The 57,671-nt window shown below is 51.4% G+C and carries 42 protein-coding genes (2 of these 42 running past the window's edge); 20 read left to right on the top strand and 22 right to left on the bottom strand.

Going from position 1 to position 57,671, the window contains the following annotated elements; all coding sequences use genetic code 11:
- The 4 genes from IE117_RS14895 to IE117_RS14880 form a co-directional block, all read right to left on the bottom strand.
- On the bottom strand, window positions 1-179 hold the beginning of the coding sequence (locus IE117_RS14895; RefSeq protein ID WP_189565222.1) for a hypothetical protein. The gene continues 187 nt to the left of window position 1, outside the view; the window shows 179 of its 366 coding nt (coding positions 1-179); its start codon is at window positions 177-179; its stop codon lies off the left edge, out of view.
- 178 nt (window positions 180-357) lie between these two features.
- Window positions 358-2,484: a catalase gene (locus IE117_RS14890; protein ID WP_189565221.1), complete on the bottom strand. Its 2,127-nt coding sequence runs from the start codon at window positions 2,482-2,484 to the stop codon at window positions 358-360.
- A gap of 61 nt (window positions 2,485-2,545) precedes the next feature.
- Window positions 2,546-3,772, bottom strand: coding sequence for a DUF2254 domain-containing protein (locus IE117_RS14885; RefSeq protein WP_189565220.1), 1,227 nt, complete (start codon window positions 3,770-3,772; stop codon window positions 2,546-2,548).
- Window positions 3,773-4,254: 482 nt separating this feature from the next.
- The gene (locus tag IE117_RS14880) at window positions 4,255-5,712 is read right to left on the bottom strand and encodes an alkaline phosphatase D family protein (protein ID WP_189565219.1); all 1,458 of its coding nucleotides are present in this window, start codon (window positions 5,710-5,712) and stop codon (window positions 4,255-4,257) included.
- Between the two features lie 178 nt (window positions 5,713-5,890).
- On the opposite strand from IE117_RS14880, the gene IE117_RS14875 reads away from it, so the two are divergent.
- The 4 genes from IE117_RS14875 to IE117_RS14860 all read left to right on the top strand — a co-directional run bounded on the left by IE117_RS14875 (window position 5,891) and on the right by IE117_RS14860 (window position 12,866).
- Complete coding sequence (locus IE117_RS14875) at window positions 5,891-9,115, top strand: SusC/RagA family TonB-linked outer membrane protein (protein ID WP_189565218.1); 3,225 nt, start codon at window positions 5,891-5,893, stop codon at window positions 9,113-9,115.
- 79 nt (window positions 9,116-9,194) lie between these two features.
- On the top strand, window positions 9,195-10,643 hold the full coding sequence (locus IE117_RS14870) for a SusD/RagB family nutrient-binding outer membrane lipoprotein (protein WP_189565217.1): 1,449 nt from the start codon (window positions 9,195-9,197) through the stop codon (window positions 10,641-10,643).
- Window positions 10,644-10,646: 3 nt separating this feature from the next.
- Window positions 10,647-12,026 carry an SLC5/6 family protein gene (locus tag IE117_RS14865; protein ID WP_189565216.1) on the top strand — a complete coding sequence of 460 codons (1,380 nt, stop codon included), beginning with the start codon at window positions 10,647-10,649 and terminating at the stop codon, window positions 12,024-12,026.
- On the top strand, window positions 12,027-12,866 hold the full coding sequence (locus IE117_RS14860) for a metallophosphoesterase family protein (RefSeq protein ID WP_189565215.1): 840 nt from the start codon (window positions 12,027-12,029) through the stop codon (window positions 12,864-12,866).
- 61 nt (window positions 12,867-12,927) lie between these two features.
- Here IE117_RS14860 and IE117_RS14855 read toward each other — a convergent pair whose 3' ends face one another.
- Window positions 12,928-16,245: a CheR family methyltransferase gene (locus IE117_RS14855; RefSeq protein ID WP_189565214.1), complete on the bottom strand. Its 3,318-nt coding sequence runs from the start codon at window positions 16,243-16,245 to the stop codon at window positions 12,928-12,930.
- A 38-nt stretch (window positions 16,246-16,283) separates the two neighbouring features.
- Window positions 16,284-17,273: a chemotaxis protein CheB gene (locus IE117_RS14850; protein ID WP_189565213.1), complete on the bottom strand. Its 990-nt coding sequence runs from the start codon at window positions 17,271-17,273 to the stop codon at window positions 16,284-16,286.
- A 240-nt stretch (window positions 17,274-17,513) separates the two neighbouring features.
- Here IE117_RS14850 and IE117_RS14845 point away from each other — a divergent pair, with 240 nt between their 5' ends.
- Window positions 17,514-17,921 carry a DoxX family membrane protein gene (locus IE117_RS14845; RefSeq protein WP_189565212.1) on the top strand — a complete coding sequence of 136 codons (408 nt, stop codon included), beginning with the start codon at window positions 17,514-17,516 and terminating at the stop codon, window positions 17,919-17,921.
- Window positions 17,922-17,977: 56 nt separating this feature from the next.
- On the opposite strand, the gene recN is transcribed toward IE117_RS14845, so the two are convergent.
- Together recN and IE117_RS14835 are read right to left on the bottom strand one after the other, a co-directional pair.
- Window positions 17,978-19,672 (bottom strand): DNA repair protein RecN, encoded by a 1,695-nt coding sequence (gene recN / locus IE117_RS14840; RefSeq protein WP_189565211.1) that lies wholly within the window; start codon window positions 19,670-19,672, stop codon window positions 17,978-17,980.
- A gap of 60 nt (window positions 19,673-19,732) precedes the next feature.
- On the bottom strand, window positions 19,733-19,981 hold the full coding sequence (locus IE117_RS14835) for a hypothetical protein (protein ID WP_189565210.1): 249 nt from the start codon (window positions 19,979-19,981) through the stop codon (window positions 19,733-19,735).
- A gap of 61 nt (window positions 19,982-20,042) precedes the next feature.
- On the opposite strand from IE117_RS14835, the gene IE117_RS14830 reads away from it, so the two are divergent.
- On the top strand, window positions 20,043-21,218 hold the full coding sequence (locus tag IE117_RS14830; protein WP_189565209.1) for a PQQ-dependent sugar dehydrogenase: 1,176 nt from the start codon (window positions 20,043-20,045) through the stop codon (window positions 21,216-21,218).
- 36 nt (window positions 21,219-21,254) lie between these two features.
- On the opposite strand, the gene IE117_RS14825 is transcribed toward IE117_RS14830, so the two are convergent.
- Window positions 21,255-22,724, bottom strand: coding sequence for a gluconokinase (locus tag IE117_RS14825; protein ID WP_189565208.1), 1,470 nt, complete (start codon window positions 22,722-22,724; stop codon window positions 21,255-21,257).
- A 187-nt stretch (window positions 22,725-22,911) separates the two neighbouring features.
- On the opposite strand from IE117_RS14825, the gene gnd reads away from it, so the two are divergent.
- The 3 genes from gnd to IE117_RS14810 all read left to right on the top strand — a co-directional run bounded on the left by gnd (window position 22,912) and on the right by IE117_RS14810 (window position 25,481).
- On the top strand, window positions 22,912-23,811 hold the full coding sequence (gene gnd, locus IE117_RS14820; protein ID WP_189565207.1) for a phosphogluconate dehydrogenase (NAD(+)-dependent, decarboxylating): 900 nt from the start codon (window positions 22,912-22,914) through the stop codon (window positions 23,809-23,811).
- Between the two features lie 112 nt (window positions 23,812-23,923).
- Window positions 23,924-24,154 carry a hypothetical protein gene (locus tag IE117_RS14815; protein WP_189565206.1) on the top strand — a complete coding sequence of 77 codons (231 nt, stop codon included), beginning with the start codon at window positions 23,924-23,926 and terminating at the stop codon, window positions 24,152-24,154.
- Window positions 24,155-24,383: 229 nt separating this feature from the next.
- Window positions 24,384-25,481, top strand: a complete 1,098-nt coding sequence (locus IE117_RS14810) for an imelysin family protein (RefSeq protein WP_189565205.1) — start codon at window positions 24,384-24,386, stop codon at window positions 25,479-25,481.
- 23 nt (window positions 25,482-25,504) lie between these two features.
- On the opposite strand, the gene IE117_RS14805 is transcribed toward IE117_RS14810, so the two are convergent.
- Window positions 25,505-26,203 carry a DsbA family oxidoreductase gene (locus IE117_RS14805; protein ID WP_189565204.1) on the bottom strand — a complete coding sequence of 233 codons (699 nt, stop codon included), beginning with the start codon at window positions 26,201-26,203 and terminating at the stop codon, window positions 25,505-25,507.
- Window positions 26,204-26,431: 228 nt separating this feature from the next.
- Between IE117_RS14805 and IE117_RS14800 the strand changes: the two genes are divergently transcribed.
- The 9 genes from IE117_RS14800 to IE117_RS14760 all read left to right on the top strand — a co-directional run bounded on the left by IE117_RS14800 (window position 26,432) and on the right by IE117_RS14760 (window position 36,935).
- The gene (locus tag IE117_RS14800) at window positions 26,432-27,028 is read left to right on the top strand and encodes a gluconate 2-dehydrogenase subunit 3 family protein (protein WP_189565398.1); all 597 of its coding nucleotides are present in this window, start codon (window positions 26,432-26,434) and stop codon (window positions 27,026-27,028) included.
- Between the two features lie 58 nt (window positions 27,029-27,086).
- Entirely contained in the window at window positions 27,087-28,805 is a 1,719-nt protein-coding gene (locus IE117_RS14795) for a GMC oxidoreductase (RefSeq protein WP_189565203.1), read from the top strand.
- 718 nt (window positions 28,806-29,523) lie between these two features.
- Window positions 29,524-31,668: a glycosyl hydrolase 115 family protein gene (locus IE117_RS14790; protein WP_189565202.1), complete on the top strand. Its 2,145-nt coding sequence runs from the start codon at window positions 29,524-29,526 to the stop codon at window positions 31,666-31,668.
- 96 nt (window positions 31,669-31,764) lie between these two features.
- Window positions 31,765-31,950, top strand: coding sequence for a hypothetical protein (locus IE117_RS14785; RefSeq protein ID WP_189565201.1), 186 nt, complete (start codon window positions 31,765-31,767; stop codon window positions 31,948-31,950).
- Between the two features lie 205 nt (window positions 31,951-32,155).
- Window positions 32,156-32,608: a DUF4488 domain-containing protein gene (locus tag IE117_RS14780; RefSeq protein WP_189565200.1), complete on the top strand. Its 453-nt coding sequence runs from the start codon at window positions 32,156-32,158 to the stop codon at window positions 32,606-32,608.
- Window positions 32,609-32,623: 15 nt separating this feature from the next.
- Window positions 32,624-33,052 (top strand): VOC family protein, encoded by a 429-nt coding sequence (locus IE117_RS14775; protein WP_189565199.1) that lies wholly within the window; start codon window positions 32,624-32,626, stop codon window positions 33,050-33,052.
- Window positions 33,053-33,082: 30 nt separating this feature from the next.
- Complete coding sequence (locus tag IE117_RS14770) at window positions 33,083-34,273, top strand: acyltransferase family protein (RefSeq protein ID WP_189565198.1); 1,191 nt, start codon at window positions 33,083-33,085, stop codon at window positions 34,271-34,273.
- Between the two features lie 40 nt (window positions 34,274-34,313).
- The gene (locus tag IE117_RS14765) at window positions 34,314-36,029 is read left to right on the top strand and encodes a GMC oxidoreductase (protein ID WP_189565197.1); all 1,716 of its coding nucleotides are present in this window, start codon (window positions 34,314-34,316) and stop codon (window positions 36,027-36,029) included.
- Between the two features lie 30 nt (window positions 36,030-36,059).
- On the top strand, window positions 36,060-36,935 hold the full coding sequence (locus IE117_RS14760) for an alpha/beta hydrolase (protein WP_189565196.1): 876 nt from the start codon (window positions 36,060-36,062) through the stop codon (window positions 36,933-36,935).
- 13 nt (window positions 36,936-36,948) lie between these two features.
- Here the strand turns inward: IE117_RS14760 and IE117_RS14755 are convergent, their stop codons facing one another.
- The 5 genes from IE117_RS14755 to rimP form a co-directional block, all read right to left on the bottom strand.
- Complete coding sequence (locus IE117_RS14755) at window positions 36,949-37,251, bottom strand: hypothetical protein (RefSeq protein ID WP_189565195.1); 303 nt, start codon at window positions 37,249-37,251, stop codon at window positions 36,949-36,951.
- Between the two features lie 51 nt (window positions 37,252-37,302).
- On the bottom strand, window positions 37,303-37,635 hold the full coding sequence (locus tag IE117_RS14750) for a hypothetical protein (protein ID WP_189565194.1): 333 nt from the start codon (window positions 37,633-37,635) through the stop codon (window positions 37,303-37,305).
- Window positions 37,636-37,867: 232 nt separating this feature from the next.
- On the bottom strand, window positions 37,868-40,864 hold the full coding sequence (gene infB, locus IE117_RS14745) for a translation initiation factor IF-2 (RefSeq protein WP_189565193.1): 2,997 nt from the start codon (window positions 40,862-40,864) through the stop codon (window positions 37,868-37,870).
- A gap of 94 nt (window positions 40,865-40,958) precedes the next feature.
- A complete protein-coding gene (nusA, locus tag IE117_RS14740; protein WP_189565192.1) occupies window positions 40,959-42,200 on the bottom strand; it encodes a transcription termination factor NusA in 1,242 nt (413 codons plus the stop codon).
- 83 nt (window positions 42,201-42,283) lie between these two features.
- A complete protein-coding gene (gene rimP / locus IE117_RS14735) occupies window positions 42,284-42,766 on the bottom strand; it encodes a ribosome maturation factor RimP (protein WP_189565191.1) in 483 nt (160 codons plus the stop codon).
- A gap of 155 nt (window positions 42,767-42,921) precedes the next feature.
- Here rimP and IE117_RS14730 point away from each other — a divergent pair, with 155 nt between their 5' ends.
- Complete coding sequence (locus tag IE117_RS14730) at window positions 42,922-44,019, top strand: endonuclease/exonuclease/phosphatase family protein (RefSeq protein WP_189565190.1); 1,098 nt, start codon at window positions 42,922-42,924, stop codon at window positions 44,017-44,019.
- Between the two features lie 88 nt (window positions 44,020-44,107).
- On the opposite strand, the gene sov is transcribed toward IE117_RS14730, so the two are convergent.
- The 6 genes from sov to IE117_RS14700 form a co-directional block, all read right to left on the bottom strand.
- Entirely contained in the window at window positions 44,108-51,289 is a 7,182-nt protein-coding gene (sov, locus tag IE117_RS14725) for a T9SS outer membrane translocon Sov/SprA (RefSeq protein WP_189565189.1), read from the bottom strand.
- A gap of 146 nt (window positions 51,290-51,435) precedes the next feature.
- Complete coding sequence (gene ruvA, locus IE117_RS14720) at window positions 51,436-52,026, bottom strand: Holliday junction branch migration protein RuvA (RefSeq protein ID WP_189565188.1); 591 nt, start codon at window positions 52,024-52,026, stop codon at window positions 51,436-51,438.
- A 200-nt stretch (window positions 52,027-52,226) separates the two neighbouring features.
- A complete protein-coding gene (locus IE117_RS14715) occupies window positions 52,227-53,954 on the bottom strand; it encodes a lytic transglycosylase domain-containing protein (RefSeq protein WP_189565187.1) in 1,728 nt (575 codons plus the stop codon).
- 95 nt (window positions 53,955-54,049) lie between these two features.
- The gene (gene gatA / locus IE117_RS14710) at window positions 54,050-55,498 is read right to left on the bottom strand and encodes an Asp-tRNA(Asn)/Glu-tRNA(Gln) amidotransferase subunit GatA (protein WP_189565186.1); all 1,449 of its coding nucleotides are present in this window, start codon (window positions 55,496-55,498) and stop codon (window positions 54,050-54,052) included.
- A 115-nt stretch (window positions 55,499-55,613) separates the two neighbouring features.
- A complete protein-coding gene (locus tag IE117_RS14705; RefSeq protein ID WP_189565185.1) occupies window positions 55,614-55,820 on the bottom strand; it encodes a Sec-independent protein translocase subunit TatA/TatB in 207 nt (68 codons plus the stop codon).
- 64 nt (window positions 55,821-55,884) lie between these two features.
- Window positions 55,885-56,316 (bottom strand): YkvA family protein, encoded by a 432-nt coding sequence (locus IE117_RS14700; protein ID WP_229580893.1) that lies wholly within the window; start codon window positions 56,314-56,316, stop codon window positions 55,885-55,887.
- Window positions 56,317-56,602: 286 nt separating this feature from the next.
- Between IE117_RS14700 and mdh the strand changes: the two genes are divergently transcribed.
- Window positions 56,603-57,526: a malate dehydrogenase gene (gene mdh / locus IE117_RS14695; protein WP_189565184.1), complete on the top strand. Its 924-nt coding sequence runs from the start codon at window positions 56,603-56,605 to the stop codon at window positions 57,524-57,526.
- A gap of 131 nt (window positions 57,527-57,657) precedes the next feature.
- Here the strand turns inward: mdh and IE117_RS14690 are convergent, their stop codons facing one another.
- Window positions 57,658-57,671, bottom strand: partial view of an amidohydrolase family protein gene (locus tag IE117_RS14690; protein ID WP_189565183.1) — the end only. Its footprint extends 1,273 nt past the window's final position; only the last 14 of its 1,287 coding nucleotides appear in the window; its start codon lies beyond the right edge, outside the window; it ends in the stop codon at window positions 57,658-57,660.

Here is a 57,671-nt window from a genome sequence, read left to right as displayed (position 1 = left end):
ATTTTGATAAGCCCCATTTCGGTATTGGTGAGTAGAGTGAGCGCCAAATGAATACCGCCCAGTGCGTAGGTGAACAAAGTAGTGGTGTAGGGCAATCCAAAAAGGAGGGGCGCGGCCAGCAGAAAAACAACTACCAGGTAGTCGATGATGCCGTGAACGCGAGAATTGATGATTTTCATAACAAGCAGGTTTTAAAAAGCGAGACCTTAGAGTTGTCTAAGGCTGGCAAGTACGAGATATTTCAGGCAAATCCAGTGCCTGAGATTTGAGAAGGGAAAGGCTTTTCTTCCCAATGCTAAAAAGGTCACCCGGCAAATACCGGGTGACCTTTCTAATTATAAACAATTCCTTAGCTACCTACACCAGTGATTTTTCCCGGCTCCAGAAACGATGTTGCTTCATCGCTTTGATGAATTTTTCGGGCAAATCACTACCTCCCGTCTCGGTGCTGGTAACTACCCCGTCACTCTCGAGCAGTTTTTCAGCTCCCGAACTGGCGGTAGTTTTCAACAGCTCCACTCCTTCGCCGCTGGCGGCAATGGGCTTGCAGTGCTGGAAAGCTTCGCGCACGAACCGAATCGCGTCAGATTCCTGTAACAGTGCATCGGCGCTTGCCTTCCCGCCCGGCACATACACGGCGTCGTAAAGTACCGACGCCTCGGTCTGCAGGCTACCATCTATTTTCATGGCTTCACCAGAATCGGGCTTTAGCATACCCAGGCGGGGAGCAATCAACTTGACCATGGCACCTTCGGCTGTCAGCGCATCCTTCATGGCTTTCAGGTCGGCTGCTTTCACACCGTCAGCGGCCAATACCGCTACCTGTCGGGTTTTGATGCCCTGCTTTCCGGGATGGCTTTCGATGCTAAGCGCTTGCGAGCTTCCCACGTCGTCGCGGGCAGGCTTCGACTGGTACTTGGCAGGGTCGGCGTCGGCAGGCACCCCAAGATTGAGTTGTACATCCTTAGAAGAAGGCAGATCGAGGCCCAGCCCCTGCGCTACCAGATTGGCCAGAGTCTGATCGACCTGTACCAGTTGCACGAGCATTCGTTTGCGGATGTCCTCCATTTTGACCTTGCCCAACTCAAAGCGCAGCGCCTTGACAATGTGCGTCTTTTCTGTATCGGACTGGCTATTCCAGAATAGCTTGGCCTGGTTGTAATGATCTACGAAGCTTTCGCTGCGCTCGCGAATTTTCTGTCCGTCAACCCGCTCGGCGTAGCTTGTGAAACCGCTCATGTCCTGGCCGGCCTGGAAAGGGCATCCACCCGCGATTTTGTTCGGACTGTAGCTGGTCTGGCCTTTATTGATTTCCTGCCGCATGTGGCCATCACGCTGGTTGTTGTGCACGGGGGCCACAGAGCGGTTGATGGGAATTTCGTGGAAGTTTGGACCACCAAGTCGCTTCAATTGGGTATCGGTATACGAGAACAACCGCCCTTGCAAGAGTGGGTCGTTGGTGAAGTCGATCCCGGGCACCAGGTGACCAAGGTGGAAGGCTACCTGCTCGGTTTCGGCAAAGTAGTTGTCCGGATTGCGATTGAGCGTCATCTTGCCCAGCGGTACCACAGGAACCAGCTCCTCAGGGATGAGCTTGGTTGAATCCAGCAGGTCGAAATCGAACTTATGCTCGTCCTCTTCCTCCACAACCTGGACGCCCAGTTCCCACTCGGCGAAGTCGCCGTTCTCAATGGCATCCCAAAGGTCACGACGGTGGAAATCGGGATCGCGGCCCGAAATAAGCTGGGCCTCATCCCAAACGACCGAATGAACGCCCAGCATGGGTTTCCAGTGAAACTTCACAAAACGCGCTTTTCCCTCTTTGTTAATCAGGCGGAAAGTGTGCACACCGAAGCCCTCCATCATGCGCAGGCTGCGCGGAATGGCGCGGTCGGACATGACCCACATAATCATGTGCATCGACTCGGGAGTGACCGAGATGAAGTCCCAAAATGTGTCGTGTGCCGACGCCGCCTGGGGAATTTCGTTGTTAGGCTCTGGCTTCACCGCATGAATCAGATCGGGGAATTTGATGGCATCCTGAATAAAGAAAACGGGCATATTGTTGCCCACCAGATCGAAGACGCCCTCTTCGGTATAGAATTTGACGGCAAAGCCCCGAACGTCGCGGGCCAGGTCCGTAGAACCGCGCGATCCGGCCACGGTGGAAAAACGGGTAAAAACGGGGGTTTTGACGCCAGGCTGCAGGAAGTGCGCCCTGCTAAGGTCAGTATTGGAATCATAAGCTTCAAAGATTCCGTGCGCCGCCACTCCCCGGGCGTGAACGACCCGCTCGGGAATTCGCTCGTGGTCGAAATGGGTAATTTTTTCGCGTAAGATGAAGTCTTCCAACAACGTAGGTCCGCGCGATCCGGCCTTTAATGAATTCTGGTCGTCGCTCACCCGCAATCCCTGGTTCGTGGTCAGGAATTGATCGGTACTGTCCTCGCGGTTTCTATCCAACTCTTTCAGTTTCTCATTCATAATTCTTTTCAGGTTTGAGTTTTGATGTTGACTCAATCCTTAAAAAAGATCATTCCTGAACTTACGCTAAAAGGTCCTCGTGCATCTTCTTTTTTACTTCCAGCAGGAGGCGGCCTACTTCGGCATGGTTGGAGATTTTCTGAAGTTGAGTCAACAGATGAAAGAGTTCATGCTGCACCAGGCGGTCTTCTTTGCCGTAGTCCCACACGGGTAGTATGGTGTTGGCAAACATCTTGTCAAAAGTCAGTTCCTCGATAAGGACACGCACCTGACCATCAGCGTTTCTTGCGACATTGTCAGGAAAGTGCACGATGCGGTAAGCGAACAGCTTGGACAATGCCTGCAAAGCGATAATAGCCGTACCGGGATCGTTGATACCCGGGCTCAACGCCTTCATCGCAATTTCGGACAATTGTCGGAGTCCGTAGAAAAAATTCTCGTTAATCGACTCGCTATCGTTCACCCGCAGGGCGCGGGCCACCTCGTCTTCGGCTTCCTTCGGGATCGGCTTGCTGACCTGCACAACGGGTAAACCCTTCAAGATGAAGGTGCCGGGAGTATGCAGTGTGCTAAAAACACAATCGTATTCATCGGCTATTTTCACCAGCGACGAACTATCGAAACCTTCGTAGATACCCGACGAATTTGCCGCCACGACTATTTCACCCGCCAGTTCAATTGGCTCAGCGGGGCGGCGGGAGAGCGAGCATGCCTCTTCCATCACTTTTCTGGTATCATTGTATACGCGATGAATAATCACGTCGTACTTTATGGACTGAGTAATGTAGTGGATAAAATAAATGAAGAGGAAAATATCGAAGATCGTCAGCAGGATCAGCAGGTAGGTACTCAGGGCGGGGATGTAAATCCCCGAGTCGATGTCGCGGATCGTGCTGAGCAGGAAGAGGGAATACACAATGGTGCCGATGTATATTCCAAGAACTACCTGCTGGAAACGGTTGCCGATCAGGCGGTTCAGCACCCGGTTGCTCAGGTTTGAAGCCGCCTGGCTCAAAACGATCATCACCATCGAGAAGCTGAAAACGGTCAGCGAAATCAGCCCGGAGGTGATGGCCGAGATAATGTTCCGAGCGGTGGAAGCGTCTTTCAGGGAGGTGTAGGGCGGCAGACTGGCCTTGATTTGTTTGCCCGTCTCCGAAAAATCAAAGGAAATCGTAACGTAAGAAACAGCCAGAAACAGCAACCCGATAAATGCCGGGTAAAATGCAATGCTGTTGACGATTTTGTGATAGCGTCCCGCCAGCCAGACGCGGCTATTGTCAAGCATAGGTTCTCTTCCTAGTTTAGTTTGGTTGGGCGATTACCTGCACCAGAATCGGGTTCCAGCCAACGCCTTCATCCCTAACGTACTTTACCGCTTTTTGCTCTCAGCCGCGCCATCCAAGGCGCCCTGATTAGTGGTGAACTCTGTTCCACCGTTCACTTCTTCCAACCGGCAGGGTACGTTCAGGTAGTTATCAGGGACGGCGGGCTAAGCAGCAGAAGAGTACATCACGGTATATCTTAAACGCCGGTTTGGCTCTATCTCTAAAATCGTGCCTTTGACAGGGATAACCATCATGTGCCACACCAGCGGACTACCCATCTGCCAATCGGAATAAACGGAGCAACCGAACACATATGTCCTGGTGTGCGCTGAGTCCACCCGGACATCTCAGAAACTGTCAGCGAAAGTGGTAGCTCCCACGCTTGGGTTGACTAGTTCACGTAAGATCGTTTTCAGCTTCTCCATTCTTCTGATTGTCTTCCTTAAACCGCCACAAGTTTCTCGTGATGCACCGCCTGGCCATCCACATTGTAATGAGTGAAGGTAATGATTGGTGACCCGTTCTCCCTCATGATCTTCACGCCTAAAAAGCCTCCAATCAGACTTAGATATCGATGTTCGGGACGGACATCGCCCTCATCCCAGCCCTGAACATGGGCGTCGCTGACGGGGCCGGAGCCAAACTCCATCAGACCAGTTTCGTCATCCACGGAAACGTACTGCCAGTGACGGTCTCCGTTGACAACGTACATATTTTTCTGAGCGGTCAGGTACTTCCGCAGCCAGTCGCCCTCAGTCCGGAAAGCATCGTTGGCATGATTGTCGGTTTTCTTTTCGCGGTCAGGCCCCACGATGGGGGTGGGTGAAAATAGAATTTTGAAAGTGGCGTCCGATGCTTCTACGGTTTCCTGAAACCACTTTTTCTGTTCTTCTCCCCAAATCGTTTTTCCGGGATTATCAGCCGACTTATTCGGCGAGCGAAACTCGCGTCCCTCGGCCAGCCAAATCTGCAGATCCTTTCCCCAGCGGAAAGTCCGGTAGGGCTTGTCGGCTAACGGCACGTTTTCATGCCAGACTTTCAGCCCATCGGCGAACGTGAGATTACCGTAGGCCGGGGAAGTGGGTCCGCTGTCATCGTCCAGCAGGTCGTGGTCGTCTTTGAGAAGGTAGGCGGGCGTCTTCTGATAAAAGTCCCGCAATGCGGGCCAGGAGTCCATCGCGTGCCATTTGTGCCGGGCTTTTTCCAGGGTCTTTGCCAGAGGCCCTGGTTTGTCGTAATAGACATAGTCGCCAGTTTGCAGGAAAAAATCCGGATTCATGCGCGCCATGCTGTCGTAGGTTTTGAAGCCGCGTTCAGCATCATCATGGCTCCAGAAGTACTGGCAGGTAGAAGTGACGAGTTGGATCGGCCTCTCGGTTTCTTCGTCAGGTGCGGTAGTAAAAGTACCTGATTGGGTAAAGACCGCTCCTTTTTCAGATGCCTTCGCTTCCCAGACCATCTGGTACTCAGTGGCTGGTTTCAAATTTTTAAAAGGAATCTTTACGGTAAAGTCCTCCGACGCCTCAGCCTTATGCCAGCCTGAGCGGAGTGTACTTGCTTTGTCTTTCAAAAGTACCCTCACCCAGCCGCCGCTTCCCGCCACCGCTCCGTCCATTTGGGCCACAGGCATAGTTTCGTCAAAATCCACGGGGTGTCGAAACACCTTTTCCAAACGAGCGTGTTTTACCGGATTAGGCACTGCCTGTTGGCATAAGCGAGTCCACAGGATAGCCGAGTTGGGAGTAACCTCAGCAGTTTTGAATCCTGTCGTAAAAAAAACCTCATCTTTCGAGTTACCATTATTCTCCTCAACAGTCAGCGCAGTTACTTTCCGAAGCGAGAAGGCAGCAAGTCCCAGTCCGGCTTTCCTGAAAAAAATTCTTCGGCTATTTAATTTCATAAAGAATCAAAGGGCTATTGTTGTACTATTTCACTAAAACATTGTTCATATAACTTACAATCAGAGTTATTTGCAGTTAATTCACTGGCTGAAGTTACAGGAGCAAACCCTCGGCCCTAGATTTGCGTATAATAAGCAAATTTCCAGTTCAGGAACTCTACTACCCACTACCAACCAAATGAAAAAAATACTACTCCTGGTGGTCTTCACCGTGACTCAACTCCACCTTTACGCTCAAAACCTGACCGGGCAGGTGAAAGACAAAAAGTCTCAGGAACCCATCAGCGGTGTTACGGTACTTGTAAAGAATACGCTGGCGGGCACACTGACGGGAGTCGACGGCAGATTCACTCTGCCAAACCTTACCAAAGACGATGTGCTGGTATTCTCATATATAGGCTTTCGCAGTCAGGAAATACTCTATGCCGGCCAAAAAGAACTGACTATTTCACTGGAAGAGGGACTCTCGCTCAATGAAGTGGTGGTCACGGCTTTGGGGCTGGAACGCAATTCGAAAAATCTGGGCTATGCCATTCAGAAGGTGGAAGGCCGGGAAATCAGCGAGGTGAAAGCGCCCAATTTTCTGGACAACCTGACCGGAAAAGTGGCAGGTGTCACCATCAGCGCCGGCTCGACGGGTGTCGGGGCTTCGTCCAAAATCACAATTCGTGGCGAGTCGTCATTTACCAACAACAACCCCCTGTTTGTCGTGGACGGTATTCCGATCAACAACCGCACCATCGTCAACCGTGTGGATGACGATGCCAACGGTTTCATGGAGGTAGACTTTGGCAACGGGGGCATGGAAATCAACCCCGACGACATTGCATCCGTTTCGGTGTTGAAAGGCCCAAGCGCGGCGGCACTCTACGGTACCCGTGCCGCCAACGGTGTGATTTTGATAACCACCAAAGATGGGAGCGGCAACGCCACGCGCGGCAAGGGGATCGGGGTTAGCTTCAACAGCACGTTTTTTGCCGAGCGTCCCTTCCAACTACCTCAATTTCAGAACCGCTACGGTCAGGGAAATAGTGGCCAGTTCAAGTACGTCGACGGTTTGAGCGCCGGTATCAACGACAACATTTCGTATAGCTATGGTCCGGAACTAGATCAGGGCACTCTGATTCAGCAGTATGATAGCCCTGTAACGCTACCCGACGGACGGGTAGTTCGTGGTGGCGATGTGGCCGTTCACGGAGGGGCACCCATTACGCCGACACCTTTTGTCTCGCATCCGAACAACATCAGGGATTTCTACGAAACGGGCCATACGACCATCAATAATCTGGCGATTGCGGGCGGGTACGACAAGGGCAACTACCGGCTCTCCTATACTGACCTGAATAGTCAGTCCACTATCCCGGGCGTAGATTTAAAGCGGAAAACGGTGGCAGCGCGACTGGCTTTTCAACCCGTGAAGCGTTTGAAAATCAATTCATCGCTCAACTACATCAACTCCAACAGCGATAACCGCCCGGCCACCAAGTACGGCTCCGAGAATATCAACTACGCCCTGAGCGCCTGGTTGGGCCGCCAAACGGCCATCGAGCCGATGAAACAGTATTGGCAGCCGGGGCTGGAAGGGGTGCAGCAGTACTCCTACAACTATACCTACTTCGACAACCCGTACTTTACACTTTACGAAAACCGCAACTCTTTCAATCGCGACCGGCTGATCGGCAACCTGGCCGTGACCGCTGACCTTACCAACGACCTGTCGCTGATGGTGCGCAGCGGCATGGACTATTCGAGCGAGAAACGGCAGTTCCGCCGGGCATACAGCAGCAACCGCTTCAAAAGCGGAGCCTACGCCGAGAACAACGTCTTTTTCCGGGAAGTGAACACGGATTTCCTGCTCAACTACCGCAAGGAACTGGGACAGTTTTCGGTGGATGTTTCGGCGGGCGGCAACCGAATGGACCAGACGGCGTCCTTCGAGCAGTATCAGGCCCTGTCGCTGGCTCAGCCGGGTGTGTTTAAGCTCAACAACGCCGCCTCGCCCGTGGAAGCTTACCAGCAAGTGGCTGACAAGCGTATCAACAGTTTGTACGGCTTGCTCAAACTGGGCTACAAAGACCTCCTGTTTGTGGATATTACGGGTCGTAACGACTGGTCGAGCGCTCTGGCGACGCCAACGTCCACGGCCAACGTTTCGTTCTTCTATCCGTCGGTATCGGCGAGTTGGGTACTTTCCAACCAATTTGATTTGCCCTACGTGGTTTCTTTTGCCAAAATCCGGGCTAGTGTGGCGAACGTCGGCAACGACACCAATCCTTACCAGACGTCGGGCGTGTTCAATGCCAGGACACCCGTGTACTCACAACCCACCTTCAGCGACCAGAATTTTATTGCCAATGCCAACCTGAAACCCGAGTCCACAACCTCCTACGAATTCGGAGCGGATATACGGTTTTTTGGCGACCGGCTGGGTTTTGATATGACTTACTACGATGCCCTGACGAGCAACCAAATCCTATCGCTGCCGATCACTTTGGCAACGGGTTACGGGGAGCGCGTAATCAATGGTGGCTCCATCCGGTCGCGCGGACTGGAAGCAATCGTCAGTTACGTACCCGTGTTGAATAAAGACGTAAAGTGGAACATGAGCCTGAATTATAGCCGCAACCGCACGACGGTCGAGTCTCTGCCCGATGAGGCCGGGACGCTCACGCTGGGCTATAACCGGATTTACGACAACGTCAATCAGACGGTCTGGTACCTGGTTAATAAAGGCGACCGTATGGGGGACCTCTGGGGGACGGGCTATCAGAAAAATGAGAACGGTGATTTTTTGATCGACCAGAACGGCCGTTACATTGTGGACAACACGCTTAAAAAACTAGGCAATTACAATCCTGACTTCATGCTGGGCTTTTACAACCAGCTTCGGGTAAAAAACTGGAACCTTAGCTTCCTCCTCGACTGGCGCCAGGGCGGCATACTGGTGTCCAGGACGCTTTCCCTGGCGGGTGTGGCGGGTCAGTTGGAAGAAACCGCCAATCGTCCCGATGCGGGTATCGTCGCCCAGGGTGTAGTAAACTCAGGTACTAAGGAAAATCCCACCTACGTCCCCAACACCAAAGCCGTAACCGCCGAGACCTATTACAGAATGTACTACGACCGCAACCACGAGGAAAACAACGTTTACGACGCTTCCTATCTGAAACTGCGCCAACTGAGCATTGGCTATACATTGCCTGCCACGGTTGGCTTTATGCAAAAACTGCGGATGCAGGAGCTGACCATCGCGCTGGTGGGACGTAACCTGTTCGCCTTCTCACAGATTCCCCACTTTGATCCTGAGCAAACCTCTTTACAGGGTCAGCAGCTCCAAAGCGGAGTGGAGGACATGACTTATCCGACGAGTAGGAATGTGGGAGTTAAACTATCAGTAAACTTTTAATTTTGAATGAGTGATTGAGTGCATGAATATTTTCTCTTACTTCTATTCCATCATCCACTCATTCTATCATTATTACACCATGAAAACGATACTTTCCAAAATAACGCTATTGCTACTCTTTGGCGCATTGCTGAGCTGCACCAAAGATTTCCAGGAAATTAATACCAACCCAAATGCGCCCGTGGATGTACAGCCTTCGCTGCTGTTGCGGAAGGTGTTGTTTGATTACAATGAGCAGATGTCCTATGAGGGCTTTGTAGCCGGAAATCTGCTGGGGCAGTATTTCACGGCCATCGACTTTAACCTCTTTGACCGCCATAGCCTGACCGAGCCACAGTACGGCGGCAATGCCTGGCCGTTTATTTACGCCAATTTGCGGGATAACGAGATTCTGTTGCAAAAGTCGCGGACCAATCCGGCTTTTGCCGTGTACGAAGGTCCGGCCCTGATTCTGAAAGCCTACATGGCCGCCGCGCTAACCGATTTATACGGAGATGTGCCTTATTCCGAGGCACTATCGGGTAAGTCGGGGGTGATTCTGCCAAATTACGATTCACAGGAAGCGATTTATACGGCCCCCGGCGGTGTTCTGGAGAATCTGGACATGGCTGTGGCCTCCATCAAGAATTACAAAGGCGCCACGAAACTTGAAGGCGACATTATTTATAGCGGCAATCTGACCAAGTGGATTCTCTTTGCCAACTCTTTAAAGATAAAGTACCTGATGCGGATTTCGGGGAAGGCCGATGTAAAGGCGCGTTTGCAGGCGGTGTACAGCGAGGGTAGTTTTATCAAAGCCGCGACTGACAACGCCACCTACCAATTCACGGCCTCGCAGCCCAACAACTTCCGTATGGCCACGGCCCGGATCGGGGACTATAATCTGTTTATTATGTCGAAGACCATTGAAGAGATTTTGGCAGAACGGCAGGACCCACGCGTGGCGGTGTATTTTCGTCCCACTGCCACTGACCCGAAGATCTACAAAGGCTTGCTAAACGGTCCGGATGCCTCCAAGCTGTCGATTTCGGTTTCCAACTACTCATTATCCGGTGCTATCTTTCGGGAAAACTCCGACAAGCTGAACGCCAACTACATGACGGCCTACGAAACCAGTTTCTGGTTGGCCGAAGCCGCCGAGAAGGGTTTTATTGATGCCTCCGCAAAGGACTGGTACGAGAAAGGCATCACCCAGGCATTCGCCTATTGGCTCACACCGCTTCCCGCCGACTACCTGACCCGCCCGCAGGTGGCGTATAAAGCCAGTGGCCAGAATCCCATCGAGCAGATCATCACTCAAAAATGGATCGCCAGCATCGACAATGGCTACGAAGGATGGATTGAGTGGCGGCGTACAAGCTACCCAAAACTGAAAACGATTTCTGCCAGCCTTAATAGTAACCTGATTCCCGTTCGGCTCCCCTACCCCGGCAGCGAAGCCGCGTTGAACGCTGCCGCCTTCCAGGCCGCGGCCGGAAAAACCAATGGCAACAGCGTGAATGTCCCCACCTGGTGGGGAACAAAGTAGGATATGACCGTCACCACCCTCCAATGGCTTCTGGTACTTGCGTCGAGCGTGGGGCTGTATTTTGTGGCCCCGCTTTCTCGTACGGCAGCTGAATTTTTTCAGGGGAGCCGTCGCGAAAAATCTCCCAATGCCGTGTTCCTAACGAGCAGTCTGGTGATTTCGTGGCTGTTTGCCAAGTCCATTACCAATGCCGCAAACCTGGGGCAGAGTTTTGGCCTGGTGGGTGGCGTGTCCTACGCGGGGTACTATCTTTCCTTCGTGGTGGCAGGGCTGGTCATTGTCCGGCTGCGCACCAGGGGCGGTTACCGCAGCATTCACCATTTTCTGGAAACCAAGTTTGGAAAGGGTGCGGTAGTTGTGTTTACCTTCCTGATTATCATTCGGCTGTACAACGAAATCTGGTCCAATACCATCGTAATAGGCAGCTACTTCGGTGCTACAGGAACCACGCCTTACTACGTCTCCATCGTAGTTTTTACTTTGTTGACTTTGGCGTACACCCTGAAAGGCGGCATGAGTAGCTCGATCATGACCGATGTCATTCAGATGGCGCTTTTTATAGTCCTGCTTGTGGTGATACTGGGATTCATTTTTCCTGCTCAGAGCGGTGGGCTTGCGCCTTTCGTCACCAGCGGCACCTGGGATCTGGCCCACGGCCTCGACCTGCTTTTGGTAGCGGTGATCCAGTGCTTCAGTTATCCTTTCCACGACCCCGTACTTACCGACCGGGGCTTCATTTCCGATACCAAAACTACCCTGAAATCGTATCTGTGGGCGGGTTTGATCGGGGCTATGTGCATCGTATTTTTTAGCTTCGTCGGGATTTTCACCCGCTTGCAGGGGCTGGAGGGCGAGGCACCTGTGGCAGCGGCCCGGTACTTTGGAGCACCGATGCTGCTGCTGATGAACCTCATCATGGTCACTTCTGCTTCCTCCACGCTGGATTCCGCGATGGCTTCCTTTTCCAAAATGGTCAGCATCGATCTCAGCCGCTCGCCGCTGCCCAAGGTTTCGACGGGCCGCCTGGCGATGGTGGGACTTACCCTATTAGGAACCATTCCCGTCTTTTTCGACCCCACGATCCTCTCCGCTACCACCATCAGCGGTACACTGGTGTTGGGGCTTGCCCCCATTTTTTTGTTCTGGAACGCCAAAGTACCGCGCCTGGCTTTTCATCTGTCGGTTGTGGGCGGCTTGCTGCTTGGCGGGTTGCTGACTTTCCTGCCGTTACCTGAGTGGCTGATTTTTACCGAAGGCAAATACGCTTCACTGCTAAGCACCAACATACTGACGACGGCTTACTGTTTCGCGGTATTCGGGATTAGTGCTATTTTCGGTACTTCTACCGCCCGGCGCTCCGGATCGATTCGTGTGAAAAAATAGATGTCCAACCAGCCCCAAACCCTTCGTCTTGGTACTCTCACTGGAAAACTCCTGGTTTTCGGAGGTGCCTATTCCAACCTTCAAGCCCTTTCGGAACTTCAAGGCATCGCTTCCCGACTGGGCATCCCGCCCGATAACATCCTGTGCACGGGTGACGTAGTGGGTTACTGCGCCCAACCGGAAGAATGTGTGCAACTTGTAAAAGGCTGGGGCATTCGCTGCATTTCGGGCAATGTGGAGCAAAACATCGTCAGCGGCGAAGACGATTGCGGCTGCAACTACACTGAAGGCGGCCGCTGTGACCTTTTTTCCCGCACCTGGTTTCCGTACGCGGTTCGCTCGCTCTCGCAGGATTCGGTACGCTGGATGGCGGCTTTGCCGCAGCACCTTTCCTTCAATTTTGCCGGGAAGCCGGTGACGGTAGTTCACGGTTCGCCCGCTCAGGTTTCGGAGTACGTGTTCAGATCCACACCCTGGGCTACGAAAAAAAAGCATTTTGAAACTACCCAATCGGAAGTGATTCTGGCGGGCCACGCCGGGCTGCCATTTGCCGACGAACAGGACAATCACATCTGGCTCAATGCAGGTGTCATAGGTATGCCCGCCAACGACGGTACACCACGCGTGTGGTACTTGTTGCTGGATGATGCCGATGGAAACTTCTCCTTTTCTTTTGAATTCTTTACTTACGACAATGCAGTGGCAAATCGGCTGATGCTGGCGAATGACCTTCCCCAGGCCTACGCGCAAACACTGCTGACGGGGATTTGGGATAACTGTGAGATTCTGCCGGAGGCGGAGAAAAAGTTGCAGGGGGTAAGTTTGAGCAGGCTGAACTGACCACCAGCCAGAGAAGTATAGTGGAATGCGGTAGGCCCTGTGCCTGATGATATCGTTTCAGCTATTTATCCATCGGTAAGTAGATGGTGAATTTGGCCCCTTTGCCTTCCTCGCCGGCCGCCCGAATTTGGCCCTTGTGCACCTCCACAATCTTACGACATAGGGCCAGGCCAAGACCAGTACCGGCGTACTTATCTTTGCTATGCAGGCGCTTGAACATTTCGAAGATATTATCGGCGTACTCTGGTTTGAAACCGATGCCGTTGTCCTGAACAGTAATGACGTTGTAGTTTCGACCCGGATCGAGGTCCGAATTTTCGGGCAGCAAATCGCCCTGAACCTGGTGAGATGATACCTGGATGACCGGCTGGTGTTCGTTGAATTTCAGAGCATTCTTGACCAGGTTGAGAAAGAGCTGGTACATCTGAATTTCTATCCCCCGAACTTCCCCCAGATCCTGATAGCTCAGACGGGCATTTTTCTCCTGCATGAGCAGATCGCAGTCCTCCGCGACGTGGTCGAGGATTTCGTCGAGGCGAAGTACTTCAAATTCCCGCTCATCCTCGTTGATACGGCTGTATTCCAGAATACCATTCACCAAAGCAGCCATTCGCGCGGCAGCCCTGGATACCTTATCGCTATACACAAGCGACTTATCATTCTCCGGCAAGCTTTTGTGCATCAAGGCGATGAACATCTGAATCTTGCGCAGCGGCTCTTGCAAATCGTGACTCGCCACATAGGCGTACTGCTGCAAATTAAGGTTCACTTCTGCCAGTTTGGTATTGGTGGCTTCCAGCTGCTCCGTGCGATGGCTGACTTCCCGTTCCAGCATGTTGGTAAACTCTTTTTGCTCCGTGATATCCTGTGTCAGATACAGCACCTTGGTAGGCGAGTGCTCGTCCAGTTTCAATGGAATGGTGTGCAAGGAGTAAATACGGTCCATGTAGGAAAATTCCGCTTTGCACGATTGGCCAGCCTGGGTGTCGGAGAAAATTTTGTGGAGTTTGCTGCGCTCGGTTTCCGACGGATTCAGCTCGTGCAGCTTTTTGCCTTTGACCGATTGCAGATCGATGTTGTAGCGCGCCATGCCCTGGCCCGCCAGGTACTCCACCTCAAGAAATTCGTTCAGAATCCCAACCGTTCCGTTGGGAATATTCTCCGATATGGTACGGTAGAGCGTTTCGTTGCGGATAATTTCGCGGTTGGCCATTTTAAGGTCCTCTTCCCGCTCTATGATCATTTCATTAGATAGTCTGAGCTCGTTGTTGGCGGTGCTCAACTCCTCATTGGCCGACTGCAATTCCTCGTTGCTGGTTTCCAGCTCTTCGTTGGAAGACTTCAACTCTTCATTGGCCGATTGCAGTTCTTCATTCAGCGATTGGAGCTCCTCATTGTTGGTTTCCAGCTCCTCGGTGAACATTTGCATGTACTCCCGGGCAAAGTTCAGCTCCTGCTCCAGTTCCAGGATACGGTGATCCGTGAAGTCATCGGTGGAAACTTCCTCCGTGAGTCTCAGATAACTACCGTCGGGCTCGATGCGCTCGAAAAACACCAGGTAATGGTTTTCTTCTCCCATGGGATATATGAATGGAAGAATCTTGATCCTGACAAAGTGCAACTGGTCAAAGAGCGAGAACTTAATGACATTGCCCACCTGAATTTTGCCGGAATTCCTGGCCTGCGCGAGAAGCCCCCTGATTTCAAGCGACATCTCTTTGTTCGACATTTTGAGCAGATTGTGGTTCATCGCGCCCTGCCCTATTTCCAGGTATAGCCGAAGACTACCCTGGACTTCCTTTATCTCGGCTTCATCGTTGATGATTACAAAGGGGTTCTCGTTGGCGTGGTATAGGGTTTCCTTGGCAATATCCAGGATGGACATGTTTCGGACCGCCGTCTTCTTGTCATCCTGAGTTTTGCTGTGTCCAAAATTGGTATTGTACCGCGAAAATTTCAGGTTATAAACCTTCGCCGCGTCTGCTTTTCGAAATACTTTGAATTCATTAACCTTTACAAACAAATCACTGGCCGGCGTAATACTTTCGGATTTGCCCATGAAAAGCAGTCCGTTTTCTTTGAGCGAGTAATGAAAAACGCGCAGGGTGTCCTTCTGCAGAGAATTATTGAAATAAATGAAAAGGTTTCGGCAGGTAATCAGGTCGAGCTTTACAAACGGCGGGTCATTGGTGATATCGTGCTTCGAGAAAAGCACGTTTTTTTTGAGAGTTTTCCTGATCTGGTATTTCTGGTCTTCCTCCGTTTTGTCGAAATATTTATTGATGTACAGTTCAGGTAGTTTCTCAACGCTTTTTGCTGAATAAGTACCTCTTCTGGCTTTGTTCAGAGCACGCTCATCGATATCGGAACCGAAGATCTGTATCTGGTAGTTGGCTATGTTTTCACCCAAAAGCTCGCTGATGAGCATCGCGATAGTGTAGGGTTCTTCCCCCGTGGCACAGCCAACGCTCCATATCCGGATACTGTCGCCCGGCCGTTTCTCTTCCAGCAGTAGTTTGAGCTCTTTGCGCAAGGCATCAAAGTGTTCCCTGTTTCTGAAAAATTCAGTGATGCCGATTAATACCGTTTCAAAAAGAACATCAAGCTCTTTCGGATTCTGCCGGATCATTTTGTAGTATTCCGTATGCGAAGGCAGCCGGAGTGCTTCAATGCGCTTGTCCATGCGTCGCATGACGGTCGAAGACTTGTACTTCGAGAAATCCGTTCCCGATCTTTTGGCCAATAATTCGAAAATGGCGTCCAGACTCCGCTCCCGGGGGGTACTTGACTGCAGTACCCGGTGGTTGTTTATATAATGCGTAACCTCATCGAACATCACCGCAGGATCGAGGACCATATCCACCATGCCGCTATCGATGGCCGATTGCGGCATATCCTGGTATTCGGCGGTCACGGGTGACTGGGCAATGGTAAAACCTCCTACTTCCTTGATAGCCCGCACTCCTTCGGTGCCATCGTGCCCGAAGCCGGATAAAATGGCCCCGATAGCGTATTGTTGCTTCTCCTTGGCCAGTGAGATCAGGAACTGATCGGCAGACGGCGCATTCTTATAATTGGGGGGTAGTTCCTTTAAAAATAACTTGCCGTCCTTCATCTCGATGGAGCGGTTGGGAGGCGTGACATATACCCGGTGCGGTTGGATGCTGCAACCATTCTCGATTTCCTCCACGGGCCATTTACAGCGACGGCTCAGAATCGAGGTCAACTCGCTTTTATAGTCGGGACTCAGGTGCTGCACTACTATCACGCAAAAGCTGTGCGTAGTGCCGTTAAAACTGGCCAGCAGTCGTGACAGGGCATTCAGTCCGCCTGCCGATGCACCCACGCCCATTACGTAGGTTTCTTCCTGTTTCTGCATTCTGTCAGTAGGATAAAGTCATAGTATACATTCAATTTTCAGTCGTGCAACCGCATCAGAGTACGCAGTCGTTCTGCGTGCGTTTTCACTTCGGCAAGTTTGTCTTTGTATGAGGGCACGAGGGTTTTGAATCCACGGTTGTCATAATCCAGTATTATTCGCTTCAGCAAGGCTTGTTTTTCTTCCAGAGTGCGCAACGCAATCCACAACGTTTCTTCCAGCGCTGTGTTTTGACTTTCCAACAACGCTTCCTGCGTGAACGAATGGCCGACATGGCATCGGAAACGCTGCTGGTGGGGATCATCCATTTTCCAGAGTGGTCCACCGCAGCTAGAGCAGCTCAACGGCACTTGTTCACCGAGCGCCTCATCAGTTGCTACCTGGCTTTCGATTTTCATGGCAATGCCCGCTTCACGCACCAGATTTCGTGGAACCGTTATTTCCGGCGGTAGTTTTGTCTGCGCGATTTTTATGATTGCCTCACCCATATCTTCCAGATTTACGGTGTGGTCAATCTCGACTTCCCGCTGGGCCGTTCGGGGCATTTCGGCGTACTCTGAGGTACGGGGGTTCTGGATTACCGTCAGCCCGCCACACCGTTTTATGGCCGATAAGCCGGCCGTGCCGTCGTTCAGCCGACCAGTTAACAGCACGCCCACACACCTGTTTTTTTGCGACACTGCGGCAGTGCGAAACAGTACGTCGATGGATGGCCTGAACAGATTCTCTCTCGGCCCTCTGGTGAGCATGATTTCCCCACCCTGCAAAGCCAGATGGTTGTTTGGTACGGCCACATACACTGTGCCGGCTTCGATCGGCATTCCGTGCCGGGCTTCCTTCACTCGCAGATTAATCTTGCCGTCCAAATAGCTGGCAAAAGCCGAAGTCGCATCAAAGGACGTGTGTATCACTACTAGAAAGCAGGCATTTATGTCCGGTGGAATATCCTTTAAAGTGGTAAGGACAGCGGCATGCCCGCCAGCAGAGGCGCCAATCAGAATAATACGGAATGGGGAATGGGGATCCATTTATCTTCCCGGTTACAGTTTGTGATGAGTCAATCGAAGTTTCAAAAAACCGGGCCAGCCTATTTGAAACTTTGGCATAAATATTTGATGAACAGGCCTGAATACAGGATAAATTCAAAGAGATATCCACCCCAACTACTTACCAGACGTTCGGTGACGTGGCGACCAGGTGGCAAAATTAGTGAACGTAAAGAAAGAGTGAATTACCGCAACAATTAACCAACCCAGATTCCAATTCCTATGAATAAAGATGCTCAGATTGCCTACCTGCTCATTCGCCTGACGATGGGGCTCAATTTTTTGATGCACGGGGTGGTGCGGATTTTCGGTAACCTGGATAAATTCCGGGATAAAGTCGTGGCCGATTTTCAGGAAACCTGGCTGCCACAGCCAATGGTGGAAATATTTGCAACGACGCTACCCTTTGTTGAAGGTGTCATTGGCTTGCTGCTGCTGCTGGGCTTGTTCACCCGACAGGCCATCATCGCCGGCGCGGTCGTGATGATGGTACTTATTTTTGGTACTTCATTACGACAGGACTGGGGTCTGGTAGGTTCTCAGATTGTCTATTCCCTGTTCTTTTACTTCCTGATGCGGTACGCAGGCGATAACACCTGGGCGCTGGACAATCAAAGAAAAAGGGGATAGCCTAAAAAGGCTTCCCCTAAGTCGATGAAGATTCTGAAAATCCAACTTTACAAAATTCAGAACAGCTTCGTCTGAGTCTTTTCGTTCATCTGCGCCGTAGTGTGGGTCAGGATCTCCCGGGCATTGTTCACCACGGTTTCGGAGGGCTTGCTGCCGCCGATCATCTGGGCAATCTCCCCCACCCTTTCTTCAAAGCCCAGCTTGCGAATGCGGCTGACCGTTTTGGCCGATGAGTGATCTTTATAAACAAAGTAGTGCGCCGAACCCTGCGCCGCAATCTGGTGCAGGTGCGTAATGGCGATGATCTGGTGATTCTGGGCCATTTGCCGCATCATATTGCCCATTTTGATCGCAATTTCACCCGATACACCCGTGTCGATTTCGTCAAAAACGATGGTCGGCAGTCGGCGCTTATCCGCCAGAATGTACTTAATCACCATCATCAGGCGCGAGAATTCACCGCCCGACGCCACATTGCGCAGTTCCTGCGGTTTGATGCCTTTGTTGGCGCTAAACAAGAAGGAAATAAAGTCGATTCCGTCGCTGGTGGGCGGCACCTCGGTCATTTCGAGGGTCAGAGAGGCGTTGGGCATGCCCAGCTCAATAAGGCCTTCACAGATGTTTTTCTCGATGCTTTTGCAGACAGCCTTGCGGGCGGCGGAAAGCTTGGTGGCGCTCTGCATCATGCGTTCCCGGGCGCGTTCGGTTTTTGCCAGTGCTTTTTCAAGGTCCTCGTCCATGTTGAGGACCTGGCTTACTTTTCCCTCAAGGTCAGTCTGCAGTACCAACAGCTCAGAGACATCACGGACTGAGTGCTTTTTCAGAAGCTGGTAGATCAGGTCCAGCCGTTCGCGGACAAGGGTACTTCTATCGTCGTCCACCTCGACCAGGCTGCCCGCGCTCCCTACTTCGTCGGCCAGGTCGCGCAGCTCAATCAACGCACTTTGGGCGCGGTCGCGCAGGGGCGCATAAATGTTCACAAGCCGGCTGACCTGAGTGAGGGTGCCAACCGCACCTTTAAGCAAGTCGAGGATCGACTGCTCGGGATTGTCGAGGTAGTCGTAAGCCAGTTGCAGCTTTTCCTTGATTTCGACGGCATTTTCCAGAATAGTGAGTTCGTTTTCCAAACTCTCCTGCTCGTCGGCCTGTAATCCGGCCTCGAACAGTTCCTGGTACAAAAAATTATTGTAGTCGAACTCCTTCCGCAGCCGGTCCGCCGATTTTTTCATCGCTTCGTACTCATCGCGGGTTTCTCGGTATACACGAAAATCCTTACGGTATTTTTTCAGGTACTTGTCGGTCTGGGCATAGACATCCACCACCTGCAACTGGAACTCATTGTTCCCCAGCATGATCGAATCATGCTGGGAGTGAATATCCATCAGCTCATTCGTAACGCGCCGCAGGGTGTCGAGATTTACGGGCGTGTCGTTGACAAATGCCCGCGACTTTCCGTTCGGGCTGATTTCGCGGCGTACAATGCAATGCTGGCCAAAGTCGAGTTCCTCTTCCTCAAAAACGTGTTCCAGGGCGTAGCCCGACACATCGTAAGTACCTTCGATGATGCACTTTTTGGCCGGATCGTAAAGTGACTTGCTGTCGGCGCGGTTGCCCAGCAACAGGCCGATGGCACCGAGCATGATGGACTTACCCGCGCCGGTTTCACCCGTAATGATATTAAGCTGATTATCAGGCGCTAATTCGAGGTGCTCGATTAGCGCGTAATTTTTTATGAGAAGATTGACGAGCATAAAATGGTGATTTCTGATATTGGGCAGGAATGAACCAACGCAATCTAAGGGTCAGAAGATTCACAAAGATTCGTCTATTTTTGGAAAGATTTCTGATTTCCGGTCGAAGATGATTTCAGCGACGTCGGCCAACTGAACCCGGTGGGGGTGGCTCCGCAGATCGCGCAGGACAAGTGAATCTGCCTCCAGCTTTTCCAAATGGCCAAAAAGCGTTCGGCCATCACGCTGGACAATGTTAATTTTTGCGGCCAAAAGCGGGGGAAGCCCTTCCTGGAAGGGCGGAAACAGACGGAGGAGGCGTTTACTCATGACAGCGGCAATTTCCCTATATTTGTTGATATTTCACTTCTGATCAAAATAAAATTTCCCAATGCATCTTCAAAAACTTTTCACTTTTTCAAGGAAAAAAATCTCAGCCGCAGCACTTGGTCTGGCTACGTTGGCGGCTTTCGGCTTGACCGGCCCCGGTTCAGCGGTAGCCCCAAAGGGCCCCGGCCAATCCATGGCTCTCAAAACGGACACCGTGGTAACGGGCCTGAAAACGCCCTGGGCGGTAGCCATCCTGCCCGACGGCGACATGCTCGTCACGGAGCGCGGAGGTACTTTGCGGTTGGTTCACGACGGCAAACTCGACCCTAAGCCCATTGGCGACGTTCCCGAAGTACTGGCCAAAGGACAAGGCGGCCTGCTGGATGTTGTGCTGCACCCCGACTACGCCAAAAACGGCTGGTTGTACCTTACTTATGCATCCCCCGCCGCACCTGGTGAGGCTGGCGACGCTGATGGCGCGAACACCGCCCTAATGCGGGCCAAGCTGAAAAACCACAAACTGGTGGACAAGAAGGTACTTTTCAAGGCCACACCCAATGTCAAATCCAACCCTCACTTCGGTGGACGTGTCGTATTTGACCGGGAGGGCTACCTGTATCTGAGCCTGGGTGAACGCGGGCAAAAGGAAAAAGCGCAGGACCCGATGAATCATCAAGGAACAGTGGTGCGGCTTTTCGACGATGGCCGAGTACCGAAAGACAATCCGTTTGTGGGTACCAAGAAAGGTTTGGAAGAAATTTATTCCTACGGCCACCGAAATCCGCAAGGTCTGGCGCTCGATCCCGTCTCGGGTAAAGTCTGGGAGCACGAGCACGGTCCTCAGGGCGGCGATGAAGTGAACATAGTAAAAAAAGGCGCTAACTACGGCTGGCCCGCCATTACTTTCGGAATCGACTACGACAACAGCATTATTTCGGAAGACACCGCCCGTGCGGGCATGGAGCAGCCCGTCATTTACTGGCGGCCGTCCATCGCGCCCTGCGGCATGGCCTTCGTCACCAGCCCCAAGTTTCCCGACTGGAAGAACAACCTGCTGGTGGGTTCGCTGAAATTCAACTACGTTATGCTCTGCACGGTCAAAGGCGACCAGATAACCAAACAGGAAAAGATCCTCGAAGGCATCGGTCGTGTTCGTACCATTCGCCAGGGTGCTGACGGCAACATCTACGTAGTAGCCGAAAATTCGGGAACGGTCTTTCGGGTCAGTCCCATGTAAGTTTCCTGTAAGCAGGGCAAAAAGTGGGAAGACAGGTTACGCCTTCCCACTTTTTGCCCGCTTGTCAAATATTCCCGCCCATTCTTCAAAGTCCTCCTGTAGTGCTTCGTAGGCTTTGTGATTGGCGGCGTTGGGTTTGAAAATATGGCCGATCGGAGTAAATTGTTTGGCATCCGCGTAGTTGTCGATATGTCCCAGCGCTTTCAACCCCATCAGGGCCGCGCCCACCGAACCCGTCTCGACCGTATCGTTTAGATTGACCGTGATGCCGAACACATCGGCCAGCATCTGCACCCAGGTTTTGCTCTTGGCAAATCCACCATTGGCATAAATGGCCTTTACCTCCTGATTTTCCAGCAGCACTTTCCCGATGCTGTAAAGGTTTAGTAAAGTACCCTCCATCACGGCCCGCACGAAGTGGGTCGGCGTGTGGTAAATGTCCAGCCCGACGAAACCACCGCGCACGGCGGAATTCCATAGCGGGGCCCGCTCACCCAGCAGATAGGGAAGGCACAGCAGCCCGTCGGAGCCCAGCGGAATTTCGGCCGCCTTCTTGAATAAATCCTCGTACTCGATTTCGTCGAAAAAGTGGTCTTTCAGCCATTCGAAGACCACCGCGCCGTTGTTGGAGGCTCCGCCGATGACATAGGTTTCCTTGTCCAGAATATAGCAGAAGGTACGCATCTGCTCGTCGGCAAACGGTTTTGGAGAGGAGATACGCACCGCACCGCTGGTGCCAATGGTGACGGCCATTGTCCCCGGCACGATGGCTCCGCTGCCCAGGTTGGCCAGGCAACCGTCGCTGGCACCCAGTACCATGGGGGTGCCTTCGGGTAGTCCCAGGGCATTTTCAGCGGGCAGATTTACAAGGTGGTAAGGCGACACGGGTTCGGAGAAACGATCAGCCGTGAGGCCGAGGTACTTTAAGGTGTAGTCATCCCAGGCAAATTTTTCGATATTGAACAGCCCGGTAGCCGAAGCGATGGAGTAGTCGATGAGGTACTTTCCGGTGAGTTTGAAAAACACGTACTCTTTGATTCCGACAAAGCGGGCGGCTTCCTTAAATAGTTTCGGCTCGTTGTCGCGCAACCAGAGTAGTTTGCACAGCGGCGACATCGCGTGAATGGGCGTGCCATTGGTTCTGTACATTTTACGCCCCTCACGGGTTTCGCGTAATGCATCGGCGAGTTCGGCGCTGCGGTTATCGGCCCAGATGATCGAGTGCGTCAGCGGCTTGCCTTCCTTATCCAGCGCAATTACGCTGTGCATGGCCGCACTGAACGATAATCCCAGCACCTCCCCATCAGCCCGGCATTTCTTGACTACCGACTGAATGCAGTACTCCACCGCCCGCATGATTGTCTCGGGATCCTGTTCGCTCCAGCCCGCTTGCGGGTGAATCATGGGGTATTCTTCGCTGTGGTCGGCCAGGATTTCTCCTTTCAGATTGAAGGCCACTGCCTTGATATTCGTTGTGCCGAGATCAGCACCAATGATATATGCCATTTTTCTGTGATGAATGATGAGGGATCGGTGGTTTGCCCTCCGCCCTGCACTTAGAGTCCTGAATAATAGCAGTAGATGATATTTTTAACCAAAACCTGCTTGTAAGGATATGAAAACTTCGCTACATTCCCCAAAAATTAACCACAGCGCGGGCTGCCCCGTGATCACTTACCAATAAACATAAATTATGCAAATCGGAATGATTGGCCTCGGCAAGATGGGTTTTAATCTTGCCCAAAACCTCAAAGATCATGGCCATGAGGTAATCGGCCATGACGTCAACGACGAGGTGGTGGAAGAATTCATCAAGATGGATGGCATTCACGGTGCTCACTCTTTGGAAGAGCTTACCCAGAAACTCACCGGGCGGCGGGTAATCTGGCTCATGGTACCGGCAGGCACAATCACCCAAAGTGTGATGGATCAGCTCGTGCCGCTACTCAACCAGAATGATATTATCATCGACGGTGGCAACTCCCGCTACACCGATACGTTGCTGCGCTACCAGAGCCTGAAAGAGAAAGGCATCGACTTTCTGGACTGCGGCACGAGCGGCGGCATGGAAGGCGCCCGGCACGGAGCATGCACCATGATCGGCGGCGAAGACGCCGTATTTGCGCATTGCGAGCAGATTTTCAAGGATATTTCGGTGGACAACGGGTACCTGCACACGGGAGCTCCGGGTAGCGGACACTTTGTCAAGATGGTCCACAATGGCATCGAGTACGGCATGATGCAGTCGATCGCCGAAGGTTTTGAAGTACTGAGCAAATCCAATTTTAACCTCGACTACGAGCAGGTGGCCCGCGTCTGGGACAATGGCTCTGTAATTCGTAGCTGGTTGATGGAGCTGACCCAGCGCGCCTTCTCAAAAGACGCCAATCTGGACGAAATCAGGGGCAAGATGTTCTCGTCCGGTGAAGGAAAGTGGACACTGGAAACGGCCCTGGACCTTGGTGTTCCTACGCCCGTGATTGCTCTGTCGCTGATGATGCGCTACCGGTCTATGGAAGATGACACCTTCTCGGGCAAGGTCGTGGCCGCCCTGCGGAACGAGTTCGGCGGCCACGCCGTAGTGAAAAGCTGAGGACAATTTTCGGGAATTCCGGGAAATTAGTACTTTCGCGCTTGCAACTAAGGTTTGGGGACAGCTAATCCTGACAAACCGTGAACCTAATAGCTAAAAACTAACGCCTGAAATGGAAGAAACGCACATTGCCCACCCAACGACTCCTATCGAGCACGTTTCGCATACTCATTCAGAATCCAACGAGCTTTCGTCGGGTTTTTACGTCGCTTCATTCCTTATCCTTCTGCTGATTTTGGGAATTTTTGGCGACATGCTCGTTTTCATTCTCGGTCTTCTGGGAGCAGTAGCGATTTACGCTGGCTACTTTACCGAGAAAGCTGCCAACGAGGAACATCACTAACGGGCCCCAATCTTAAAAAAATCCGGTTGGACAGATCGTTTTATCTGTCCAACCGGATTTTTTATTTCAAAATGCCTTCCAGCAAAAACTGACCTGCATAGCTCAAAATTCTTATTGAGCTAACCGCCTGCCTATTTCTCGAAAATTCGATAAATATCCGGAATAAGTATACATAGAATCGTAGCTTTGGAGTTACTAAATGAGAATGCAACATTAAAGCCCGAGTAAAATGCAACGACTCCGATTCACTTTTCTCCTCTCGCTGGCAGCGGCAATGCTTTCGCTCATTCCTGCGTGCACTTCTTCCAACCTGGAAGTTGAAAAGCCTGAGCAATTTGCCCTTAAAGACATGCTGAGACATTATGCCGATGATCTTATCATTCCCTCTTTCAAAGAATTACAGACCAACGTAAACACTCTGCAACAGGCCGCAGAAACACTGGCCGCACAACCGACGCTCGCTAATCTCTCCGCCCTGCAAACTACCTGGACCAAGACCCACCTGGCCTTTCAGTCGGTCAATGCCTACAATTTCGGTCCGGCCGGAAAATCGGGCAGCCGAAAGAATCTCGTGCAGGAAATTGGCACCTTTCCCACCGACATCAGGGAAATGGAGATTACCATCGCCAAAGGTTTACCAGTCCCGAACGACGAAAACTACGGTGCGCGCGGTATGCTGGCGATCGAGTACCTCATTTTCGACGTCAACGGTGACAATCAGCGTATACTCGACGGGCTCATTACCGCAAGCCGGGAAGTGTACCTTCGGAAGCAGATTGCCAATGTCAAGACGCAGGTGGACAGTGTCGTGACGGGGTGGGCGACTTACCGCGATACCTTTATCAACAGCGATGGCACTGCCGTAGGAAGTTCGATTTCCGAGCTTTACAATGGACTCGTCCAAAGCTTCGAAGATTTGAAAAACCGAAAAGTCGATTTACCATTGGACGGTTCGGCCGGGCAACAAGGTCCTCAACCCACTCTGGTCGAAGCTTATTACAGCGGCAAATCGCTGGAATTCATCCGGGCGCACTTCACAGCCCTCGAAGACATCTGGCGCGGACGCGTAGGCCAGCAAGACGGTCTTGGTTTCGACAACTACCTCCAAACCGTGCGCGGTGGCCCGGCATTGGTTAGTAGTACGGATACACAGTTTGCCGCTATCCGCCAGGCGCTGGCTGGCTTGGGAGAAACCTCCTCCCTCACCAAGGAGATCCAGAACAATCGACCCAAAGTCGAGAAACTCCAAACCGAACTCCAAAACAATACCCGTTACCTTAAGAGTGATATGTCATCCGTGCTCGGACTGACGCTCACCGTTCAGTAACGGGTAGTTCGACAATTTGTCTATCAGCAACCTTCCGGCCCACAAACTTCACCAGTAGCTGCTTCCAGCACTTCCTCGCGTACCTGCGTGAGGGCCTGAACAAGTACCTCAGCGGGCTGTGCCCCCGAAATGCCGTATTTGTTGTTGATAATAAAGAAAGGTACTCCGCTCACGCCCATCTGCTGAAAGTGGTCGATTTCCTGCCGCACCGCGTAGCCGATAGTGTCGTCAGCAACAATCCCCTCGATTTTGGCCTCGTCCCAACCGAAGGGGGCGAAAAGCTCTGCCAGTACTTTCAGGTTTTTCAAGTCCTTTCCGTGAGAAAAGTAGGCTTGAAACAACATCTCTTCCGCCTCGGATTGGAAACCTTCCTGTCCGGCTACGTGAAGTAGTTTGTGTAAGGGAAGCGTATTGATGCTTTCTGAAATCTCATCCAGGTTAAAGTCGATTCCAGCTTCCTTGCCCACCTGAGTCAAGTGTTCGGACATCTGCCGGATGCGGCCTTCGTCGCCGAACTTCTTGATAAAATATTTCTTGCGATCCATGCCTTCGGCCGGAATCGTAGGGTCGAGCTGGAACGGGTGCCAGGTGATTTCCACGTCTTCGGGGTTTCCCAATTGTTCAAGCGCGTCTTCCAGTCGTTTCTTTCCCACGTAACACCAGGGGCACACCACGTCCGAAACAATATCGATCGTTATTTTATTATTCACTAAGGTATTCATCAGTATAAAATTGAATTTCTGTAATTATTATAGAGGAAAACAGGCCCGATACTCAAATGATTCACTCCTTCCGGAAACGGCTTGGTGACAGGTTTTTGAAAACATTTTGGCCGAAGACTACCAGGCACATCGGTTTTGAATAAAAAATTCGTTTCTAATACTATATTTTGCATTTATCGAATGTAATTTTACATTCTCCATTGTTAACCCTACACAATTACCATTATGATGAATAGACGAGAGGCGCTTTCGCGTGTCGCCCTGTTGATGGGCAGTGCCGTGACCGCCCCGACCATGATTGCTTTCATGGACGGCTGCAAAACCAAAGACGCCGCTACGGGGGCTGATTTTGGCTTCGACCCCGATCAGTTGAACCTTGTATCTGAGGTGGCCGAAGTCATTATTCCCAAAACCGACACGCCCGGTGCGAAAGACGCCAAAGTGGGCGAGTTCGTTCAGAAAATGCTGAAAGACTGCTATTACGAGAAAGACCAGAAAAGCTTCATGGCAGGGTTATCGAAGTTGGAGGATAAGGATTTCATGAAAGCTTCGGCCGAAGAAAAGATTACGTTACTGACCGCCGCCGAACAGGAATCGATGGACGAGTTGAAGCGCATAGGCGACGAGCGTTCCAAAGCCCAGGAAGCGGGCCAGAACTTCGACGAACCGGGTGTGCCTTTCTTCCGCCTGATGAAAGAATTGACCTTGCTGGGGTACTTTACCTCGGAGCCGGGCGCTACTCAGGCCCTGGAATATGTGGCCGTACCGGGTCGCTACGACGGCTGCATCGACCTGCAGCCCGGTCAGAAGGCCTGGGCTATGTAGGGTGTCGGTGGTCAAAATCGAATACTTCCTTAACATATTAAACCGAAAACACTAAATAATGAACCTGAATATAAGAGCAAAACAGCAGGCTACGTACGACGCCATCGTCGTGGGCTCCGGAATCAGCGGTGGCTGGGCGGCCAAAGAATTGACCGAAAAGGGCTTGAAAGTACTGATGCTGGAGCGGGGGCGTGACGTAAAACACGTGACGGACTACCCGACCATGCAAGCTCCCCCCTGGGAACTGGAACACCGTGGCCGCGTGACGACCATGGCTCGTGAAGAATATTGGGCCAACTTCCGTACGGGCTATACCGCCAACGAGGAACACCGCCATTTCTTCGAAAACGATAAAGAGAACCCCTACAAGGAAACCCGCCGATTCGACTGGATACGCGGCTACCACGTAGGCGGGCGTTCACTTTTGTGGGGTCGTCAAAGCTACCGCTGGAACGAGGAGGATTTCGAGGCCAACGCCAAGGAGGGCCTGGGTACCGACTGGCCCATCCGCTACAAGGATGTTGCGCCCTGGTACGACTACGTGGAGAAATTTGCGGGGATCAGCGGTTCGCGCGAGGGACTGGACGTACTACCCGATGGCAAGTTTTTGCCTCCCATGCAGATGAACTGCGTGGAGACCAAAATCAAAGGTGACATCGAATCGAAGTTTGCCGGTCGGAAGATCATTATTGGCCGGGTGGCGCACCTCACGCAACCGCAGGCCTTCCATACCGAACTGGGCCGGGCGGCATGTCAGTTCCGTAATATGTGCATGAGGGGGTGTCCTTATGGTGCCTATTTCAGCACACAGTCAGCTACCTTGCCCGCCGCCACCAAGACGGGTAACCTGACGCTGCTGCCCGATTCTATCGTGTCCGAGGTAATTTTCGACGACAAGGCGGGTAAAGCCACGGGCGTTCGGGTTATTAATCAAAACGATCCGGGTGATATCAAGGAGTACTTTGCCAAAATCATTTTCCTGAATGCATCGGCCATTCCCTCGACCACGATTCTGATGAAATCAAAATCGGACCGTCACCCCAACGGGCTGGGCAATGAGAGCGACCAACTGGGCCGTAACATCATGGACCACCACCTGGCCGTCGGTGCCGCAGGCCAGATGGAAGGCTTCGATGACAAGTACTATTTCGGACGCCGTGCCAACGGAATCTACGTACCCCGCTACCGCAACTGGGGCAGCGACAAGCGCGACTACGTGCGCGGATTTGGCTACCAGGGCGGTGGCAGCCGGGCCAACTGGGGCCGGGGCGGCGGACAGCCGGGTTTCGGCGCAGCGTTTAAAGAGGAAATGTCAAAGCCCGGACCTTGGAATATCGGTATGGGCGGCTTCGGTGAGATGATCCCGAACCCCGACAACCGCTTTACACTCAGCACCGAGAAAGACAAGTGGGATATGCCGATCGTGGTATTCGATGCTGCCTATGGCGAAAACGAAAGGAAAATGCGTATCGACATGATGAACGACGCCGCTGAAATGCTCGAAGCTGCCGGAGTGAAGAACGTCAATCCGTACAATGATGAATCGAAAGCACCCGGCATCGGTATCCACGAAATGGGAACCGCCCGCATGGGTACCGATCAGAAGAACTCCGTGCTCAACAAGCACAATCAGGTGTGGGGCGCCGAGAACGTCTACGTGACCGATGGTGCGTGCATGACTTCGGCTTCCTGCGTGAACCCCTCGCTGACGTACATGGCTCTCACCGCCCGCGCCGCCGACCACGCTGTGAGCGAGTTGAAGAAGATGAACGCGTAGTTGGTAGTTAATGAATAATTGACAATTACTCGTTGTCAATCGGTTATTTAGAGAATGCCTTTGCCTTTTTTATAGGTGAAGGCATTTTCTTTAATTTGGTGATTGATTTGGTATCATTGACGAGCGAGCCAAATCGGAAACTTATAGCTATGACCCTGTCGGGGTCGAATAGGGCAAACTACACTGACTAAATCATCCATCAATAAAGATTGGGACTTACGAACTGTAGGTATGGGGATAGGTTTTTAGTGAAACTACTTTGAGCTTCAATAACTCCGGGCGAGCATGAGTTTACGGAATCATATTCCGTGGCAAGTACCAGGATTCAGTTTGGTCTTTCATTTCTGTATTCCGAAGTGTTGAGCAAAATGAGACGAGAGGTGAGCTGCTGAATAGGCTGATACGCAACGTAATATTTTAAAGAAAAAATTAAACTTTATTTATGAAAAGTAAGATGTGCCCAAAACATAAGATGCAGTCCTTCTTTCTGTTATTTCTTCTTTCATTCTCAGGCTTACTGACTTTGTCGGCACAAAATAAAATAGCGATTGATGGTAAGCCGATTATTAAAATCTCCAATCCGGATGAAGAATTCGAAAAGTTTTTAGCCGAATTTCTAACGGATGATCTCGCCAAAGTCTTTGATACAAAAAACGAAAATATTTCCATCGTTTTACGTCTTGTAAACGACAAAACCCCTAGAATTAAAAAGAAATTTTTGGAAGAAATCGATAAAGAAATTCAAAACAAGTGGGAAACTTTTTCTTATACCACTTACAATACTAACACGCTGGTTGTTACGGGGTCAGATAAAAGAGGGCTGGCCTACGGTGTTTTCGGTTTGTCTGAGAGAGCAGGCGTAAGTCCGTGGCACTTTTGGGCGGATGTACCCGTACAAAAACGGAAGGAAGCCTTTTGGGTAAATGACTCTGTGAGTCTTGCGCCATCGGTGAAATACCGGGGTATTTTTATCAACGACGAAGACTGGGGCCTACAACCCTGGGCGGCGAAAACATTTGAAACCGGCCTGAAAGACATTGGCCCGAAAACGTACGCAAAAGTATTTGAACTACTGCTTCGTTTGAAGGCCAACCTTATCTGGCCTGCCATGCACCCAAGTACCAAGGCCTTTTACCACTATCCCGAAAACAAGGAGGTGGCCCAGAAATACCAAATCGTGGTTGGCACCTCGCACGCAGAGCCCCTCATGCGGAACAACGTGGATGAATGGAACGACCAGACTATGGGTGAGTACAACTACATTACCAATTCGGCAAAGATTCGGACGTATTGGCAGAGCCGCCTCGAAGAAATCAAAGGCTTCGGGAATTTGTATTCGATCGGGATGCGAGGAAAGCACGACAGCGGCATGGAAGGGACAAAAAACGAAGCGGAAGCCGTGGAATTAACGAATAGGATTATTAATGACCAACGGCAGCTGTTAAGCCAGGTGACCGGAAAAGCCCCTGCTGAGGTGCCGCAGGTAATGACTCTCTACAAGGAGGTTTTGGATTTGTATAAAGCCGGACTAAACGTTCCCGAGGACGTAACGCTCATTTGGCCGGATGACAACTACGGCTACATTAAAAGCCTGAGCAACGAAACCGAACGAAAACGAACAGGAGGAGCGGGTGTGTACTACCATGCCTCGTATTGGGGGCGCCCCCACGATTATCTTTGGATTGGTACTACCGACCCCGCTTTAATGCGTTTTGAGATGCAAAAAGCCTATGAAACAGGAGCGAGAAACGTTTGGGTGGTAAACGTAGGCGATATTAAAGCCATTGAATACCCAACGCAACTTTTTTTGGATATGGCCTATGACATCAGGCCGTTTCTGACGAATGAATCGGTTTTTAAACACCTTGAAAACTGGACAAAGAGCAATTTGAATTCAAAGGAAGCGGCGGCGCTGCTTTGGAAAAATTACCGCCTTTCCTACATCAGAAAACCCGAGTTTATGGGGTGGAGCAAAGTAGAACCCACAACTCCCACCCATCCGACAACTTTCAGTTTGGAGGAAGTCGAGGAACGGCTTGCAGCCTATGACAAACTTGACCGTGAAACACTGGCTTTACAGCCCCGAAATAGCGACTATGCGTCAGCTTATTTTCAACTGGTGGGCTATCCCGTTCGGGCGGCAAGCCAAATGAATAAGAAATTTTTAAATCTTGACCTCTACTATACCACAAAATCCGGCGAACGCACCGACAACAACCCGTATTTTCAAAAAGCTGTTGCCGCTTACGACTCCATTGTCAGTCTTACAAATAAGTATAATCACATCATTTCAAACGGCAAATGGAACCATGTTATGACCATGAACCCGCGACAGTTGCCCGTTTTTAGTACACCAGAAGCTCTTAAGAATGTGGAGCAGAAATCGACTGTGAGTGTACCCAAGTCGTTGGTTGATATTCCGGCGGGCGATTACAGCCGTATTTCATCTACCCCGGATGCGTATTGGGAGAAAATATCAGAACCTGGTTTTTCGGGTAATTTGTTGGTTTCCAGACCGTTTACAATTGCTTCCCCGCTCAAATCCAATCAGCCGCAAGTTGAATACGATTTTAATTTACCCGAAACCGGCTCAGTAGAAATTAAGATAAAGGCTATTCCCTTACATCCGTTGACCCTTTCTTCGGGACAAAAAGTGGCGCTTCAGGTGGACGAAGGTACTTGGCAAATGGTTGACTTCGAAACTATCGGCAGGAGCGAAGAATGGAAAGAAAACGTGCTTTCTAACCAAACTACCAAATCACTGTCTGTGCTGAAACTCGTTAAAGGAAAACACACCTTAAAGTTGCGCATGATAGACGCAGGTGTCCTGATCGATAGTTTTAAGATCTTCGGGATCCGGTAAGACTATTATTGATGGATGAACACAGTCATAAACCTTGTAGATTGCCATGCGGACTCGCGCGCCTGGTCGAGGAGCTGAACAAAGGCGCGATCAGCCATGGCTTTTCCAGCCAAATCTGGACGCGGGCGCGTCAATGAAATGATCGGCGGGCTTTTTGGCCTACTGGGGTACTTTCAGCCATTGATACGCGGTAGACGTGAGGCACAAAACTACGCCATACACTCCGTAGTCCTGCGGCCTGCCCAGCGTATTGGTAGTTTTTATGGAAAGGCCAAGTACTAACTCGCTCTATTTTTTTGCTCCCTGATACTATGAACCATGGGAAGCGGAAAGCGGCAAATTCTGAACGGTGAGGGATCAAAAATTACATTAGTGGATTCTCCGAAAGGATGCCTTTCTGCGACGGAGCTTCCCGGTACTTTTATCTGGATAAAGAAGGGGATACCCTTTACCTTTGCGTAGTTTCCAAACTTTCTGCCAGTCACTTATGAAACTTTCCGGGTCTCTCCTGTTTTTAATTGTTTTCTTCTGCTTCTCGTGTCAGGAAAAGCCCCGGCAGCTTCCACTGACAGGTACCTGGGAGTTGGTATCGGCAACCGCCATGGAAAATGACTCGGTATACTCTACCTTTGATTCCAGCCGGCAAATGATCAAAATCTTGAACGAAACGCATTTTGCTTTTCTGAATCATACTCTAAGCAATCAGAAGGACTCCACCGCCTCACCATTTTCGGCCGGGGGTGGTACTTACACTCTGCGGGACAGTACCTACACGGAGCATCTGGACTATTTTGTGGATCCGGCCTGGGAGAAGCACACCTTTGAATTTACGATTAAGATCGAGAACGATACCCTGACGCAAAAAGGAATAGAAAAAGTAGCCGAGCTGGGCATCGATCGGGTTATCACTGAAAAATACAAACGCGTTAAAACCAAATAGAGAAATTAACCAACCATGCCCAAACTCACCCCCTTCCACGTCGCTGTTCCCGTCCATGATTTAGAAGCTGCGCGCAAGTTTTACCGCGAAGTACTTGGCTGCGGCGAAGGCCGCAGCGATACGCACTGGACGGACTTCGATCTGTACGGCCATCAGTTCGTAATTCACTACAAACCAAAGCCTGCCGAGGACGTTGCGCTCCATTCCAACCCGGTGGATGGTCATGATGTGCCGGTGCCCCACTACGGCGTAGTGCTTGAATGGGACGACTGGCACACGCTGGAAGCCCGCCTGAAAAGCCACAACATCAAATTCATTATTGAGCCTTATATCCGTTTCAAAGGGCAACCCGGCGAACAAGCCACAATGTTCTTTCTTGATCCATCCGGTAATGCTTTGGAATTCAAATCCTTCCAGGACATCAGTCAGTTATTCGCTGTCTGATATGGTTTAACTTTTTCAACCTTCTGTAATTTGGCTGTTGTCAACAATCCCCTCCCGCAAAGAGTATCATCGGTAGATGCCTACCGAGGACTGGTTATGCTATTGATGATGGCCGAGGTACTGGAATTCACCCACGTAGCCGAAGCGTTACCCGAAAGTTCTTTCTGGGGGTTTCTGGGTTTTCATCAAAGCCATGTGCCGTGGACAGGCTGCTCGCTGCACGATTTAATTCAGCCTTCGTTCACCTTTCTGGTGGGTGTGGCGCTCCCCTATTCCATGGCCAGCCGCGCCTCTCGCGGCCACAGCCAAACCTACCTTTGGCTACGCACGCTGCGCCGGGCGTTGGTACTTATATTACTGGGAATATTCCTGCGTTCGATGGGCCGTAACCAGACCAACTTCACATTTGAAGATACGCTTACTCAGATCGGGTTGGGGTATCCTTTCCTGTACGCTTTAGGCTTGCGCTCCGAACGCAGCACCTGGACTGCTTTGGGGGTGATATTGGTTGGTTACTGGGCTCTGTTCGCTTTTCACCCCCTGCCGGGAGCGGATTTCGACTGGTCGCTAACGGGCGTCGCGGCCGATTGGGAACATAACCTCGGCGGGTTTGCAGCGCACTGGAACAAGAACACCAACGCCGCCTGGGCTTTCGACCGCTGGTTTCTGAACCTGTTCCCGAGGGAAAAACCGTTTCTGTTCAACGGAGGCGGCTATGCCACTCTGAGCTTCATCCCCACCCTGGGCACCATGATTCTGGGGCTTGTCGCCGGCCGCTGGTTGAGAGCGGCTCCGTCTTCATCCTGGTTGATGCGCCGACTCGCCATCGCCGCGGCGGGATTATTCGCCGTTGCCATTCTGTTGCATCTCACCGGAATCAATCCTATCGTGAAACGTATATGGACTCCCGCCTGGACTTTATTCAGCGGGGCCTGGTGTTTTGTGCTATTCGCCTTATTTTATTTCGTGGTGGATGTTCAAAAAACCAAAAGGGCGTTTTTCCCGTTGATTGTGGTAGGAATGAACTCCATTGCGGCTTACATATTGGCCCACACGGTAGTCGGCTTCATCGATGAGTCCTTTCGCATCAATATCAGCCCGCAATATGATCTGCTATTTGGTGAACCATACAAAACCCTCATCAGCGGTTTCGTTATCCTGGCGGTCCAGTGGCTGATTCTTTATTGGATGTATAGAAAAAAGCTTTTCATCAGAATTTAACTTTTTTCAAAACTCTTCAACCCTTACCCAACTTTGACACTTGAACCTCAATCTGAAAAGTAAAGCGCAACATTCGTACGACGCCATCGTCATCGGCTCAGGGATCAGCGGGGGTTGGGCGGCTAAGGAACTTTGCGAGAAAGGATTGAAAACGCTGGTTCTGGAAAGAGGACGAATGGTACAACACGTAACTGACTATCCCACGGCCATGCTCAATCCCTGGGATTTCCCCCATCACCTCCGCGATCCGCTGGCACAGAAAGCAAAAAATCCTATCGTCAACCGCTGCTACGCCTTCGACGAAGCCACCGAAAAATTCTTCGTCAAGGATGATGAACATCCTTACGTTCAGGAAATACCTTTCGACTGGATTCGCGGCTATCAGGTTGGCGGCAAATCGCTCATCTGGGCGCGGCAAACGCAACGATGGAGCGACTTTGAGTTCGAAGGCCCGGCTCGCGACGGCTTTGCTGTGGACTGGCCCATCCGCTATAAAGATATTGCGCCCTGGTACAGCTACGTCGAAAAGTTTGTGGGGATAAGTGGTAACCGCGACGGCATCGACAGCCTGCCCGACGGGGAATTCCTGCCTGCCTGGGAGCTCAATTGCGTGGAGAAAAGTATGCAGAAAAAGATTAAGGCCCGCTACACCGACCGCCATGTAATCATCGGGCGCTGCGCGCATCTTACCCAACCCAACGAGGTACATTTGGCGCAGGGGCGCGGGCAGTGCCAGGCCAGGCACCTTTGTTACCGGGGATGTCCGTACGGAGGTTATTTCAGTTCGAACTCATCTACCCTACCCTGGGCCGAACAAACGGGGAACCTGACCATCCGACCCGATTCGGTAGTTTCTGAAATTATTTATGACGAGAGCAAAGGCAGAGCGTCGGGTGTGAAGGTTATCGACGCACATACCAAAGAAGAAACCGAGTACTTTGCCAAAATTATTTTTGTAAATGCGGCGGCGCTCAATTCCAATCTTATCCTGCTCAACTCCAAATCAAGTCGCTTTCCCAACGGGCTGGGTAATGATCATGGCTTGCTGGGCAAGTACGTAGCGTTTCATAACTACCGGGGTAACATCGTGGCATCAATAGAGGGTTTTGAAGACGGCTATTATTACGGTCGTCGTCCGACGTCTGTATTTATGCCTGCATTCCGCAATTTGCGCGAATCGCAGAATCTGGGTTTCCAGCGTGGCTATATGGTGGCATTCAGCGCGGCTCGCAGTGGCTGGGAGCAGGGGTTGGGGCAGCGGGGCTTTGGTGCCGAATTCAAGGATAACCTCAGCAATCCCGGCGGCTGGCGGGTATTCATGCAGATGCAGGGCGAAACCATTCCAAAAGAAACGAACCACGTGCGGCTAAGTAAAGACCAAAGGGACGAATGGGGCGTGCCGCTCTTAGTCACATCGGTTGAATACGACGAAAATGATTTCAAAATGCGGGACGATTTTTTGGTCCAGGGTTCAGAAATGCTGGAAACGGCTGGATGCAGGACTATCAACGCGTATGATACCGGACAAGCCCCGGGCCTGGATATTCACGAAATGGGTGGTGTGCGTATGGGCCGCTCCCCTGAAACGTCTCTCCTGAACGAGTGGAACCAACTACACAAAGTGAAAAACGTATTTGTCACGGATGGAGCCTGCATGACCTCGGTCGGGAATCAGAATCCATCGATCACGTTCATGGCTCTGACCGCGCGGGCAGTGGACCGCGCATTTGCCGAATTGAAAAGAGGATATTTATAGGTAGTTTTGAGCTTGATTTATTCAGATAGCATGAAAAGAAGGTCGGTTTACGATTTCGCCAGAAGAATAGCAGCGGGGTTTGCGGTGATGTGTGTTTTAGCGATTTCGGGATGTGAAAAGTTAGGAATCGAGCCTGACAGATTCTACTTTGATAGTCCTATTAAGGGCTATAATGAGAAGATGGATGTGGAGTTTGGCAAGGTAAGAAACCTGACCCTTGACCTTCATCTTCCGGTCGCAGAAGACAGTACCCCCGCAGAGGTAGTTATTTTATTGCATGGAGGGGGTTGGGTGAGTGGTGACAAGTCGTTTCTCAAACCAACGGTGGACATCCTGAAAAACGAACGCAAGAATCTTGCGATCGTGAACATGAATTATCGCGTGGCCAGCTCTTCCAACAATTTACTGGAACTGCAACTGGAAGATTTGCAAAGCGTTATCACCTTTCTTACCGTCAATGCAGAAAAGTATAACATCCGGAAGAACCGATTTCGCCTGACCGGGTTTAGCGCAGGAGGGCACATTGCCCTGACCTACGCTTACAAATCCACGGAAACTAACATTCAGGCTGTGGTAGCTGCCTCGGCACCGACCGAACTTTCCCTGCGAGCATGGCTCGACAAGACTTTATGGTCCAAAGTAGAGTTATTGACAGGAAATGCTTACGGCGGGCCGATTGACATATTCAAAGACGACAGTCCTTTCTACCTGGCGAGCGCCCGCTCCCCGCGTACAATATTGGTATACGGCGAAAGCGATGAACTCGTTTCGCCGCGGCAGGGACAACTACTAGCCGATAAGCTTCGGTTGCTCCGTGTTCCCTACGCTTTCTATCTGGAACCTGGTGAAACCCATGAATTATCACCCCGTAAAGCGGCCGAGCACATCATGGAAGCCTTTCAATAACTACCGCGTCCAATTATTGCTCATCTGTCTTGTCCACGTTTTTGAGGGAATCCTCTTCCAAAATCGTGACAGTATCCGACAGATCATCTTCCAGGGCCACTTCGTCAACGATTTGATCAGGTACTTCGTCGAAGGCATGATCCAATTCAGTGCTGTGGTTTTTGGTACCCGTCGCGAAGGTACTTTCTCCTGGCCGGGCATCCACAAGTCCTAAGTTTGAATGCGTCTGCACTACCCGCTCTTCGTCGATTCGCTGGCTTTCTTCTTCGTTTTGAACGTATTCCTTTTCCGGTTCTTTGTCTTTGCTGTCTTGCATAATCGTGATTTTTAAGAATTAGTAATTGCAATCAAAAATACCCAGTCCTGCCTACTTACCTTCTTCGGCGGAATTCTTCTGGCTCTTTTCGTAGCTTTCTTTCAGGTTCTCCGCTTCCTCCAGCGGATTCTCCGGACGTCGATCCATGTCTTCATCCGCCAGGTGCAGCGAAGCTTCTTCTTTGCCCTGCGCCGGATTAGTGCTGTATCCTTCATCCGGCTCTTTCTCTTCCAAAGGTTTTTCAGGTTCGTACTCCTGCTCGCTGGTAGCGGTAGGCAGGTAACGATCGGGATCATAGGATTTGGGTTTGTTTTCCTTTTCTTCGTTTAAGGCATGAGCCAGCGAATTGTCCTGAGTGTCGTCCACTTTATTCTTGTTATCCATGAGTCGTCTGTTGATGGGTACATTTACAAATTACTGATCTTAAAAAACTATGCCTTTCCTTGAAATGTCGATTTTATGGATACAATGAGCTTACCTACTTTTGACTAGACATCCATAAAAAAAAGCAGGCCCGAAAGCCTGCTTTTTTTAAAATATATGCTCCAAATAAAATCAAACAACTGATCAAAGGTGCAGACTACGCCGCACTTGGTCAAGACTTATACCCCATTGATCAGAGAGTTCTCTTCACCTCTTTCAACTCGAAGCTCTCGATGATGTCTCCTTCCTCAATATCATTGAAATTCTTGATATTCAGACCACACTCATACCCTGACCGCACTTCACTGACATCCTCCTTGAAGCGTTTCAGAGAATCGATCTCGCCCGTGTGGATCACGATACCATCGCGAATAATACGGATCTTGTTGTTACGTTTCACGAAGCCGTCCGTCACGTAGCAACCCGCAATGGTACCGATACGGCTGATCTTGAATACCTCGCGAATCTCGATATTTCCGGTCACGGTTTCTTCCACCGTCGGGGCCAACATGCCCGTCATGGCATCTTTGATTTCATCGATGGCCTGATAAATAACCGAGTAATGACGGATTTCGATTTGCTCCTGCTCGGCCATGCGCTTCGCACTTGGCGAAGGCCGAACCTGGAAGCCCACGATGATGGCATCAGAGGCAATCGCAAGGTTGACGTCCGATTCCGAAATCTGACCCACTGCTTTGTGGATGGTATTGACCTGAATCTCGGAGGTAGACAGTTGCAGAAGGGAGTCCGACAGGGCTTCCACCGAACCATCCACATCGCCCTTCACAATCAGATTGAGCTCTTTGAAAGAGCCGATGGCTTTGCGTCGGCCGATTTCTTCCAGTGTGATGTGCTTGCGGGAACGGATGGTTTGCTCACGCAGGATTTGCTCACGCTTGTTGGCCAGTTCACGGGCATCCCGCTCCTGATCCATCACGTTGAATTTATCGCCTGCCTGTGGAGCACCGTTCAGGCCAAGAACCTGTACAGGGTCAGATGGCCCCGCCTTTTTCAGTTTTTTGCCCAGGTAATCCGTCATGGCTTTCACACGTCCGTGGTGTGCTCCGGCCAGAATTATGTCGCCGACTTTGAGCGTACCTGCCTGTACCAGAATTGTGGTCACATAGCCACGCCCTTTGTCAAGTGATGCTTCCACCACTGTTCCGACCGCACGACGGTCTGGATTGGCTTTGAGTTCGAGTAATTCGGCTTCGAGTAGTACTTTTTCCAGCAAATCATCGACACCCATGCCGGACTTCGAAGAGATTTCCTGCGACTGGTATTTACCACCCCAATCCTCAACCAGGTAGTTCATCTGCGAAAGCTCCTCACGGATTTTCTCCGTATTGGCACCGGGTTTATCGACTTTACTAAATGCAAAAACGATTGGTACACCTGCTACCTGCGCGTGGTTGATTGCCTCACGCGTCTGGGGCATCACACTGTCATCGGCAGCGATCACCACGATGACCACATCGGTCACCTTGGCACCCCTTGCCCGCATAGCCGTAAAGGCTTCGTGACCGGGCGTATCCAGGAATGTCACCTGCTTGCCTGATTTGGTCTTGACACTGTAAGCACCAATGTGCTGGGTAATACCGCCTGCCTCACCGCTGGCAACGTTTTCAGAACGGATGTAGTCGAGTAATGAGGTTTTACCATGGTCAACGTGACCCATAATGGTGACGATAGGAGCGCGCTCTTCCAGGTCTTCCGGGTCGTCCACGACATCTACCACTTCGTTCTGAATTTCTTCCTCGGCAGAAATGAATTCCACTTCGTAGCCAAATTCATCCGCAATAAAGGTAATTGCCTCGGCATCGATACGCTGGTTGATGGACACAAACATGCCCATGCTCAGACATACCGAAATAACTTCCTGCACACTGACATCCATAAGGGAAGCCAGTTCATTGGCCGAGATATACTCGGTCACACGCAGGATCTTGGTTTCGTTCTGATCGAAGCCGCTATCATCCTGATCAGCCCGGTCGCGACGCCGCTTGCTGGCCGCACGGCCACGCTGTTGCGTTACGGTGCCACTTCCCATACGGGCCATTGTGGCTTTGATATTGTCAGCTACTTCCTTGTCGGAAACCTCTTCGCGGCGACCGCCACGGCGGCTGCTCGCCTTGCCACGAGGAGTGCTGCTGCCAGCCGTTGTGCCCTTGGCAGTAGTAGTGGTTCTGGGAACAGGCGTACCTGTGGCCGCTCCGGGCGCAGGTGTGGCCTCGCCACGGTTGTCGCGGATTCGCTTGCGCTTGCGCCGACGCTTTTTGTCGCTTGCTTCACCAGTCGCTGCATCTTTTTTCTTTGTTCTCTCCGAGGGTAGTTCAATCTTGCCTACCACCTTCAATCCCCGGAGCTGCTTTCCTTTGGCTTCGATAACATCGTCAGCTTCAGTAGCATCAGGTTCCACGGCGGGGGGGGGAGTCTCCGCTTTGGGAGCTATGGCTTCCACTGGCTTGGGAGCAGGGGCTGGCTTTACCTCCTCAGGTACCTTAGCAGCAATTTCCGGGGCCTTTTCCACAGGGGGAGTTTCAGCGACCGGTGCTTCTGCAGGCTCAACCGGCTTCGTTGCCTCAACTGGTTCTGGCTTGGGTGCGGGCTCCTCAACAGGAGGCGCTGCCTTCTTTTCCTCGATTTCCGGAGCTTTAACTTCGGGAGCTTCGACTTCAGGTTCGGGCTTAGGCGCCTCAGGCTGGGGAGCGACTGGCTCCTCCTTGGCCACCGGAGCTGGCTTGGGCTCAGGCTTCGGCGCAGCTATGGGCTTACGCGCGTTAAGATCGATCTTGCCGACCACCTTAATACCCGGCAGCTTCGCTTCGATCGGCAGGTTTTTCTCCTCCTCGATTGGTTTCTCGGCGGGCTTCTCTTCCTTTTTTTCTGCCTCCACGGGGCTGCTGGGAGGAGTGCGGAAATAAAGCACTTCATCCACGCCGCTTTCCTGCTTGGCTTCCTTCTTTTCCGGTTCGGGTTCGGCGGCTGGTTTCTGCCGTCCACCCGAATCCCTCAGCTTGTCCGAATCGTATTCTTTAGCCAAAGAATCGATTTGGGCAGCGTTCAACTTGGTATTCGGACTGGAGTCCACCTTGAAACCTTTGGTCGACAGGTAGTCCACGATCGTAGAGGTACCTACGTTCAGGATCCTTGCCACTTGGCTCAGGCGCATCATTTTTTCTTCTGCCATATTCAGCAATTAACAAAAAATTCTTCTATTCGGTAGTAAATGTAAGCAAGCAATGTCTGAATGGAGGCGGGCAGAAGTAACGACTGCCTAATCCTTACTCAAACTCCTTGCGCAATACATCGAGGATTTCCTCAATGGTGTTTTCTTCCAGATCAGTCCGGCGAACGAGTTCTTCCATGCTTAGGGCCAGCACGCTTTTAGCGGTGTCCAGTCCTATTTTACGGAACTCCTCGATCATCCAGGCTTCAATTTCGTCGTCGAATTCCGACAGATCCACGTCTTCTTCGGCCAGTTCTTCCACATCACGGAAAACGTCTATTTCCATGCCGACAAGTTTCCCGGCCAGCTTGATATTCTGTCCGCCCTTGCCGATGGCAAGTGAAACCTGATCGGGTTTCAGGTACACAGACACCCGTTTGGCTTCATGATCGATGTGCATCGACGTGACCTTAGCGGGGCTAAGTGAACGGCTGATGAGTAGTTCCAGGTTCTCGGTGTAGTTGATTACGTCGATATTCTCATTCCCAAGCTCCCGCACGATACTGTGGATGCGGGAACCCTTCATGCCGACACAGGCACCTACGGGATCGATGCGATCGTCGTAAGACTCAACGGCCACTTTGGCTCGGTCGCCCGGTTCGCGCACGATGCGTCGGACGGAAATCAGGCCATCGTATATTTCAGGAATCTCGATCTCAAACAACCGCTCCAGAAACATTGGCGACGTACGCGACAGCGTGACGCGGGGCGTGCCGTTGTTCATTTCCACCTTATGGATAATGGCCTTCACACTTTCGCCCTTGCGAAAACGATCCTTGGGAATCTGCTCGTTGCGAGGCATTGTGAGCTCGTTACCCTCACTGTCCAACACGATCAGTTCGTGGCGCAGGGTCTGATACACCTCACCGGTAATCAACTCCCCAACCTGATCCTTGTACTTTTCGTACAGGAGCTCTTTCTCCATATCCTTGATCTTCTGGATCAGGGTCTGGCGGGCAGTCTGAACAAGGCGGCGGCCGAATTCTTCAAGCTTGACCTCCTCTGCAACTTCTTCGCCCACCTCGAAGTCTTCCTCGATCTTCCGGGCCTCGGAAAGGGGTATTTTGTCATGATCCCAGATATCCTCCGAGTTATCGTCCACGATTTCGCGGGTACGCCACATTTCCAGGTCTCCGTTCTCGGGGTTTATGATGACATCAAAGTTGTCATCTGTACCATACTTCTTTCGAATCATGGTGCGGAATACTTCTTCCAAGATGCTGATCATCGTAGGACGATCGATGGCTTTCGTGCTGGCAAAATCAGCAAACGAATCTATTAAAATTGAGCTGTCCATAAATTAATGGAGATTGAGAGTTAAAAATTAAAAACCCCATCTTGTTATTCGTTCAATATCTGTTTTAAGCGCCTTCCTATTTTTTATTTGAATGAGACCTGCACCAAGGCTTTTGCTATGTTCCCAAGCGCTATTTCGGGACGCAGGTCTTGTTCTTCTTCGGTGACTTTCTTTTTCTTCTTAGGTAGTGGAAGCTGTAACACGATACTGTCGTCTTTAGCTTCCACCAGCGTTCCGGTCATACTCTCACCGCTTGTCAACGTCACTTTCAGGTCACGACCGACATTCTTACGGAATTGGCGCGGCAGCCGCAACGACTGATCAAGGCCGGGCGACGACACCTCCAATGTATAAGCCGTTTCGACTACCTCGGCGGCTTCGAGGTCATTCCCGAGTTGCCGGCTGATGTCAGCGCACTCCTGAATCGTAATTCCCTCGTCACTGTCCAGCAGTATCAACACTTTCTGACTCCCCCGCACAGGCTTGAACTGGATATCAACGATGAAGTATTTTCCGTCTTCCAGAAGCGGTTCCAAAAATGATTCAATCTGTTCTTTGAACGCCATATTGCAACAAAAAAGGGGATTAAATATCCCCTCAACCTTTGTATTGAACCGAAATTGTGCCGCAAAGATAATACTATTTTAGAATTTCTACAAACACCCGTTACTCACAGATTTATTCGTCAGGTTGTCTTACTTTTACGATTTGATCCCTCCCTATGCGTCTTTTCAGTGGCCTCCTGTGGTCTTTATATAAAATAGCGGTCCTTTACACACTGCTGATCTATGCGCTCACCTATTGGATACCGAGTGCGCATTGGGTAGCGGGTTTCCTGATGCTGTCGCTGCCCGTGATGCTGGTCTTCCATACGGCCTTTTTGCTTGTCTGGGCCCTGCTGGCCCCGAAACGGCTAGTGACGACCCTTTTCGTTCTGATCGTTGGCTACCCTTTTTTAGCCAGAACTTTTCAGTTTCGAAGAACCTCCGACGAACCATCTTTACCCTCTGAAATTAGTACCAGAGAACCTCTGACTGTACTGAACTACAACGTTTTCAGCTTTGGTCTTTATGATTACCAGTATGGTAACAATAAGGAAACGGTAAAAAAGTTTGGCACCTGGATCAGTGAACAGAATGCTGACGTGCTTTGCCTTCAGGAATATTTCGACCACGAAGGCATGGCCGACTTCAACTTCACCGAAAAGTTGCAAAGAAAGGGATATAAGTACCATTCGTTTCTGCGAAAACTCAGTCAGGGAGAAACTAGCCGGAGCGGAATGGCCGTTTTCTCAAAGTACCCTATTGTAGCCATTCGCGATACGCTTTTCAGCGGGCAGAATGGTTTGTTGCAAGCAGACATTGCCTGGCAGGGTGATACAGTCAGCGTGATTGATGTACACCTCTACTCAATGACGCTACAATTGTCTGCGATCGTGAATAAGGATGACTACGAAAAATCCAAGCACGAGGCCAAGTACGCATACAAGCAAATGCGGAAAGGCTTCGAGAAGAGAGGCGAGGAAGTTAAATTACTGAAAAGCTGGATCGACGATACGCCGCACCCGACCATTGTTTGCGGAGATTTCAATGAAACGCCTTACAGCTATGTGTACGGGAGTTTGCGCAAGTACCTTGCCAACGCCTTCGAACAAAAAGGCAGCGGCTTTGGCTTTACCTACAATCACCTCCCCTATTTCATTAGGATAGACAACCAGTTTTATGACAGTAACAAACTGGAACTTCTTGACTTCAACACCCTGAACCAGGTTCCCTATTCGGACCATTATCCCTTGATTGGAAGATACCTGGTCAAGTAGCCGGCTATTTTTCACTTGTATTCGAGCTGAAATGTTTTTCAGCAAAAGTACCCTCCACAGTCAATTATCCACTTTCAACCAAGGGAAACTACTCGGCCAGGTTGAACTTCACCTGTACACCACCCGCTGTGGTGGAGCGGTAGAATGAGTTGGTCACCAGCGGATCGTTGAAGGTGCGGTCGAAATAGAATTGCACATTCAGACGGTTGTTGACCTGATAAGCCAGCGTAGGTCGGAGCTGGAAGTTGATGTTTCCGGCCACGGGGATAATCTGCCCGTCGAACTTCCGCTGAATGGATCGCGTGTCGCGGAAGGTCATGCTGAAATTGAAGATCAGGTCATTTTTCAGCTTTTTCTTCACCCCGTTTATTTTAAACGGAATCGCCACATTGTTTTTGGTAAAACCGATGGCAATCGTCAGATCCTGATTGAATAGTTCAGCTACCTGCGAGTTAGCCAGATTCAGGGCAATGGTACGGTCACGGTTATAATCCACCCGGCCCGTAATGCGGCTTTGGGTGCGGAAGTTGACACCGACAAGGGGCGAGAATTTTTCCTGCATCGTCACGGTACTCATTACGAACACCGGGACGTACTGCCCCAGATAGTTATTCCGGCTCGAGAGCGGATAGCCTGTCACCGCCAGGTTGACATACAAAGCCTCATAGCCCAACGAAGAAGTGAAGTTACCGACGCTATAGGTAGAATTGTAGTTGTGTGTCAGTGTGAATGAACTGAACAACTTCTGAAAGGGCTTCACCTGCGACAAACCGTTGTAATCAATGCGCCAGTTGGGCATCGGAAAGCCCAGAAAGGGCGAAATACGTACAGTATTCGGGTCTTTGCCCGTGTAAGCCGCAAAGAAAGCGGGGATCAGCACATCCTGCGAGTTTTCGTTGTACTCGCCACCGCTGTTATTCTCCTGATTGAGACGGTCTTTGAGAACAGTCCGGTAATCCCGGAATCGGTCGAATACCGGTGATTCGTTGTCCCGCTGCATTTTGGCAAATGCCGTCCGAAACGACAGGAACGACATGCTGAACTGCCCGTTGCGTACCGGGCTCTGACTCAGATACGAGCCGCCGGGCGCATCAGGTCGGTAGAATTCTTGGTAGGCATCCTGCCGGGTAAGCCGCCCCTCGATCTGCATCCTGAAATCCTTGAAAGGTTCCAGAGTCGTTCTGAAATTAAAGTTTTTCTGGACAGTCTGCTGGAATGGCTGGTTTTGTACTTCACTGGGCGTAATCCACCCATTTTCGGCCGCTCGTACATGGATGTTCCGGTCCTGATTGCCCAGCACGAAGGGTAAGCCCGGTGCGTTGGCGTCAGACAATCCGAAATAGAGAGGCGTGGGCAGGAAGCCCGGCAAAGCGGTAGTTTCCAGTACGGTGTAGCTGAAGTTGATTCCGCGAACCGTCATAAGTACCCTGGCAATATTTTTCAAAGCCTTGCTCGGCGGAGCGGGCAGGTCTTCGATGTCGCCCGGACTGCGGGCAAAGTTCTTGCGCTCCTGCGAAGGAGAGTTGGCGAAGCGCAGGTATTTGAGCTTATTGTACAAAGCGACGAAATCCACCTGCCCCGTGACACCACGCTCGCGGCTGTTGCGCACGATATTGCCAAACGGAATGCCCAGGGAATCTACCAGTCCCAGGGCATTCGCCTGAAAGTTGTACGCGATGGTATGATTGTAATCCGCTCGAATCCAGTCCGTAAGCGGCAGCTTGTCCAGCGGTAGCCGATAGGTGAGCCTGATACGCTGGTCAAAATTCTTGATCCGCCCTAATTTCTTAAAATTATCCCAAAGGGAATCCTGCTTCACCTCGGTATTGATATCGCCCTGCGGTTCGTCGATAATGGCATTGGCCACGGTGTTGTACTGCAGCACCACGTTCCGCGTCAGGTTCCAGTTCAGATCATAATAGCGGTTGAACCAGAAGTACTTTTCATAGAAGGGCTGCATGCCCGCTGTGGTCAGGTCAGAGTTTCGGAGTTGGGTTTTGGTAAAGCTCCGGTCCACGTCCGCCCGCACCGAAACCTGGGTAGGTAGCAGCGTGAGGTTAAAGTCTTTGATAAAATTCAGATAACGACTTTCCGTCTCCCACTTGCGGAAGGGTTCGAAAGCTTTTGGCTGGGCAGAGAAAGTGTACGCTACTCCGCCACGGTACATTCGCTGGGAATATTCCTGGGTCAGGATATTGGTGCGCAGCATGTCGCTGTAAGCGTAAGTGAACGCCAGGTTCTCAAAATCGTAAAAATGGGTTTTCGCACCTTCCTTCGTTTTGACTTTTCGGACATTGGAAAGATTGATTCCCCGCCGCACGGTGTTATCCTCCACGAGCCTTCGGAAGCGGTCGCGAGCCTCGGGTCCATCGAGGTTTTCCAGCGAAGTAGTCAGCTCCGTGTCGGGGTCCAACGGATTAAAGTGGGGCACGATGCGCCGCCTGTCGTAGTTGACGTAAAGCGGGATACTGAACCCCCATTGCTGCGGCAATAGCTTGTCGACCTGAATATTGGACGAAATACCAAACTCGCTGGTGGTGGAGCGGGCACGTTCACCGATGCGCTGCTGCACGCTGCCGAAGCCGAAAGTTTCGATGCGCCCCGAGGCCGTTACCGTGGCGAAGTCGGCCAGTTTAGCGTTGAGTTGAGCAACAGCCGCTTCTCCCGCGGTCTGATCAAAGCCCTCCACGTGCAGTTCGTTCACCCACAGGCAAAAACTCTTGTTCTGCTCGTCGGCCGTTTTCGGATTACGCATCCCAATCATCATTACCCGCACGGCGCTCAGGTCAGGGTTGCCCACCACGGTGATGCGGTAAGGACGGCCCGTCAGTTGGTCGATAATGTCAACGGAGTAGGGAACGCTCCTGGCTCCATCGGAGCGGTTGCGTTGTGCCTTGGCGTCAATCAGGTCCGCGAAGGCCACATTCATCTCGTTCTGCTCGGGCCACACGGCATCCGGGGCGCTTATGTTCTCCGGGGTGGCCTGCAGATTGGCAATTTCTATTTCGTAGTAGTTCTGAGTCAGGTCGGTACCCAGCCGGAAGAAAGCTCCGGTTTGCCCGTTCTGGTTGTCATCGTTGTGCATGTGGATGTACATCCGCAGCCGCTTGCGGAACTGCATATCGATATTAACATTCTTGTACACAGCCCGCGAATCTCCGTCACGCAGATCCGTCACACACAGGCTCATCGACTGCTCATTGAGCTGAAAATTTTGGGTAGGCTGCGTGATGTCGCGGTCGCGCTTCCAGCCTGGTGGCACGGCGTAGACGTACTTTTTATTGGAGTTGTTTGCCTGGCTGTTTTCTTCGATACTGACCGTTCCCACCGTGAAGCGGGCATCGTAAGGCTCGGGTACTTCCTGCAAGCCGGGAGCATCGAGGTCCGAAAGGTACTTGCGGTATTGCTGGCCCACCATCTGCAACTGCGCGAAGCGAAGTACCACGGGTTGCGGGAAGTCAGTCAGGTACATGCGTACAAAACGGATGGACTTGAAGCCGTTGATTTGTCCCACTTTGCGGGTGAATTCTTTGACCGGCATTCGGAAAAGGTACCAGTTGCTACCATCTTGAGCCACAGTTTTATCTACGATGAAACCCTGCCCAATATCAAGCCGATTGGGTTTCAGGTCGATCTCGTACTCGTAGTAGGCTTCGTTGTCGTTGACCGTGTTATCCACATTCAGATCCTCAGAGTCGGGCAGGTTGGTAGAGGCTGGAGTAACGATAGCATTGGCGTTGCTGGCAGTGCTTTCGGGAGAGTTGCCTTCCATGCCCAAAAACTCTTTGTACCGTTCCAGAATTTTGGCATCAGCAATATCAAGTTCTTCCCCCAAATAAAACTGAAAGTCGTCACCGGATGGGTCGGCCAGAATTCGGTCACGAGCCTGCTGAGTAAGTGTAGGGGGCAAGCGATCCAGAAAACGCTCCTTAAAGTAAACGCGCTCTTGCTGGCTGTTCAGGCCATCAAGACCGACATCCTGCTTCTCCCGCGCGCCCGCCTCGTTGCTGAAAGCATTGATAATAAACTGTTCCTTCGTCACACGGCCCCAGGCAGTACTATCCACATTGATACCGGGCCGGGGTTCTACCGGTAAGCCGTTCTCGAAATTAAAACGTCCATCAGGTACTACATCTTCCGAAATATCACCCAGATTGAAGACCAGTTTCCCCCCTGTCGTGTTGTTCTGTTTCTCAAATCCATCGTCAATTGCTCCATTCTCTCCCCCGATGAAAGGGTCCATAAGCCAAAACTCGATATTTTCGATGTTGGCGTTATCGAAGTCAATGTCCGAAGTAACGGCCCGACTGATAGCACCAAAATTACGGCGCGGGTCTTTTAGACGCCCGTTGTTGTCCAGGTCGGGGTTATAGTTGTACATTCCACGCTCGCTAGGATAGTAGGCTATGTCCAGGATATTCTGCGGTAGGGCGAGCGGCGGCACCGATCTGCCAGGAAACAGATCCTGTGGGAGGAACAGTTTCACATAAAAATTCTGTACATCCTCGGGGGTGATATTGGGGGGACGCAGATTGAAGCCCAACCCGTTAGATTGAAATAAGTTATCCACCGTATAAGCTGCTATTTTGGCCCTTCGAAAGCCGTATTCCAGCGGATTGTCCGGGGAGCCCTGCGGGAATTGCTGCGGCGTGGAACCCAGCCGCCAGCGCGTCGGCTGCCGCGTGAGGTCGTAGATGGTACGGGCAGCCTCAAAGTCGTCCACCAGCGATCGGTCGTTGACCAGCGGCGACACGCCGGGGAATAACTTGGCCACTTCACCTTTGAACTGAATGCTAGACGGCTCCTTAGTTTGGAGCAAGGGTAGTTTATCCAGCCATTTGGTCAGGAAGGGCGCATCTTTTCTGATGTTGGCGTCAAAGCCCACAATGGTATTGTTGGTCGGTTCATTACCAATGGCGACGCGGGTCAGGAACCCGGCAGGCGTTTCACGGTGGTTCATCACCGTGGCACCAATGCTGATGTCATTGTTCACCAGATAATCCAGGCGAGTGCCGAAAAGCGTCCTGATTTGGTTATTAAACAGATCGGGACGTTCGAACTCAATGACAATTTCGCGCCCGGAGTTGAGGACACTTGGATTTATGATCCGAACGCGGCCAATCTGTGCCTCCACAATAAAATCCACACCGGGCGACAGCGAGACGCCTCCTGACGTCACCGTGACCGATTCTTCCGACACGCCGTAGGGTAGTTGCACCTCGGCGCCGCCCGCCGACTGGTAGGCGCCTTTCAGGTAGAACTTGTTGCGCTCGTTGATCTGCTGCGCATCGATTTGGGTAGTATTATATAGTTCCGGGAAGACGTATTTGTTCTTCAAAATATCTTCATCGGGGTCGAAATACTGGGCCAGATTGGAGCCGAAAGGTTCCAGTACCGGGAAGAATACGCGCCCCGTGCGGGAATCGATAGTAATGCCTTCCACGAAGTCAAAATTGCCGTCAGGCTGAAGGTCATTAACCGGATTCAGGCGATCCAGACCCATCACCCGCAGCAATGGCTTGTTTTGCAGATTACGGCCTTCCTGTAGGTTGGGATTGTCGATTCCTGTGAGGTCGTCTTTATAAATAACCCTTAATTGAAATCCCTGTCGGTCTATCTGGTTGGTACCGAGGGCGTAGACGTTTTTCATCATCAGATCCCACATCGGCAACTGGGTATTGTTCCGGATGGTGGATGATTTGAGCAGTTTAAGGGCGATCACCTCGTCGTCGCTGCGATTCTGATAATCTTCGGTCAGTTCGCCTACTTTGTAAGCACGGCCGTTCAAGGTGTATTCATAAGCTACGGCAAGTACCTCGTCATTGCGCAATGGCACGGTCAAAGAGAGGTAGCCCAATTGCGGGTTGAACCGATACTCGCTCTCACCCAGCAGCCGCTTGGCCCCCCGAAGTACCTCAAAGTCTACGCTTTTCTCCAGCCCAAGCGTGTTGGTCAACTCAAAGGTGGTGCGATCCACCTGGCGGAACGCCTCATTCTCACGCAAGCTACGGTACAGGCCATTGCTTTCGTTGTCGGCGGGTAGTTTGGGTTGAATAGGTTGGACGGCCGGAAGATTTCTCTTGTAGGGATTCGGCTCGCCCAAATCGGCAAAGGCAGCCAAATTGCGCAATGACTGCGTGTTGGTAGTGCGGTTGGTCACGTACACTTCCAGGCGGGTGATCGTCACGCCCGAAGTGATAGCGGGCAGCGATTTGAGCGAACCTCCGTAAATATTCCGGAAATACTGCGCCAGGAAAAAGTGTCGGTTTTCGTCGTAGAAATCGGCCCTGATCTCGAAGTCCTGGGTTTGTGCCCCGCCGCGCAGTACCCGTCTCTCTTTACGCGATCGCTGTACCGATCCCACGAAGGTGGCATTCAGTCGTCCAAATTGCAGTTCAGCCTTTGCCCCGAAAAGGTTTTGCACGCCCGGAATCAACTGGCTGTTAATCGGCCAACTGATGTTGCCCGCTTCCAGCTTGCGCACCAGACTCTCTTCGGGCGCTTTGTAATTTAGCTTTAAAGCGTTTTCAAAATTAAAACTGGCCTTGGTATCGAAATTGGTCAGGAAACCAAGCTTGTCGCCAATCTTGGCGTTGAAGTTAATGTTGATCTGCTCATTAAAAATAAAATTGGTGTTCCGCCGCTGTCGGATCGGAATCGAGGGGTTGTCAATGAATTGGTGAAGTACCCCAAAATCGAGCGCTACGAAACCATTGGGTTTAAAATCAGAAAAATCCTGACCGAGCAATTTGTCCAGAGCAGGTGGGAGGTCGAGTTTGGGCAGCAGCCCGCGTCCGCCCATGGCACTCTTGCCGTCAAGCCGCGCCGAATATTCGCGCATCAACGTTTCAAACGCCCGCCGACGCTGCATTTCGTTATAGGTTTGCAGATCAACGCTTTCCGAAGGGCGGTAATTGAGCGAACCATTTTGCGTTTTGACATCCTCCTCGATCACTACCCGCCCCGTGCTGTCGAGACGCATGGTAGTACCGATGTTGGTCGGATCGTCCAGGTAATAAGATGAGCGTGGTCGCGGATCGGTGAAGCGGTTGCGGTAGTAGTCCTGCCAGTCCAGCCGGGGGCTGCGGCCCGATTTTTTTAGGCTGTCACCCGTCGTGTCGGCTTCCGAAAGCGCGGGTTCATACGCAACAAACCGGCCTACGTTACCTTGCGTAGAGAGCGTAATGTTCCCTGTCGTATCGGCTATGACATAGGCGCCGACAGTAAGGGCAACGGTGCGGAGTAAAAACTGGTAGATGGTTCCTGACAAAGCCTATCGCACTTGGTTAAAAGAGGGTACAGTCGGGCAACTAGGGCAAGAATCCCAATAAACCTCGACCTGGGGACGTCATGCTAGTGACAAAACGGCCAAAACCTTGCCAATATTCTTTTGGCGGGATAAAATTAAAAATAAGCTTATCGCAAAGCCAATTTTATGAGTTCCTCGACGGTATGCTGATCGCCTTCGCGCTTGATAATCGTGTCCAGACTCTTCTCGGCAGCGGCCTTGGGAATACCCAGCGTGACCAATGCTGCCAAAGCTTCGCTACGGGTGCTGCCACCCGACACTCCGGCCAAAAACGGCACAGGCGAGGCAAGCGAATCTTTTCGCATTTTGTCTTTGAGCTCTAATATGACGCGCTGAGCAGTCTTGGAACCAATGCCTTTGATCGATTGCACTACCCGAACATCTTCATTCATGATAGCGTGGCGAATCTCGGAGGATGATAGCGAGGAGAGCATCACCAACGCGGTTGCCGGCCCAACACCCGATACGCCCACCAAATCCAGAAAAAGCGTTTTCTCATCCGGCTCGGCAAAACCAAAGAGAATGTGAGCGTCGTCACGGATGTTGAGGTAAGTGACTATTTTGCTCTTCTCTCCCACCTCAGGAAGGGCGGAGTAGGTCTGCAGCGAAATGCGAACCTCGTAACCAACGCCCTGTACGTCGATGATGGCGTAAGCAGGGTCTTTGTAAGCAACTTTTCCTTCTAGATAAGCGATCATTTTTTGGAGAGCGACAAAGTCACAAAAAGAAAGAGTGGCAAAGCTACACAATACCAGGACTAAGGTTGGATCAAGTTTTCCGCCAAGCCAACTTTGGCCTTTTCAGAATCTCTGTCGTTGTGTCGCTTTACCACTTTCCGTTATAAAAAACACCACCCGGAGTTTCCTGCGGGTGGTGAGTATTTGTACTATCTGAATTACTATCCTGTAATCAAAAGCTTCATACCGGCTCTGATCCTGCTGTCTTTCATACGATTGGCGGCTTTAATCTTATCGATTGACAGGCCATAGCGTTGCGAAATGGTCCAGAGGGTATCCCCGCGCTGCACCGTGTGGTATTTGGGTGTCACCTTCACGCCGACACTTTTGGCCGAAGCTACGGCGGTGCTGATGCTCGCCGGACTCTCGTTCACGATCTTCAATTTTTGGCCTACCAGAATCTTGCCGCTGCTCAGATCGTTCCAATCTTTCACATCGTCGATGCTGACACCGTGCCGGCGGGCGATTTCGGTCAGGTTGTCTCCCCGGCGGACAATGTAAGTGGCTGTTTTCGCAGTGGTCTGCGGCTTGGTAGTTTTAGCAGGCTTGATCTGAGGCTGTTCCTCCGCATCGGCTACCAGCTCTTCGTTATCTTCGTCTTCGGTGGTATCAGGAATTTGCTTTGTGCTGGTGTTTTTGGCCAAAGTGACCTCTGCCTTAGCTGCCGGGCGCGGAGCGACGCGTACCTGCCGAACGATCGTCAGGCGTTGTCCGCGAAGCAGCTTGCTGCTTCTCAGCCGATTCCAGCTTTTTACTTCACTGATGCTCACACCATAACGCCGGGCCACGGAAGTCAGTGTTTCGCCGCTACGAACGGTATGACGCAGCCGCTTTGTCATGTACTCGCCGTCCCCTTCAGCAGATGCCAGCATAGTGCCGGGTGTACCTCTCTTGGATGCTGAGTCAAGGATGGCCAGCCTGTCGGCCTGCATAAATGCGAATTTCTGAGCAGGTACTTTCAGGGCAAAACCGCGCGTGTAGTCGGGCAACACATCGCTGATAATCTGCGGATTGAGGCGTTGTATTTCTTCCATGGTCACCCCACTCAATGCCGCAAAGGTGGTCAGGTTCAGGTACCCGTTTACCTGAATGGTGTCGGTAATTGTCGGAAACTGCGTGACGTTGGGGACGATGCCATGGTCTTCACCATAGTTCATCATATACAGAATGGCCACAAACTGAGGTACATAACCACGAGTTTGCTTGGGAAGCGCGTTATATATGCCCCAGAAAGTATTGCCACCACTACGGCGCATGGCGCGTTTTACATTACCGGGGCCGCAGTTATAGGAGGCCAGGGCCATTTCCCAATCGCCAAAAATGTTATAAAGCTGACGCAGGTACCGGCAGGCTGCATCGGTAGATTTCTCGGGGTCGAAGCGCTCGTCGATGTACGAATCCTGCTTGAGGCCAAACTCCCGGCCCGTAGCTCGCATGAATTGCCATAACCCCCCAGCTCCGGCATAGGAAATAATCTTGGGATTGAGTCCTGACTCGATCATGGAAAGGTACTTCAGCTCGTCCGGCATGTTGTACTTGGCCAGTGTGCGCTCATAAATCGGGAAGAACAGATTTTTGTCCTCCATCATGCGCCGCGTGAAATCGGGCTTGGTATAGATGAAGTACTCCACAAATTTGTGGGACTCTGCGTGATAAACCAGGGGAATTTTCTTTTGGAGCAAACCAAAACGCTCCCGGACCAAATCGGTCGGCACCCGGTTGGCGGGTTCTTCAATTTCGGCAACCAACTCGGTTGCGGCCACACTAAGCGTATCGGATTCGTAAATGATTTCGTCTTGTTGCAGTTGCGGCACTGCCATAACGGGGAGATTGCACAAAACAAGTGCGGCAAAGGCTGTCAGATTCACGACTCGCTTGGTAAAGTTCATCAGCGTCAGAGAGGTTTAGTAGATAGAAAAAATATTACTTTCCCTATGAAATTCTTGATTTGGTATTTTACAAAGTCAGAAATAGTAAAAAACTACTATACTTTTTCCGGAGTGGCGATGGTTGCGGACATATATTGTGAAAAAGACAGTAACTTTTCTTCTTCGAAAGCCTGAGTCATCACTTGCAGGCCAATGGGCAGACCGTTTTCATCCAGCCCATTAGGAATGGCAATTGCGGGCGTACCGGCAACATTGGCTCCTACGGTGAATATGTCGGCCAGGTACATCTGCAGGGAATCATCCGTTTTTTCTCCCAGTTTGAAAGCGGTGGTTGGCGTCACGGGAGAGATCAGAAAATCGTATCGGGTTAGAAGCTGCTCGGTTTCTGAGCGTATCAGTTTTCTAACGCGCTGCGCCTTGGTATAGTATGCGTCGTAGTAATTTGCACTCAGAACAAAAGTGCCAAGTAAAATTCGCCGGCGTACTTCCTCCCCAAAGCCTTCGGTGCGGGATTTCTTGTAAAGACTTTCCAGGTCGCTGGCCTGCTGACTGCGGTAGCCATACCGGACGCCATCGAAGCGGGCGAGGTTAGAACTCGCCTCAGCGGTAGTTAAAATATAATAAGTCGGGAGGCCGTATTTGAGGAGCGGCATTTCTACAGGCTCCACTGTATGGCCTTGCTCGCGCAGTTGCTCGATGACTTCCAGCGTGCGTTGCCGGATTGCGGGAGCGACCGCTTCACTTTCCACGGACTCGCGCAGGTACCCTATCCTGACTTTCTGACTTTCATTCCAGGTCCGGGACTTTGAATAAGCCGGTACTTGCTTCGTCGAAACCGTACTGTCAAACTCATCGGCTCCAGCCATTATTTCCAGCAGCAGGGCAGCGTCTTCCACGCTTTTTGTAATGGGCCCGATGCAATCAAACGATGAGGCGTAGGCAATCAACCCCCAACGTGATACACGACCATAGGAAGGCTTCAGGCCGACTACGCCGCAAAAAGCCGCGGGCTGTCGTACAGAGCCTCCCGTGTCGCTGCCCAACGAGGCATGGCACAGCCCGGCCTGAACGGCTACCGCTGAGCCTCCTGAGGAGCCGCCCGGTACCCGTGCCCGGTCGGCGGCGTTGCGCACCACGCCGAAGTAGGAGCTCTCGTTGGACGAGCCCATTGCAAATTCGTCGCAGTTTTGCCGACCGATGATGATGGCATCTTCATCAAGCAATCGTTGCACCGCCGTGGCCGTAAAAGGTGATTTATAATTATCGAGGATTTTACTGCCTGCCTGCACACCGTGCGCGGCGTAGCAAAGTACGTCTTTGATACCCAGCACAAGGCCGGCAAGACGCCCGGCGGTCCCGGCGGTCAATTTGGCGTCTATTTCCTCCGCCCGTTGCAGGGAATCACTGGAATAGACTTCGACGAAGGCATTAAGATGTTGTTCTGCTTCGATGCGGGCAAGGTACAGCCTGACCAGTTCGACGCAAGTTGAAACGCCCGTTTTCAAATCATGCTGAATTGCGGCGAGTGTTTGGTAATCTTTCAATTCAGGAGGGAAGTTGTCTTCTGAAAAACAAAAACAGAGTCGATAAGGCATAGGCTTTTTTACAGTCTAACCCAAACCGACTCCGTCGAGGAAAAAGGGGGAAATGCCGACGATTTTAGTTTTTCATCGGGTCTTCCATACCTTTCTCAATATTCTCCTTCACGTCTTTGGTCGCGTTCTTGAACTCGTTGATACCCTGACCGAGGCCGCGCATCAGCTCAGGGATTTTCTTAGCGCCGAAGAAAAGTAATATAAACAGCGCTACGAGGAAAATCTCCTGTCCGCCCAGTCCCATAAATGCCAAAATTGATCCGAATTCCATGTTCATTGAATTTTAAATGAATACAAATTTAATTAATACTTCTTGCCAAACAAAAATTGTTTTGTCAGCCGATGTTGATGGTCTTGGTTTTTTTCTCCCACTCAGCAAAATCAGCCAAATCGCCGCTTACACTCTTGAAGAGCCACAGCACCAGAGCCAGGTCGTCGGCCATGCCCACCACGGGCAGGAAGTCGGGAATAAAGTCGAGCGGCGAGACGAAATAAATCAAAACGCCAACGATGGACAGCAGGCTTTTCCAGGGCAATTTCCGGTATTCGCCGGAGGCGTAGGCCCGAACTAACCGCACCAGAACAAAAATCTTGTCTTTTGCCTCAGCGGCTTCGCTTTTAAAATCGCTGTCCTTCGTCTTCTTAAGTACCTGCTGGGCCAGGTTATAGAGCTTCGAACTATTCGACGCGTATTGCCCAGCCTTACCCGTAGCTTTTTTAAAAAAAACTGACTTTAAAACCTGCGTAAGCAGTGAACTGTTAGCCATAGTATGGATTTGGAGTTATAATAAACCGTCGGCTTTATAACCAAATGCTTTTCTAAAAAATTGCACTACCCAACCTTTATCCCCGATTCATCTCTGGTTTGTTGTCCCAATCATTTACGCAACTTTATCAAGTATGGTTGTCGCAGAAATGCATTTGTACTGACAGCATGTTGGCCTCCTCCCCTTATTTTGGTGTAAAATTTGGGCATGAAGCCGGGTTTAACGGATTATCCGTTCTAATTTTGGAGCGAAAATTAATCTTAAACTTTTTTTATCCATATACCCTATGAAAATTACTGTCGTAGGCGCGGGGGCCGTCGGGGCCACCACCGCCGATAACATCATCCGCCGCCAACTAGCCGAAGAGGTAGTTTTGCTCGACATCAAGGAAGGCGTGGCCGAAGGTAAATCTTTGGACATGTACCAAACTGCCGCGCTGCTCAACTTCAATACCAAGCCCATTGGATCGACCAACGATTACGAAAAAACCAAAGGTTCGGACGTGGTTGTCATTACCTCGGGCATCCCGCGCAAACCGGGTATGACGCGTGAGGAGCTCATCGGTATCAACGCCGGCATCGTCAAGTCCGTTACTGAAAATATTCTAAAGTACTCGCCCAAGGCGATCATCATCGTGGTGTCCAACCCGATGGATACGATGACTTATTTGGCTCTCCGCGAATCAGGATTGCCCAAGAAGCGCATCATCGGCATGGGCGGTGCACTGGATAGCGCCCGCTTCAAGACCTACCTGGCCCTGGCAATGGACGTGTCGCCTAACGACATCCACGGCATGGTGATCGGTGGACACGGTGACACGACCATGATTCCGCTTACCCGCCTGGCTACTTACAACGGTTTGCCCGTAAGCCGTTTCCTATCAGCCGAAAAGCTGGAAAAAGTAGCGGCTGACACCATGGTGGGCGGCGCTACGCTGACCAAACTCATTGGTACTTCGGCCTGGTACGCTCCCGGCGCGGCCGCCGCAATGCTGGTGGAAAGCATTATCCGTAACCAGAAGCGCATCGTGCCTTGCAGCGTAATGCTCAACGGCGAGTACGGGCAGAAGGACATTTGCATCGGGGTACCGGTGGTACTTGGTCGTAACGGCTGGGAGAAAATCGTCAATATCCGCCTGAGCGACGCCGAAAAGGAAGCCTTCGCTAAGTCGGCTGACGCGGTACGGAACATGAACGGAGCAATCGCTTAGTGTAGTTGAGAATTGATAGTGGACAGGTTGAGAATCAACCAGTAGTTGAAAAGTGATTCTTTTGAAACTACCTGCCCGGGAAACCGGATCATTGGCAGCTTGCTGGTGATCCGGTTTTTTTATGAAAAAAGTTAATTTTTACGCT

This window comes from Persicitalea jodogahamensis (assembly GCF_014651615.1).
Lineage (GTDB): Bacteria > Bacteroidota > Bacteroidia > Cytophagales > Spirosomataceae > Persicitalea > Persicitalea jodogahamensis.
The sequence above is the reverse complement of the archived record's forward strand: the minus strand, read 5'-3'. Positions and strand labels throughout refer to the sequence as shown.

Excerpts from the sequence above, each read along its gene's own strand:
- IE117_RS14890 (WP_189565221.1), bottom strand. The coding sequence starts at position 2,484 with ATGAATGAGAAACTGAAAGAGTTGGATAGAAACCGCGAGGACAGTACC.
- IE117_RS14885 (WP_189565220.1), bottom strand. The coding sequence starts at position 3,772 with ATGCTTGACAATAGCCGCGTCTGGCTGGCGGGACGCTATCACAAAATC.
- IE117_RS14880 (WP_189565219.1), bottom strand. The coding sequence starts at position 5,712 with ATGAAATTAAATAGCCGAAGAATTTTTTTCAGGAAAGCCGGACTGGGA.
- IE117_RS14875 (WP_189565218.1), top strand. The coding sequence starts at position 5,891 with ATGAAAAAAATACTACTCCTGGTGGTCTTCACCGTGACTCAACTCCAC.
- IE117_RS14870 (WP_189565217.1), top strand. The coding sequence starts at position 9,195 with ATGAAAACGATACTTTCCAAAATAACGCTATTGCTACTCTTTGGCGCA.
- IE117_RS14865 (WP_189565216.1), top strand. The coding sequence starts at position 10,647 with ATGACCGTCACCACCCTCCAATGGCTTCTGGTACTTGCGTCGAGCGTG.
- IE117_RS14860 (WP_189565215.1), top strand. The coding sequence starts at position 12,027 with ATGTCCAACCAGCCCCAAACCCTTCGTCTTGGTACTCTCACTGGAAAA.
- IE117_RS14855 (WP_189565214.1), bottom strand. The coding sequence starts at position 16,245 with ATGCAGAAACAGGAAGAAACCTACGTAATGGGCGTGGGTGCATCGGCA.
- IE117_RS14850 (WP_189565213.1), bottom strand. The coding sequence starts at position 17,273 with ATGGATCCCCATTCCCCATTCCGTATTATTCTGATTGGCGCCTCTGCT.
- IE117_RS14845 (WP_189565212.1), top strand. The coding sequence starts at position 17,514 with ATGAATAAAGATGCTCAGATTGCCTACCTGCTCATTCGCCTGACGATG.
- recN (WP_189565211.1), bottom strand. The coding sequence starts at position 19,672 with ATGCTCGTCAATCTTCTCATAAAAAATTACGCGCTAATCGAGCACCTC.
- IE117_RS14835 (WP_189565210.1), bottom strand. The coding sequence starts at position 19,981 with ATGAGTAAACGCCTCCTCCGTCTGTTTCCGCCCTTCCAGGAAGGGCTT.
- IE117_RS14830 (WP_189565209.1), top strand. The coding sequence starts at position 20,043 with ATGCATCTTCAAAAACTTTTCACTTTTTCAAGGAAAAAAATCTCAGCC.
- IE117_RS14825 (WP_189565208.1), bottom strand. The coding sequence starts at position 22,724 with ATGGCATATATCATTGGTGCTGATCTCGGCACAACGAATATCAAGGCA.
- gnd (WP_189565207.1), top strand. The coding sequence starts at position 22,912 with ATGCAAATCGGAATGATTGGCCTCGGCAAGATGGGTTTTAATCTTGCC.
- IE117_RS14815 (WP_189565206.1), top strand. The coding sequence starts at position 23,924 with ATGGAAGAAACGCACATTGCCCACCCAACGACTCCTATCGAGCACGTT.
- IE117_RS14810 (WP_189565205.1), top strand. The coding sequence starts at position 24,384 with ATGCAACGACTCCGATTCACTTTTCTCCTCTCGCTGGCAGCGGCAATG.
- IE117_RS14805 (WP_189565204.1), bottom strand. The coding sequence starts at position 26,203 with ATGAATACCTTAGTGAATAATAAAATAACGATCGATATTGTTTCGGAC.
- IE117_RS14800 (WP_189565398.1), top strand. The coding sequence starts at position 26,432 with ATGAATAGACGAGAGGCGCTTTCGCGTGTCGCCCTGTTGATGGGCAGT.
- IE117_RS14795 (WP_189565203.1), top strand. The coding sequence starts at position 27,087 with ATGAACCTGAATATAAGAGCAAAACAGCAGGCTACGTACGACGCCATC.
- IE117_RS14785 (WP_189565201.1), top strand. The coding sequence starts at position 31,765 with ATGGCTTTTCCAGCCAAATCTGGACGCGGGCGCGTCAATGAAATGATC.
- IE117_RS14780 (WP_189565200.1), top strand. The coding sequence starts at position 32,156 with ATGAAACTTTCCGGGTCTCTCCTGTTTTTAATTGTTTTCTTCTGCTTC.
- IE117_RS14775 (WP_189565199.1), top strand. The coding sequence starts at position 32,624 with ATGCCCAAACTCACCCCCTTCCACGTCGCTGTTCCCGTCCATGATTTA.
- IE117_RS14760 (WP_189565196.1), top strand. The coding sequence starts at position 36,060 with ATGAAAAGAAGGTCGGTTTACGATTTCGCCAGAAGAATAGCAGCGGGG.
- IE117_RS14755 (WP_189565195.1), bottom strand. The coding sequence starts at position 37,251 with ATGCAAGACAGCAAAGACAAAGAACCGGAAAAGGAATACGTTCAAAAC.
- IE117_RS14750 (WP_189565194.1), bottom strand. The coding sequence starts at position 37,635 with ATGGATAACAAGAATAAAGTGGACGACACTCAGGACAATTCGCTGGCT.
- infB (WP_189565193.1), bottom strand. The coding sequence starts at position 40,864 with ATGGCAGAAGAAAAAATGATGCGCCTGAGCCAAGTGGCAAGGATCCTG.
- nusA (WP_189565192.1), bottom strand. The coding sequence starts at position 42,200 with ATGGACAGCTCAATTTTAATAGATTCGTTTGCTGATTTTGCCAGCACG.
- rimP (WP_189565191.1), bottom strand. The coding sequence starts at position 42,766 with ATGGCGTTCAAAGAACAGATTGAATCATTTTTGGAACCGCTTCTGGAA.
- IE117_RS14730 (WP_189565190.1), top strand. The coding sequence starts at position 42,922 with ATGCGTCTTTTCAGTGGCCTCCTGTGGTCTTTATATAAAATAGCGGTC.
- ruvA (WP_189565188.1), bottom strand. The coding sequence starts at position 52,026 with ATGATCGCTTATCTAGAAGGAAAAGTTGCTTACAAAGACCCTGCTTAC.
- IE117_RS14715 (WP_189565187.1), bottom strand. The coding sequence starts at position 53,954 with ATGAACTTTACCAAGCGAGTCGTGAATCTGACAGCCTTTGCCGCACTT.
- IE117_RS14705 (WP_189565185.1), bottom strand. The coding sequence starts at position 55,820 with ATGGAATTCGGATCAATTTTGGCATTTATGGGACTGGGCGGACAGGAG.
- IE117_RS14700 (WP_229580893.1), bottom strand. The coding sequence starts at position 56,316 with ATGGCTAACAGTTCACTGCTTACGCAGGTTTTAAAGTCAGTTTTTTTT.
- mdh (WP_189565184.1), top strand. The coding sequence starts at position 56,603 with ATGAAAATTACTGTCGTAGGCGCGGGGGCCGTCGGGGCCACCACCGCC.